Source organism: Nakamurella endophytica (assembly GCF_014646215.1).
GTDB lineage: Bacteria > Actinomycetota > Actinomycetes > Mycobacteriales > Nakamurellaceae > Nakamurella > Nakamurella endophytica.
In genome coordinates this window covers 592,672-650,342 of the sequence record NZ_BMNA01000002.1, presented here as the reverse complement: position 1 = coordinate 650,342, position 57,671 = coordinate 592,672, and the positions used below count along the sequence as shown (strand labels likewise).

General features: G+C 72.6%; 52 protein-coding genes and 1 pseudogene (1 of these 53 running past the window's edge). 33 read left to right on the top strand and 20 right to left on the bottom strand.

The genetic code is table 11. The features are described 5' to 3' along the window. The first annotated feature begins 108 nt into the window (after positions 1-108). The 14 genes and pseudogenes from IEY37_RS06485 to IEY37_RS06420 all read left to right on the top strand — a co-directional run bounded on the left by IEY37_RS06485 (position 109) and on the right by IEY37_RS06420 (position 14,571). Positions 109-1,281, top strand: a complete 1,173-nt coding sequence (locus IEY37_RS06485) for a thiolase family protein (RefSeq protein WP_188940664.1) — start codon at positions 109-111, stop codon at positions 1,279-1,281. A 13-nt stretch (positions 1,282-1,294) separates the two neighbouring features. Beyond that, entirely contained in the window at positions 1,295-1,708 is a 414-nt protein-coding gene (locus IEY37_RS06480) for a Zn-ribbon domain-containing OB-fold protein (protein WP_188940663.1), read from the top strand. Positions 1,709-1,758: 50 nt separating this feature from the next. Then, on the top strand, positions 1,759-3,318 hold the full coding sequence (locus tag IEY37_RS06475; RefSeq protein WP_188940662.1) for a class I adenylate-forming enzyme family protein: 1,560 nt from the start codon (positions 1,759-1,761) through the stop codon (positions 3,316-3,318). After that, positions 3,315-3,770: a hypothetical protein gene (locus IEY37_RS06470; RefSeq protein WP_188940661.1), complete on the top strand. Its 456-nt coding sequence runs from the start codon at positions 3,315-3,317 to the stop codon at positions 3,768-3,770. The genes IEY37_RS06475 and IEY37_RS06470 overlap by 4 nt, the downstream gene beginning before the upstream one ends. Beyond that, positions 3,763-4,158 carry a MaoC family dehydratase gene (locus IEY37_RS06465; RefSeq protein WP_188940660.1) on the top strand — a complete coding sequence of 132 codons (396 nt, stop codon included), beginning with the start codon at positions 3,763-3,765 and terminating at the stop codon, positions 4,156-4,158. Before IEY37_RS06470 ends, IEY37_RS06465 begins: the two co-directional genes overlap by 8 nt. Before the next feature lie 90 nt (positions 4,159-4,248). Then, positions 4,249-5,214 carry a 3-hydroxyacyl-CoA dehydrogenase family protein gene (locus IEY37_RS06460; protein WP_229674001.1) on the top strand — a complete coding sequence of 322 codons (966 nt, stop codon included), beginning with the start codon at positions 4,249-4,251 and terminating at the stop codon, positions 5,212-5,214. Beyond that, entirely contained in the window at positions 5,211-6,638 is a 1,428-nt protein-coding gene (locus IEY37_RS06455) for a four-carbon acid sugar kinase family protein (RefSeq protein WP_188940659.1), read from the top strand. Before IEY37_RS06460 ends, IEY37_RS06455 begins: the two co-directional genes overlap by 4 nt. Next, positions 6,590-7,534, top strand: a pseudogene (locus IEY37_RS06450) (NAD(P)-dependent oxidoreductase); the annotation flags it as partial. The gene IEY37_RS06455 and the pseudogene IEY37_RS06450, both read left to right, overlap by 49 nt. Positions 7,535-7,601: 67 nt before the next feature. Further along, positions 7,602-8,573: a D-erythronate dehydrogenase gene (gene denD / locus IEY37_RS06445; RefSeq protein WP_188940658.1), complete on the top strand. Its 972-nt coding sequence runs from the start codon at positions 7,602-7,604 to the stop codon at positions 8,571-8,573. 45 nt (positions 8,574-8,618) lie between these two features. Beyond that, positions 8,619-9,899 (top strand): 3-oxo-tetronate kinase, encoded by a 1,281-nt coding sequence (gene otnK, locus IEY37_RS06440; RefSeq protein WP_188940657.1) that lies wholly within the window; start codon positions 8,619-8,621, stop codon positions 9,897-9,899. Beyond that, the gene (locus tag IEY37_RS06435; protein ID WP_188940656.1) at positions 9,896-10,546 is read left to right on the top strand and encodes a class II aldolase/adducin family protein; all 651 of its coding nucleotides are present in this window, start codon (positions 9,896-9,898) and stop codon (positions 10,544-10,546) included. Before otnK ends, IEY37_RS06435 begins: the two co-directional genes overlap by 4 nt. A 37-nt stretch (positions 10,547-10,583) precedes the next feature. Further along, a complete protein-coding gene (locus IEY37_RS06430) occupies positions 10,584-11,156 on the top strand; it encodes a hypothetical protein (protein WP_188940655.1) in 573 nt (190 codons plus the stop codon). A 138-nt stretch (positions 11,157-11,294) separates the two neighbouring features. Beyond that, complete coding sequence (locus IEY37_RS06425) at positions 11,295-12,173, top strand: hypothetical protein (RefSeq protein WP_188940654.1); 879 nt, start codon at positions 11,295-11,297, stop codon at positions 12,171-12,173. 211 nt (positions 12,174-12,384) lie between these two features. Next, positions 12,385-14,571 carry a Kelch repeat-containing protein gene (locus IEY37_RS06420; protein WP_229673997.1) on the top strand — a complete coding sequence of 729 codons (2,187 nt, stop codon included), beginning with the start codon at positions 12,385-12,387 and terminating at the stop codon, positions 14,569-14,571. A gap of 625 nt (positions 14,572-15,196) precedes the next feature. On the opposite strand, the gene IEY37_RS06415 is transcribed toward IEY37_RS06420, so the two are convergent. The 6 genes from IEY37_RS06415 to IEY37_RS06390 all read right to left on the bottom strand — a co-directional run bounded on the left by IEY37_RS06415 (position 15,197) and on the right by IEY37_RS06390 (position 18,358). Next, positions 15,197-15,376 (bottom strand): hypothetical protein, encoded by a 180-nt coding sequence (locus tag IEY37_RS06415; RefSeq protein ID WP_188940652.1) that lies wholly within the window; start codon positions 15,374-15,376, stop codon positions 15,197-15,199. A 139-nt stretch (positions 15,377-15,515) separates the two neighbouring features. Beyond that, entirely contained in the window at positions 15,516-15,785 is a 270-nt protein-coding gene (locus IEY37_RS06410; RefSeq protein ID WP_188940651.1) for a hypothetical protein, read from the bottom strand. 138 nt (positions 15,786-15,923) lie between these two features. After that, positions 15,924-16,340: a hypothetical protein gene (locus tag IEY37_RS06405; protein ID WP_188940650.1), complete on the bottom strand. Its 417-nt coding sequence runs from the start codon at positions 16,338-16,340 to the stop codon at positions 15,924-15,926. A 388-nt stretch (positions 16,341-16,728) separates the two neighbouring features. Then, positions 16,729-17,013, bottom strand: a complete 285-nt coding sequence (locus tag IEY37_RS06400) for a hypothetical protein (protein ID WP_188940649.1) — start codon at positions 17,011-17,013, stop codon at positions 16,729-16,731. Positions 17,014-17,382: 369 nt separating this feature from the next. Next, positions 17,383-17,658, bottom strand: a complete 276-nt coding sequence (locus tag IEY37_RS06395; protein WP_188940648.1) for a hypothetical protein — start codon at positions 17,656-17,658, stop codon at positions 17,383-17,385. Between the two features lie 259 nt (positions 17,659-17,917). Continuing rightward, positions 17,918-18,358 carry a hypothetical protein gene (locus tag IEY37_RS06390; RefSeq protein ID WP_188940647.1) on the bottom strand — a complete coding sequence of 147 codons (441 nt, stop codon included), beginning with the start codon at positions 18,356-18,358 and terminating at the stop codon, positions 17,918-17,920. 575 nt (positions 18,359-18,933) lie between these two features. Here IEY37_RS06390 and IEY37_RS06385 point away from each other — a divergent pair. From IEY37_RS06385 to IEY37_RS06375, 3 genes are all read left to right on the top strand, one after another. Further along, positions 18,934-19,599, top strand: coding sequence for an ASCH domain-containing protein (locus tag IEY37_RS06385; RefSeq protein WP_188940646.1), 666 nt, complete (start codon positions 18,934-18,936; stop codon positions 19,597-19,599). A gap of 1,187 nt (positions 19,600-20,786) precedes the next feature. Beyond that, a complete protein-coding gene (locus IEY37_RS06380) occupies positions 20,787-21,140 on the top strand; it encodes a hypothetical protein (RefSeq protein WP_188940645.1) in 354 nt (117 codons plus the stop codon). Between the two features lie 379 nt (positions 21,141-21,519). After that, complete coding sequence (locus IEY37_RS06375; protein ID WP_188940644.1) at positions 21,520-23,010, top strand: ArnT family glycosyltransferase; 1,491 nt, start codon at positions 21,520-21,522, stop codon at positions 23,008-23,010. Between the two features lie 345 nt (positions 23,011-23,355). On the opposite strand, the gene IEY37_RS06370 is transcribed toward IEY37_RS06375, so the two are convergent. Both IEY37_RS06370 and IEY37_RS06365 read right to left on the bottom strand, forming a co-directional pair. After that, complete coding sequence (locus IEY37_RS06370) at positions 23,356-24,150, bottom strand: maleylpyruvate isomerase family mycothiol-dependent enzyme (protein ID WP_188940643.1); 795 nt, start codon at positions 24,148-24,150, stop codon at positions 23,356-23,358. 138 nt (positions 24,151-24,288) lie between these two features. Continuing rightward, the gene (locus tag IEY37_RS06365; RefSeq protein ID WP_188940642.1) at positions 24,289-25,350 is read right to left on the bottom strand and encodes a LacI family DNA-binding transcriptional regulator; all 1,062 of its coding nucleotides are present in this window, start codon (positions 25,348-25,350) and stop codon (positions 24,289-24,291) included. 659 nt (positions 25,351-26,009) lie between these two features. On the opposite strand from IEY37_RS06365, the gene IEY37_RS06360 reads away from it, so the two are divergent. The 8 genes from IEY37_RS06360 to IEY37_RS06325 all read left to right on the top strand — a co-directional run bounded on the left by IEY37_RS06360 (position 26,010) and on the right by IEY37_RS06325 (position 36,000). After that, positions 26,010-27,704: an ABC transporter substrate-binding protein gene (locus tag IEY37_RS06360; protein WP_188940641.1), complete on the top strand. Its 1,695-nt coding sequence runs from the start codon at positions 26,010-26,012 to the stop codon at positions 27,702-27,704. A gap of 112 nt (positions 27,705-27,816) precedes the next feature. Beyond that, positions 27,817-28,824 carry an ABC transporter ATP-binding protein gene (locus tag IEY37_RS06355; RefSeq protein ID WP_229673995.1) on the top strand — a complete coding sequence of 336 codons (1,008 nt, stop codon included), beginning with the start codon at positions 27,817-27,819 and terminating at the stop codon, positions 28,822-28,824. Between the two features lie 73 nt (positions 28,825-28,897). Beyond that, positions 28,898-29,884: an ABC transporter permease gene (locus tag IEY37_RS06350; RefSeq protein WP_188940639.1), complete on the top strand. Its 987-nt coding sequence runs from the start codon at positions 28,898-28,900 to the stop codon at positions 29,882-29,884. Between the two features lies 1 nt (position 29,885). Further along, positions 29,886-30,935 (top strand): ABC transporter permease, encoded by a 1,050-nt coding sequence (locus IEY37_RS06345; protein WP_229673994.1) that lies wholly within the window; start codon positions 29,886-29,888, stop codon positions 30,933-30,935. Continuing rightward, the gene (locus tag IEY37_RS06340; protein WP_188940638.1) at positions 30,932-32,089 is read left to right on the top strand and encodes an ABC transporter ATP-binding protein; all 1,158 of its coding nucleotides are present in this window, start codon (positions 30,932-30,934) and stop codon (positions 32,087-32,089) included. The genes IEY37_RS06345 and IEY37_RS06340 overlap by 4 nt, the downstream gene beginning before the upstream one ends. Then, positions 32,086-33,648 (top strand): GMC oxidoreductase, encoded by a 1,563-nt coding sequence (locus tag IEY37_RS06335; protein ID WP_188940637.1) that lies wholly within the window; start codon positions 32,086-32,088, stop codon positions 33,646-33,648. The genes IEY37_RS06340 and IEY37_RS06335 overlap by 4 nt, the downstream gene beginning before the upstream one ends. Positions 33,649-33,708: 60 nt before the next feature. Beyond that, the gene (locus IEY37_RS06330) at positions 33,709-34,650 is read left to right on the top strand and encodes a sugar phosphate isomerase/epimerase family protein (RefSeq protein ID WP_188940636.1); all 942 of its coding nucleotides are present in this window, start codon (positions 33,709-33,711) and stop codon (positions 34,648-34,650) included. 462 nt (positions 34,651-35,112) lie between these two features. Then, positions 35,113-36,000: a hypothetical protein gene (locus IEY37_RS06325; RefSeq protein WP_188940635.1), complete on the top strand. Its 888-nt coding sequence runs from the start codon at positions 35,113-35,115 to the stop codon at positions 35,998-36,000. 139 nt (positions 36,001-36,139) lie between these two features. Here IEY37_RS06325 and IEY37_RS06320 read toward each other — a convergent pair whose 3' ends face one another. After that, complete coding sequence (locus IEY37_RS06320) at positions 36,140-36,391, bottom strand: hypothetical protein (protein ID WP_188940634.1); 252 nt, start codon at positions 36,389-36,391, stop codon at positions 36,140-36,142. On the opposite strand from IEY37_RS06320, the gene IEY37_RS06315 reads away from it, so the two are divergent. Beyond that, entirely contained in the window at positions 36,390-36,539 is a 150-nt protein-coding gene (locus tag IEY37_RS06315) for a hypothetical protein (protein WP_188940633.1), read from the top strand. The genes IEY37_RS06320 and IEY37_RS06315 overlap by 2 nt on opposite strands. Next, positions 36,536-37,702, top strand: a complete 1,167-nt coding sequence (locus IEY37_RS06310; RefSeq protein ID WP_188940632.1) for a hypothetical protein — start codon at positions 36,536-36,538, stop codon at positions 37,700-37,702. The genes IEY37_RS06315 and IEY37_RS06310 overlap by 4 nt, the downstream gene beginning before the upstream one ends. A gap of 120 nt (positions 37,703-37,822) precedes the next feature. Here the strand turns inward: IEY37_RS06310 and IEY37_RS06305 are convergent, their stop codons facing one another. Next, positions 37,823-38,515 (bottom strand): GAF and ANTAR domain-containing protein, encoded by a 693-nt coding sequence (locus IEY37_RS06305; RefSeq protein ID WP_188940631.1) that lies wholly within the window; start codon positions 38,513-38,515, stop codon positions 37,823-37,825. A gap of 138 nt (positions 38,516-38,653) precedes the next feature. Further along, positions 38,654-39,547: a GGDEF domain-containing protein gene (locus IEY37_RS06300; protein ID WP_188940630.1), complete on the bottom strand. Its 894-nt coding sequence runs from the start codon at positions 39,545-39,547 to the stop codon at positions 38,654-38,656. Positions 39,548-40,054: 507 nt separating this feature from the next. Here IEY37_RS06300 and IEY37_RS06295 point away from each other — a divergent pair. Beyond that, positions 40,055-40,531, top strand: coding sequence for a hypothetical protein (locus tag IEY37_RS06295; RefSeq protein WP_188940629.1), 477 nt, complete (start codon positions 40,055-40,057; stop codon positions 40,529-40,531). A gap of 10 nt (positions 40,532-40,541) precedes the next feature. On the opposite strand, the gene IEY37_RS06290 is transcribed toward IEY37_RS06295, so the two are convergent. From IEY37_RS06290 to IEY37_RS06280, 3 genes are all read right to left on the bottom strand, one after another. Beyond that, positions 40,542-41,546, bottom strand: a complete 1,005-nt coding sequence (locus tag IEY37_RS06290) for a dioxygenase family protein (RefSeq protein WP_188940628.1) — start codon at positions 41,544-41,546, stop codon at positions 40,542-40,544. Between the two features lie 346 nt (positions 41,547-41,892). Further along, complete coding sequence (locus IEY37_RS06285; RefSeq protein WP_188940866.1) at positions 41,893-42,366, bottom strand: RidA family protein; 474 nt, start codon at positions 42,364-42,366, stop codon at positions 41,893-41,895. Between the two features lie 936 nt (positions 42,367-43,302). Further along, positions 43,303-44,253, bottom strand: a complete 951-nt coding sequence (locus IEY37_RS06280) for a hypothetical protein (RefSeq protein ID WP_188940627.1) — start codon at positions 44,251-44,253, stop codon at positions 43,303-43,305. Between the two features lie 318 nt (positions 44,254-44,571). Between IEY37_RS06280 and IEY37_RS06275 the strand changes: the two genes are divergently transcribed. Beyond that, positions 44,572-45,402 (top strand): hypothetical protein, encoded by an 831-nt coding sequence (locus IEY37_RS06275; RefSeq protein WP_188940626.1) that lies wholly within the window; start codon positions 44,572-44,574, stop codon positions 45,400-45,402. A gap of 108 nt (positions 45,403-45,510) precedes the next feature. On the opposite strand, the gene IEY37_RS06270 is transcribed toward IEY37_RS06275, so the two are convergent. The 3 genes from IEY37_RS06270 to IEY37_RS06260 all read right to left on the bottom strand — a co-directional run bounded on the left by IEY37_RS06270 (position 45,511) and on the right by IEY37_RS06260 (position 51,560). Then, the gene (locus tag IEY37_RS06270) at positions 45,511-46,569 is read right to left on the bottom strand and encodes a YncE family protein (protein WP_188940625.1); all 1,059 of its coding nucleotides are present in this window, start codon (positions 46,567-46,569) and stop codon (positions 45,511-45,513) included. A gap of 83 nt (positions 46,570-46,652) precedes the next feature. Continuing rightward, positions 46,653-50,639, bottom strand: a complete 3,987-nt coding sequence (locus tag IEY37_RS21930) for an Ig-like domain-containing protein (RefSeq protein WP_229674092.1) — start codon at positions 50,637-50,639, stop codon at positions 46,653-46,655. A gap of 195 nt (positions 50,640-50,834) precedes the next feature. Next, complete coding sequence (locus IEY37_RS06260; protein ID WP_188940624.1) at positions 50,835-51,560, bottom strand: hypothetical protein; 726 nt, start codon at positions 51,558-51,560, stop codon at positions 50,835-50,837. A 127-nt stretch (positions 51,561-51,687) separates the two neighbouring features. On the opposite strand from IEY37_RS06260, the gene IEY37_RS06255 reads away from it, so the two are divergent. Continuing rightward, positions 51,688-52,353, top strand: a complete 666-nt coding sequence (locus tag IEY37_RS06255; protein ID WP_229673990.1) for a response regulator transcription factor — start codon at positions 51,688-51,690, stop codon at positions 52,351-52,353. Continuing rightward, positions 52,350-53,840, top strand: coding sequence for a sensor histidine kinase (locus IEY37_RS06250; protein WP_188940622.1), 1,491 nt, complete (start codon positions 52,350-52,352; stop codon positions 53,838-53,840). The genes IEY37_RS06255 and IEY37_RS06250 overlap by 4 nt, the downstream gene beginning before the upstream one ends. Positions 53,841-53,901: 61 nt before the next feature. Here IEY37_RS06250 and IEY37_RS06245 read toward each other — a convergent pair whose 3' ends face one another. Next, on the bottom strand, positions 53,902-54,345 hold the full coding sequence (locus IEY37_RS06245) for a MarR family winged helix-turn-helix transcriptional regulator (RefSeq protein WP_188940621.1): 444 nt from the start codon (positions 54,343-54,345) through the stop codon (positions 53,902-53,904). 76 nt (positions 54,346-54,421) lie between these two features. On the opposite strand from IEY37_RS06245, the gene IEY37_RS06240 reads away from it, so the two are divergent. Then, positions 54,422-54,793: a cupin domain-containing protein gene (locus IEY37_RS06240; protein ID WP_188940620.1), complete on the top strand. Its 372-nt coding sequence runs from the start codon at positions 54,422-54,424 to the stop codon at positions 54,791-54,793. Between the two features lie 179 nt (positions 54,794-54,972). On the opposite strand, the gene IEY37_RS06235 is transcribed toward IEY37_RS06240, so the two are convergent. After that, positions 54,973-56,121, bottom strand: coding sequence for a YeiH family protein (locus IEY37_RS06235; protein ID WP_229673989.1), 1,149 nt, complete (start codon positions 56,119-56,121; stop codon positions 54,973-54,975). 93 nt (positions 56,122-56,214) lie between these two features. Between IEY37_RS06235 and IEY37_RS06230 the strand changes: the two genes are divergently transcribed. Next, positions 56,215-57,219 (top strand): LysR family transcriptional regulator, encoded by a 1,005-nt coding sequence (locus IEY37_RS06230; RefSeq protein WP_188940619.1) that lies wholly within the window; start codon positions 56,215-56,217, stop codon positions 57,217-57,219. 34 nt (positions 57,220-57,253) lie between these two features. Here IEY37_RS06230 and IEY37_RS06225 read toward each other — a convergent pair whose 3' ends face one another. Then, positions 57,254-57,671: the 3' end of a glycerophosphodiester phosphodiesterase gene (locus IEY37_RS06225; protein ID WP_188940618.1), read on the bottom strand. 1,100 nt of this gene lie beyond the right edge of the window; 418 of the gene's 1,518 nt are visible here — the last part of the coding sequence; its start codon lies beyond the right edge, outside the window — the gene reads right to left on this strand; it ends in the stop codon at positions 57,254-57,256.

The window sequence follows — 57,671 nt, the reverse complement described above, 5'->3', positions numbered from 1 at the left end:
CACCACTGCGCCCCGCGAGCGTCCGCGGGTCCCTGTCCGCACCCTGGCGTCCCGACCCGCGGCCGCCCGTGTTCCTGTGCCCGTCCGTCCCCGGAAAGAGGTAGCCCCTTGTCCACCACCGCAGTGATCGCAGGCATCGGCGAGTCGAAGCTGGGCAAGGTGCCCGAGATGTCGGCACTCGGCATCACCGTCGACGCCGCGCTGAAGGCGATCGACGACGCCGGCCTCCAGGTCCAGGACATCGACGGGTTGCTGCTGCACCCCGCCTTCCACGTCTCGCCCCGGTACCACATCATCGTCGCCGAGACCCTGGGGCTGTACGTCAAGACCATGGCCGACACGACGATGATGGGTGGCGCGTCCTACGGTGCGGCCCTCGAGCGCGCGAAGTTCGCGGTGGAGAGCGGGTTGTGCCGCAACGTGCTGATCGTGGGCGGCGAGAAGCTGGCCACCGGCCACGTCAGCGGCTCCGCCATGATGGCGTCCGTCGGCGCCCACAATCTCGACTACGAGTACCCGTTCGCCGCCACCATCCCGGCGTACTACGGCCTCCTGGCGCAGCGCTACCTGCACGACTACGGGGCCACCGACGCGGATCTGGCAGCGGTGGCGGTCGCGACCCGCAAGCACGCCGCCCTCAACCCCGGCGCGACCATGCGCATGCCGATCACGGTCGACGACGTGCTGGCCTCGCCGGTGATCTCGAGCCCGCTCCACCGGCTCGACTGCTCCCTGGTGTCCGACGGGGCTGCCGCCTACGTCGTGTCCGCTCAGGGCACCAGCAAGGATCCCCGCCGTGAGATCTCGATGCTGGGCATCGGGCAGGCGCAGTCGTACTACCACATGGGGCAGCTCGCCGAGGGCAAGGGCGACCACGATCTGGTGCGGACCGTCGTGGACGTCGCGGGCAAGCGGGCCTACGAGCAGGCCGGTCTCGGGCCGGGTGACATGGACCTGGCCAACATCTACGACAGCTTCACCATCACCGTGGTGGTCCAGCTCGAGGACCTCGGCTTCTGCGGCCGCGGTGAGGCCGGCGCGTTCGTGACGGACGGCAACATCGACCCGGGTGGGAAGCTGCCGGTCAACACCCACGGCGGGCTGCTCAGCAACGCGCACCCCGGAGCCTGCGGCGGCATGCTCGGCTTCACCGAGGCCGTCCGCCAGCTCCGCGGCGAGGCCGAGGGCCGGCAGGTCGCCGACGCCCGTGCCGCCATGGTGACCTCGGCCAGCGCGGTGGCCTCCAACTTCTCCGTCAGCATCCTCGGTGCCTCGGCCTAGGAAAGGGATCTCCATGGCGCACATCACCCGACCGCTGCCCACGATCACGCAGGACTCCCAGGAGTTCTGGGCCTCCACGCACGACCACGCGATGAAGCTGCAGCGCTGTGACCGCTGCGGTCGGTTCTGGTACTACCCAGGACCGGTGTGCCACTACTGCGGCTCCACGGCGTTCACCTGGACCCCGGTCAGCGGCAAGGGCACGATCTACAGCTACAGCCTGCTCGAGCGCGCGCGTGGCAACCCCTTCGAGGGCGACGTGCCGATCGCGATCATCCTGGTCCGGCTCGAGGAGGGGCCGGTCATGATGTCGAACCTCGTCGACTACGGGGACGGCGACCTGGCCGTCGACGCCGCCGTGGAGGTGACCTACGAGGACGTCACCGACGAGGTGACCCTCCCGGTGTTCCGGCCCGCCGCCAGGTGAGCGTCCACGTCGCCTCCCTAGCGGCGATCCGCACCGGCACGGACAGCCGCGTGCCACGCGGCGAGTCGGTCGGGGCGCTGCTGCGGCGGGTGACGGCGGAGACCCCCGACCGCACCGCGCTCGTCGACGGTGCACCCGGCGCACGCCGGCGCTGGACCTACGCCGAGCTGCTCGACGGCGCCCAGGGTGTGGCCAGGGCCCTGCTGCGGTGCTGCCGGCCCGGTGACCGGGTCGCCGTGTGGGCCCCGACCATTCCGGAGTTCGTGGTCGCCGAGTACGGCATCGCCCTTGCCGGCATGATCATGGTGACGATCAACCCGGCGTTCCGCGCGCCCGAGGCCCGGTTCGTGCTGGAGGACGCCGGTGTGGCCGCCTGCCTGACGGTGCAGGACTTCCGCGGCCACCGGCTGCTGGAGATGGCGACCGCGCTGGAAAGTGAGCTCGAGGAGCTCCGCACGGTGGTCGATCTCGAGCACGCCGAGCTCTTCCTGGCCGCTGCCGATCCCGCCGCGGTGCTGCCCGAGGTCGACCCGGGCTCACCCGCGATGATCCTCTACACGTCCGGGACCACCGGCGTGCCGAAGGGCGCGCTGCTGGCGCACGCCTGCGTCACCGACAACGTCACCGACGGGGCGGCGAACATCGCCGGTCGCTCGGCGGACCGCACGGTGTGGTTGGCGCTGCTGCCGATGTTCCACCTCGCCGGGTGCGTGGTGGCCGCGCTCGGCACGGCGACGCTGCACGGCACCCTGGTGACCGTGCCGCGGTTCGACGCCCGCGCCGTCCTGGATCTGGTCGAGCAGGAGCGGGTGTCGACCATGAACATCGTGCCCACGTTGATGTGGGCCCTGCTGCGGCATCCCGACCTGCCGGACGTCGACATCTCGGCGATCCACTCCGTCATGCTCGGCGGCGCGACGATCCCACCGGAACTGGCGCGTCGGGTCCGCGACCGCGGCATCGTGCCGATCGTCGGCTACGGGCTGACGGAGGCGCCGATGGTGTCGGCCACCAGCGACGGTGACAGTGACCGCGACCTGGTGGAGACCATCGGCCGGGCGCTGCCGCACGTGGCGGTGCGGATCGCCGACCCCGAGAACGACGCACCGCGCGGGATCGGTGAGATCGGTGAGATCCAGACGCGCGGACGGCACACGTTCCTGGGGTACTGGAGACGTCCCACCGCGACGGACGCCGCGTACGCCGCCGATGGCTGGTTCAAGACCGGTGATCTCGGTGTGATGGACGACCGCGGGGTGCTGTCGATGGCCGGACGGGCCAAGGACATGATCATCCGTGGCGGGGAGAACGTCTATCCCCGGGAGATCGAGGACCATCTCGTCCAGCTGCCCGATGTCCTGGAGGCGGCGGTCGTCGGCCTGCCCGACGAGTACTACGGCGAGGTGGTCGCCGCCTTCGTCCGTCCGGCGCCGGGCATCCGCCCCGTCCGCGAACTCGCCGAGGTGCTCTCCCGCGACCTGACCGGCTACAAGGTGCCGTCCCGCTGGTTCCTGGTCGACCGGTTCCCGACCACCGAGTCCGGCAAGGTCCAGAAGTTCGCCCTGGTCGAGGCATGGCGCTCCGGCCGGTACGCCGAGGAGGCGGTGTGACTCTCCCGGACATCGACGAGTTGCGGGAGCGGCTGGTCGGACACCCGTTCCCCGGCGGCAGCTTCCGGGTCGCCGAGTACGAACGCTGGCTCTCCCACGATGCCATGCGGTCGCCGGCGCTCGCCGCGCCGCTGCTGCACCCCGTCTGGATCCTGCTCGGCGCACTGCGCGGCATGGGCATCTCGATCGACGAGCTGACCGGACTGGCCGGTGCCGGAGCGCACGATGGAACCGTGTTCGGCGAGACCGAGATGGAGCAGCGCCGCCCGCTGCGCGCGGACGTGGAGTACACGGTGCGCGGTGGCGTGGCGGACCTGGTGCGTCGCGTCGGGCGGCGCGCCGGAACCATGGACCTGTTGACCTTCCGGCTGGAGATCGTCGAACCGACGGGTGAGGTGGCCGCCGTGTCCTCGCAGACGTTCGTCTTCCCGAGGCGGGACGCCGATGCGTGACCTCTACGTCGGCGAGCGGCTGCCCGAACTCCGGCTGACCGTCGAGCTCGGTGCCATGAAGGTGTTCTCGGTGCTCATGGCGGACCCGAACCCGATCCACTTCGACCCGGCGCACACCGCGGCGCTGGGTCTCGGGGACCGGCCGGTGAACCAGGGGACCCTCACGCTCTCGTACCCGGTCGACGCCCTGCTGGCCGTCCTCGACGACCCGGCGCGGATCCGCCGGGTTCGTTGTCGGTTCGCCGGCAGCGTGGTCGCGGACGACGTCGTGACGGCCGGCGGCGAGGTGACGGCGCGTCACCCGACGGGCGCGACGGTGTCGATCTGGCTCGATGTCGAGGGTCGTGGCCGGGTGCTGACCGGGGAAGTCGATGTCGACCTCTCCTGACCCGCGACCCCGCCCGGATGCCCGGTCCGGCGGACCCGCTGCGGCAAGGCCGCCACGCCCGGGATCCGCGACGCAGGACGGAGGACGCAGGTGACCGACGCGGTGCGGCGGGTCGCGGTGGTCGGCTCCGGGTACATGGGCGGCGGCATCGCGCAGGTCCTCGCCGGCGTCGGTCTCGACGTGGTGCTCGGAGACGTCGACGTCCGGACGGCCAGCGCGGCGCGGCAGCGATTGGTCGACCAGGCGGGGGCCTTCGAGCGGGACGGCCTATTCCCGCCCGGCGCGGCCGAGCGCATCGGTGCGCGGCTGTCCGCGGCGGACTCCATCGAGTCCGCCGTCGCGGACGCGGACTACGTGACCGAGGCGGTGCCGGAGGATCGCGACGTCAAGACGGCTGCGTTGCAGGCGATCTCGGCCGCCGCACGCCCGGACGCGGTGATCGGCAGCAACACCTCCGCCATCCCGATCGGCGAGCTGGCGCGCTCGGTGCGGTACCCGGAGCGGTTCCTCGGCGTGCACTGGATGAATCCGGCACCGTTCGTCCCGGGGGTCGAGCTCATCCCCACCCCGGCCACCCGGCCCGAGGCGCTGGACCGGGCCGAGGCGCTGGTCCGGGCGGCCGGCAAGGTGCCGGCCAGGATCGCCGACTCGCCGGGGTTCGTCGCGAACCGGCTGCAGTTCGCCCTCTTCCGCGAGGCCGCGCGGATGGTGGAGGAAGGACTCGTCGAAGCGCACCAGGTGGACGTCGTGGTGGCCAACGCCTTCGGGTTCCGGCTGCCGTTCTTCGGCCCTTTCGCGATCGCCGACATGGCGGGTCTGGACGTGTACGCGGCGTCCTACGAATCGCTGCAGAAGGCCTACGGCGAGCGGCTCGGCGCACCGGAGTCGCTGCGCCGGCTGGTCGACGACGGACATCTGGGACTCAAGTCCGGTGGCGGCTTCCTGGACATCGACCCGGAGCAGGCGGCGGCGCTGACCGCCTACCGGGACCGCGCCTACGCCGCCCTGAGCCGGCTCCGCGCCGAACTCGGCCCGCCACCGGGCCTGCCGCGATGACCGGCGTGCAACCGCGTCCCGCCGACTGGGAGCGATCGTTGCCCGCCGCCCGCCCGGTGCCCGCGGACCGGGTGCAGCGGGCACTGGGCGCCGCGCGCCGGCTGGTGGTGCTGGACGACGACCCGACCGGCACCCAGACGGTCCGCGACCTGCCCGTGCTGACCCGCTGGGGCACGGACGACATCCGCTGGGCGCTGCGGCAGCAGACCGCGGGCTTCTTCGTCCTGACCAACACGCGCAGCCTGTCGGCCCAGGCCGCGGCGGACCGGAACCGCGAGGTGGCGACCGCCTGCCTCACCGCCGCCACCGCGGAAGGGGTGTCGGTGGCCTTCGCCAGCCGCGGCGACTCCACGCTCCGCGGCCACTTCCCGCTGGAGACCGACGTCCTCGCCGAGGTGATGGCCCGGTACGACGGGCCGGTGGACGCCGTCCTGCTGGCGCCCGCCTATGTCGACGCCGGACGCGTGACGGTCGACGGGATCCACTGGCTGCGTTCCGCGGCGGGGTTGACGCCGGTGGCGGACGGGGAGTTCGCACGGGACGCGACCTTCGGATACCGGTCGTCGCGGCTGGCGGAGTGGGTCGAGGAGAAGTCGGGCGGCCGGGTGGCGGCGTCGGACGTCGCCGGCATCCCGGTGACTACCCTGCGGGCCGCGGCCCCGGCGGAGGTGGCGTCCCGGCTCGGATCCGCCCGCGGAGGTCGGGTCGTCGTGCTGGACGCCGTGGTGGACGACGACCTGCGCGCCGCGGTCCTCGGCGTTCTCGAGGCGGAAACGGCAGGCGCCCGCTTCCTGTACCGGGTCGGACCGTCCTTCGTGCGGGCCAGGGCGGGACAGGACGCCCACCCGCCGCTGTCCGGCTCGGAGCTCGCCGAGCTGGTCCTGCGGGATCGGCACGGGCTCGTCGTGGTCGGCTCGCACGTCGGGTTGACCAGCCGGCAGCTGGCCCGGCTGCGGGAGCGCAGGCCCGTCGTGCACGTCGAGATGGACGTGGCCACGACCGTCGACCCGGCGTCCGCGGACGGTCACCTGGCCGCCGTCGTGGACCGTGCCGTCTCGGCCCTGGCCACGCACACGGTCGTGGTGGCGACCAGCCGCACCCTGGTCACCGGCGCCGGCCCTGCCGAGAGCCTGTCGCTCGCCGGGCGGGTCAGCGCCGCACTCACCCTGGCCACCGCCCGGATCGTCGCAGCCGCACGCCCGGCCTACGTCGTCGCCAAGGGCGGGATCACCTCGTCCGACATCGCCACCGGTGCGCTGGGGATCCACCGGGCGTGGGTGCGCGGAACCCTGCTGCCGGGCATCGTGTCGCTGTGGCAGGCCGTGGACGGTCCGGCCTCCGGACTGGCGTACGTGGTGTTCGCTGGCAACGTCGGGGACGACGAGTCCCTGGCCACCGTCGTGCAACGACTGGAGGGCTCATGACACGTGTGGGCGTCATCGGTCTCGGGGCGATGGGGCTGCCGATGGCCCGGCGATTGAGCGACACCGGCTTCCAGGTCGTCGGTTTCGACCCGTCCGGGGACCGGCGGGCGCTCGCCGGATCGGGCGGTGTCCCGGCGGTGGCGACCGCTGCCGCGGCCGGGGACGCGGACGTCCTGCTGCTCGCCGTCCGCGACGGGGCCCAGGCAGAGCAGGCGCTGTTCGGACCGGACGGCGCAGCGCAGGCCCTGCCGGCGCGGGCCACCGTCGTGCTCACCAGCACGATCGGCAGCACGTCGACCGGAGCCCTGGCGGAACGGATCGCCACGTCCGGGCGGCGGTTCGTCGACGCGCCGGTCAGCGGGGGACCGACCCGGGCCGGGTCCGGCGACCTCCTCGTCCTGGTCGGCGGCGCTCCGGACGACGTCCGGGCAGCGGAGCCGGTGCTGCAGGCGCTCGCCTCGACGCTGACCGTGGTGGGGTCGCGTCCCGGTGACGGGCAGCTGGTCAAGGTCATCAACCAGCTGCTGGCTGGCGTCCACATCGCGGCCGCCGCGGAGGCCGTCGCGCTGGCCCGTGGCGCCGGCCTGGATCCGGCGGTGGTGGTGGACGTGCTGTCGGCCGGTGCCGCGGGTTCCTTCATGCTGCGCGACCGCGGACCGCGGATGCTCGAGCAGTACGGGGGATCAGCGGCGCCGGAGGTCCGGTCGCGCGTCGACATCTTCGTCAAGGACATGGCCCTGGTGGCCGAGTTGGCCCGGGACCGGCACGTTCCCGTGCCGCTGGCGGCGGCGGCGCAACAGCTGTACCTGCTCGCGGAGGCGGCCGGGCTGGGCGCCGAGGACGACTCCAGCGTGGTCACCGTGCTGTCGCCGGCAGATCGGTCGGCGCCCTCGTGAGCGTCGCCGTCCCGCCAGACCGATCGCATCACCGCCCGGTACCACCCACGTCCTGCAGGAGCCAGGTGTGAAGATCGTGATCACCGGCGGCGCCGGCTTCCTGGGTGGCGCGCTGGCCCGGCGGCTGCTGGACGCCGGCACCTGCGCGGTCGGCGGCGTCGACGCCGAGGTCACCGAGCTGGTGCTCGCGGACGTCCACCCGCCGGCCTCGGACCTGGGGGAGGACCCGCGGGTCACGGTGTCGACGGGACCGCTCGGTGACGACACCGGCCTGCTCGCCGGCGCAGGTCTGGTGTTCCACCTCGCCGGTGTGGTCAGCTCGGCCGCCGAGGCCGACTTCGACCTGGGTATGCGCACCAACGTCGACGGCCTGCGCTGGGTCCTGGAGCGGTGCCGCGCGGAACCGGCGCCACCGGTGCTGGTGTTCACCAGCTCGCTCGCGGTCTACGGGAGCGATCCGGCGATGGCACCGGTCACCGCGGTCGACGACGACACGCTGCCGCGGCCGCAGAGCAGCTACGGGGTCCAGAAGTTCATCGGCGAACAGCTGGTTGCGGACTACACGCGCAAGGGCTTCGTGCGCGGTCGGTCGGTGCGGTTGATGACCGTGGTGGTCCGTCCCGGCCGCCCCAACGCCGCAGCGTCCAGCTTCCTGTCCGGCATCGTGCGCGAGCCGCTCGCCGGTGAACGGGCGACGTGCCCGGTGCCGCCGGACACACCGGTGGCGCTCTCCTCGCCGGCGCGCACCCTGGACGGGATCCTGCGGGCGGCCGCAGTCGACGACAGCTCGTGGGGCAGCACGACCGCGATGAACCTGCCGGCCCTGACCACGACGCCCCGGGAGATGGTCGAGGCGCTCGACCGGGTCGCCGACGGCCGTCCCAGCGAGCTGGTGGACTGGCGGGACGACCCGGCCGTCGGTGCCATCGTCCGCGCCTGGCCGGCACGCTTCGAGACCGCCCGCGCCCGGGCGCTGGGCCTGCAACCGGAGCAGCGTTTCGAGGACATCGTCCGGGCCTATCTGGACGAGGTCCGGTGACCGCGCGCGCCGATGCCGGGGCCGCCGGCGGGACGGCAGGTTGAGGTGCTGGATCTGGGGTGCATCGCCGACGACGTCACCGGTGCCACGGATGTGGCGACAGCGCTGGTCGGCGCCGGCTTCCGCACGGAGGTCCGGTTCGGGGTGCCCGCCGGTGGCGCCGACGTGCCCGGCGACGTCGACGCGACGGTGGTGGCGCTCAAGTCGCGCACCGCGCCCGTCGACGACGCGGTGCGGCAGAGCCGGGCGGCGCTCGCCTGGCTGCGTGCGGCGGGGGCCGGCCGCTTCTACGTCAAGTACTGCTCGACGTTCGACTCGACGCCGCGGGGCAACATCGGGCCTGTCGTCGACGCCCTGCTGGCCGACCTCGATGCACCGGTCACGGTCGTCGTCCCGGCATTCCCGGCGGGCGGCCGCACGGTCTACCGCGGACACCTGTTCGTGTTCGACCAGCTGCTCGCCGACAGCTCGATGCGACATCACCCGCTGACGCCCATGACGGAGTCGAGCGTCGTCCGGCTGCTCGCACCGCAGACCCGCCACCGGGTGGGCCTGGTGCCCCTGACCACGGTGCACCGTGGTGCAGCCGCGGTACGAGACCTTCTGCAGGGCGCCGCGGCTCGCACCCTGTTCGTCGTGGATGTCGTGGAGGACGGCGATCTCGCGACGATCGCCGCCGCGATCGACGACCTGCCGCTGGTCACCGGAGGGTCCGGGCTGGCCGCGGCGTTGCGGCCTCGCACGCCGCGGTCCTCCGATGGTATCCGTTGCCTGGACGTCGTTCCCGGCCGGCGTGCGGTGCTCGTCGGCAGCCTGTCGGACACGACGGGACGACAGCTGCGGCACGCCCGTGAGCGACTGCCCGTCGTGGACCTCGAGCCGTCGGCCGTGACGGGTGACGTTCGCGGTTGGGCCTTCGCTGCCGCGGAGCGAGCTGCGGCCTGGTGGCGCGAGAGCCCGGACCGTCCCGTGCTGTTCTCGTCGGTGGATGTCGGTGACCTGTCGGCGGATGTCGTCGAGGCGGCGTTCGGCCAGCTGGCGGTCGCGCTGCGGGCGCGAGGTGCCCGCCAGTTCGTGCTGGCCGGTGGGGAGACCTCCGGCGCCGTCGTGGCCGCGCTCGGGGTGTCGCGGCTGTCCATCGGTCCGGAGCTGGCGCCCGGCGTGGCCTGGGGTACGGCCGACTCCGTCGCGGGGCCTCTCGACCTGGTGCTGAAGTCGGGCAATTTCGGCGGTGACGACCTGTTCACCGCCGCGTGGCACATGCTCGACCGGTCGTCCGGCGAGCAGTGCCTCGGGACAACGGATGTCGTGAGGGGGCGGGCATGACCGGTGGCGAGGCGCTCGTGGCGGTGGCGCGGGAGCTGGCCGCGTGGGGACTGAGCCCGGGCACCAGCGGCAATGTCAGCGTCCGTGCCGGCGACACGATGCTGATGACTCCCACCGGTGCGTCGCTGGCGTCGGCGCGGGCCGACGGCCTGGTCACCGTCCGCCTGGACGACGGCTCGGCCACGGGTGGAACGCCCTCGAAGGAGGTCCCGTTGCACCGCGGCTTCTACTCGCGGGACCCGTCCTTCGGTGCGGTGGTGCACCTGCACTCGCCCTACGCCATGGCCGCGTCGTGCCTGGCACCGTGGTCGGAGCACAGTGCTGTGCCACCGATCTCACCGTACTTCCTGATGCGCGTGGGCCAGACACCGCTGCTGCCGTACTTCCGACCCGGGGACCCGGCCCTGGGCAGTGCGTTGGCGGCGGTGCCGTTCGACTGCCGTGCCGCGCTGCTCCAGAACCACGGACAGATCGTCGCCGCGCCCACGGTCGAGGAGGCGCGGGACATGGCCGTCGAACTGGAAGAGGCGTGCCGGCTGGTGGTCCTGGTCGGTGACCGGAATCCGGCGTTGGTGGAGCCGGACGAGGCACTGGAGCTGGCCGGGCGTTTCGGAGTGCCCTGGAGCGACGCGCGGCTACGGAAATAGGGATGCCGTCGCGGCGGCCGTGACGGATGCTGTCGGGATGTCCCCGATCCGCCGGCGGTTGCTGCGCGCCCGGGCGGCGACGGAACTCGTGCGGCTGGAACGCCCGTTGGCCGGCGATGCTCCGCACCACGAGGGTTACGTCGTGGACGTCGGGGCACGGTGGGTGCTGCTGTCGGTGACGAACGAGGCCATCGCGCCGGGAGGCTTCCGGGCGCTGCGGGTCCGCGACGTCCACCGCGTGTCCCGTTCCAAGATCAACGACCGCTTCGTCCGGGCGTCCCTGGAGGCGCACGACGCGTGGCCGCCGCCGCGGCCGTCCACGGCGATCGATCTGGACACCACCGGCGGTCTGCTGGACGACCTGGCAGCCGGATGGGACCTGCTGACCGTCTACGTCGACGGTGAGGCCGAAGCCTGTTCCATCGGCCAGCTCCGCCGGCACCGGGGCCGGCGGTTCACGCTGGCCGAGGTGAACACGCAGGGGGAGTGGGACGGCGTCCTGCGCAGGACCCACGCCGCCGTCGATCGTCTCGACGTCGGAGGCGCCTACGAGGCGGCCCTGTTCCGGGTGGCAGGTCCCCGACCCGGCACGGAGAAACCGTCCCGCTGATCGGGCCCGGGCGGTGTCGCGTAGCGCAATCGTGACGGTCAGCAGGTCGGAAGCGCTGCCATGCTGCTCGTCGGTCGGCGTCCGTCTCGACGTCCGCAGCGTGCGGTGTGCGGCCGACGGCGAGCGGGAGGCGACCTCGTGGGGAGAACCCGGTGGGCGGCGATGTGCGCCGCTGCGCTCGCGGTGGCGGGGTGCGCAACACTGGGGAGCCCGGGACAGTCCGAGGGCCCGTCGCCGGACGCCGTGGTGGCGGCGTGGGAAGGCACCCTGCAGCACGTCCCGCTGCCCGCGTTGATCGTGACGTCGTCGATGCCGGCGCAGATCGGCACCTGGAGCGTCGCCGAGGGCGGCCACAACAAGTTGTCGCTGCTGTCCGGACGAGTGGTGAGCGGGCCGGACGTGGCGCGCACCCCACCGCCGGCAGCCATGACGGTGACCCTGCCGCGGACCGGTGGTCGCCGGGTCGGGGTGATCACTGCCGAGCAGGCGGTTGCGGCGATCGCCGCATCGGGCAGCCCCGACAGCTCGTGCGACGGTGACTGCACGCCGGTGACCCTGGAGTCGCCGCGGCTGGTCCTGGCCCCTATGAAGACGACGGCGGGCCCGGTCCGCCTGCCGGCCTGGACTTTCCAGGTGCGCGGCAGCAAGGTCCGGATCAGCCAGGTGGCGCTGGCGCCGGCGGCCACAGTGATCCCACCGGAGCTGGCGGGCGGTCGGCCGGCCGTTGCCGGCTCGGACTGGTCGGCACGGCTGATCGGGCGGACCGCCGTCGCGGTCACGTTCGTGGGTGGGCCCGAGGGCGACGGGCCGTGCGGCCACCGGTACACCGCGACCGTGACGGAGTCCGACCGGGTCGTGGCCGTCTCCGTCGACGAGGCGGACCACGCGGAAGGTTCCGGCGTCGCGTGCAGCGCGATCGGAGCCCGCAGGACCGTCACCGCCGAACTCGCCGGGCCTCTCGGGCGCCGGCTGCTCGTCGACGGCCGGACGGGCCAGGTGGTGACCGTGACCAACTGACCCGGGGAATTCTCGCTGACGCGGGGTGGTCCGAGTCGCTCGCGGCCGGGTAGCTCGTCGTGCCCGGCCCCGGTGACGGGGTCGTATCGACGCCGCTGGTCGATTTCGGCTGACTTCGCGCACTGGAAGCGTGCCAGCCTCACTCTCGAGAGGTCCGGCAACTCCTGCTCCCAGGCGCGTGACCGGACATGACCGACGGGTGCGCGTCGGGGTGTCCGTCGACCGACTTCGCATCCTCGTCCTGTCGAGCAACCAGGACGCGGGTCCGCTGCGTCTGGGGCCTGTGAAGCTTCGGGCGTGGGCGGCCGCCGGTCTGGTGGTGCTCGCTGCCTGCTCGGGACCAGCCGGCGCAGCACCCGTGGATGCGCGCGCTCCGGCGTCGGGCGTGACCTCGGTGCCACGTCCGTTGCCGGCCGTGTCGGGCGACGCGCGTCCGTCGGTCCCACCTGCACCGACGCCGTCGACAACGGCTCCGACATCGGGACGCGTGACGACGCTTCCCACCTCGGAGTGGGACCCGCAGGTCACCGGCATGTCGTCGATGGGTGCTGTTCTCGTCGGTCGCCTGACGTTGGACGAGCGTGGCTGCTTCCACATCAGCGCTGACGAACGAGCAGGGATCCTGTGGCCGCGCGGCTACACCGTGCGGCAACCGCTCACCGGGCCGGCCGAGATCGTCGACCCCACCGGCAGGACCGCCGCCCGAGTGGGTGACCTCATCTCCACCAGCGGCGGGTACGCCTCGGCCGCGCCGCAGCCACCGTGTACCGACGGCCAGCCGTGGCAGGTCAACTCCGCGATCACCGTCCAGGCCAGGAAGTACATCGCCACGGGAACCGCACTGAGCGCTGCCGTCAGCAACGCCCCGGGGTCGACGGGTGCGGCCGGCACGGTTCCGGCCGGCACGACCGATGGACCGACGATCCCGGCGACGACCGCTGTGTCGCCCGCCATCGCGACTGCGTCCGCCGGAGCGACAGCGTCCGCGACGACAGGTGGCGCACCGGTCGCCGCGGCCGCTCTGGCCCACGGCGCGTGGTCGACGGTGCGGGCAGCGCCGATCAGAGGTCGGTCCAGGGCGGTCAGCGCGTGGACCGGGTCGCAGATGCTGGTCTGGGGTGGCTGGGATCCGATGGTGCTGGGCATGTCGGCGATGGCGGACGGCGCCTCGTACGAGCCGGCCACCGGCCAGTGGGAGGTGCTGCCGGTGTCCCCGCTGTCGGCAAGGGCTGCGGCCCTGTCGGTGTGGACCGGACGGCAGCTGCTCATCTGGGGCGGGCAGGGTGAGCTCGGCGATGCACTCCACGACGGCGCCGCCTACACGCCCGCCACTGGCAGCTGGTCCCGGCTCCCGACCGTGTCGGACGGGACCGGCCGGGTCGGCTCCAGGGCGCTGGTGTGGACCGGCAGCGCCGCCGTCCTCCTCACCGGCGACTCCGCTCTGTCTGCAGCCACCACCGTGAACGCTCGCCTGCTGCACCCCGGCGACACGGCATGGACCAGCTTGCCGCCATTGCACCTGGCTGAAGACCACCCCATGGAACGTCTCAGCGCTGTGGCCGCCGGCAACCAGGTGTGGGCGTGGGCGAAGTGGTCGCGGACCACCGTCACGGCCCGCAACAGCGCCGGCGAGGCCACCAGCTTCGACAGCCTCTTCGGCATCGACGTCTATCGGTTCGACCTGCACACACAGCGATGGACAGCGGTCGACCAGACTCTGGCGGCGGGTCAGGGTATGTCGCAGCCATGGTGGACCGGCACCCACCTCCTGATCCCGGCCGGACCGCCGTGGTGGGGTCCCACCGGGCGGGGTCCCGTGGTGAGAGATCTGCACGGCGTCCTGGTGGACGCCGTCACCGGGCGCACCGTCCCCCTTCCGCACGGTCCGGTGGACGACCTGCAAGCGCACTACCTGTGGGCCGGGACGATGCTGATCGGTGTCGACAGTGCCGCCGCCGCTTGGGATTCGACCAGCGGCGAGTGGACGACTTTGCCAGCACCACCGGATCTCACCGAAGCCGATCCCGTCATGGTCTGGACCGGACACCAACTCATCATCTGGGCCAACTGCGATCCACTGTGGCGACGGCATCACCCACACCTGCTGTCGCCGGTGGCATGGTCCTCACTCCAGGGTCGTCTTAACCGCACATCGAGAAGTGGCATGTGCGCGCATCTCTCAGCGTGCCGGAAGTCACGCGGCGGCAGGAGGATCAGCGCCGGGACCGGGGGGACGCGAGCGTCACCCCGCCGTCCTCTCCTGGACCATCCGGTGCATCACACCGGCCCCGATCGCGGACCGACTGTTCCGATTCTGGACGTGGACAGCCTTGGACCCGTGCCGGGGACGGCGTTCCGGCCGGCGTCAGCGAGCCGAGTCGTCCGTCGTCCGTGCTGAGCCGTGCGGGGAGGGCGCCGCTGTCGAGATCGACCCTGATCGGACAGTCAGCACGGCTCCGCACAGGTCCCTCCTGCATCACGAGTGCTCGCGCGTCCTGATCAGCACGCGGTGCTTCTACCGGACCGTCCGCAGGGTGTCCAAGCAGGCAGGGCGTGACCGCAGCGGGCGGGGAGGCGGTGGCTCGGCTGTCGCCGCGGGACAACGGAACCGGGGTTCGCGACGTCCACTCCTCAGGAAGCTGCACCAGGGCTGATCGCCGAAACGGTGCTGGCCGCCGCCCGCAAGCCGATACCGACCGGCGCCGGGGCAACCACACCTGGACACTCGGCGAGACATCGGGCTGGTGGCCGCCGCCGGTGCGTTGCGCTTCCTGCCGACCTACGGCACGGTTCGAGCCGCAATCTCCGCCGCCGTCGGGTCGACGCGGCACTAGCGCCGACATGCGACGGACGACGCCTCCGCCGGGCTGCGAAAAGCACGCGAGCGGCCGCTGTACCGAGACCGGTGCGCCCTGTGCAGGGCGGGTTCGGTACGTGCGGTGGGCGGGCGGCGGCTGCGCTGGCGGCCAGATGCGCAGGACGGCCCCGATGTGGTCGAGGAGGTCCATGGTGTGAGCGATGGATCATCTGTCATCGGGCCGCCTTGCCGGGTCCCCACGATCGCCGGACGATCTGCCGCCGACACCTCTGACTCGGAAAAGGATCATCAACCCGATGACGACGAGGAAGATCAGAAACCCGACCAGCCATGCCGAACCTCGTAGCGGTATGTCGGCAGCCACGACGATGTCGTCCAGGCCCATGATGCTCAGGCTCCCTCAAGCAGACGGCGCCGAAGCCGACAAGCCCGCAGCGAGAGACCCCGCGGCGGTCTGACAGGCGGGTTCGCAAGAGTCGCGTGAGCGCTGCACCTTCCGCCCCTATCGGACGTCACCGGTCGGGTCACAGGCGGTCCTCGGGGTGCCGTTGCAGCCGGATCGCCGTCGGGATCCACAGCGTGACGTTGGCCAAGGCGCAGATTGCCCCGAGCAGGGGCCACAAGCGGTGGGGGTGATCGGAGAGCCACCCGATCACCGCGGCGAATGCCACGTCCGCCCACACGGCGATGACGGTCCAGGCAATACGGCGTCGCCGGGATCCGAGGTAACGCGGTGTGCGCGACAGTTCAGCGCCGCCTGGAGGCGGCCCGGTCAACTGCGGTTCATGGCCCACGGCGCAATCGAATCACGCAGCTCCAGGTCGAGGCGGGAATCGATGAGCCGTCGGAGCGCGCCGTTGATTTCAGGACCGCTCCGGGTCCGCGGTTGCACAGCGCGAAGATGCGGCTTCTCACGGCCGCATGCGCCGACGTCAGCTGGTTTGTGCGAACCATCCGGTCGTCGGTGGCGGGGGTGACGGTCGCTGCACTCGCTGCTCGATCGGCGCCTGCGGCCACAGCACGGTCGCCGACGAGCCAGCAGCGGAGAGTGCCGCGGCGTCGAGTTCGTTGAGTGTTTCCTGGATACCGAGGGCCGACCACCGGACGACGACCAGCATCCGGCCCGCCGGAGGCAGCGGTCGGAGCCAGTACCGGAAGTCCTGGCTCAGGTCGCCGACGAGGCCACCCACCATGGAGGTCAGTGCCGGGGCTGCTGGGTTTGCGAAGGGGTCCACGCCTGCCGGCGGTACGGACCCGGGCTGCATGACCAGGCGTCGGCCGTCGGGGAGCTGCACGCCCAGCATCAGCCGGTCGTCGGGATCCGCGCCGCCGCGCGGTGAACCGCCCATGAGTTGGGTGGTTACGGTGGCCCGAGAATCGTCGGACCGTCGCCGCAGTCGAAGGCCTACGCACAGAACCACGCCGGTCGTGTAGGCCTCTGCCGTCGCCAGGAACATGACGGCATCCGGCCCGCGACCGAGCACGACGTTCATCGGCACGCTCTGCGGCACCTCGTTGTCGTGAGGCCCAGGAGGTCGCCACGGGCGCGGGCCAGCAAGTCGACCGGACTGCGAGTCGGACACCGCGTCAGCATGACACCGCACGAGCGACTCGGCCTCCGGGCCATCGTCCTCGGAAGTCAGGAGTATCGGCGCACACCGCCGACGACCGGGTCTTCCCCTTGACGACGCGGGCCCGTTCGCGTGTGGGCGATGTCTGTCGCGACGGGCAGCACGATCACGGTCCTTGGCCGTCGTTGGGAAGGTCGACCTGGAACGCCGGCTGGCGCAGGCACTCCTGGGGGCTCCACTTGTCGGCGGCGATGTAGCCGCCCGTGCCGATGAACGACCGGCCGACGGTTGCCACCGCCGAGCCGCGCTCGTCGTTGACGAACGTCCCGGACGGGCCGGACGTCGCGGCGTAGCCAGCCGGCCACACCAGCGAGAGTTGCTGTCCGTCGTACTGGGTCAGCACGATGCAACGGCCGGCTGCCTCCAGGCGGCCGCTGGCCGGTGCCAACATGATGCTGCGCAGCGGCGCATCCGGGCGGATCGTGGTCGTCGGTAAGGCGATCCCCGCAGCGGGAGACGGTGACGGTCGGGTCGTGGTGGAGATGGCCGGCACGGACGACCGGATCGTTGGGCTGGGTCCGGACGCGTCCGGTGGTCTCGCGGTGTTCGAACAGCTCGCCAAGAGCGCAACGCCCAGTGCCCACCACGCCCGCCCATGTCCCATGCCCACCAGACGTCCGACGGGTCGGCCACCGTTGCATCGGAACCGGGCGCTGCGTCGCGCCTTGAAAGCGCACGCGAGGGACAGCAGCGGCTCGACACGCAGGGCTGCCCATCGGAGCCGGTCGGTCGGATGGCGAGCCCGCCCCGGTGCGGGAGGTCAGCAGGAGGGATAGGAGGGGGCCGTCACCGGTGCGTCGGTGGGCATGATGGCCCCGCTGGGCACCTCCGTCGCCGTCCCGCCCGGAGATCGGGTGGTCCCCAGTTGCGGCACCCATCCCACGTCGTCGACATATGCGAAACCCAGCCGGAACCGGGCCTCGCGGCCGCTGGAATCGCAGCGCACCGCGAACTGCCACAACGCCTCACCGGCGTGGTCCCAGTCCAGCGATTCGACGAGCACCTGCCGGCCCCCGTACCGGTCGACCAGCACCACGACGTCACTGTCGTCGCTGCGACCCTGATCCAGCGCTGCAGCCCCGCCGCGTCACCGTCGCCGATGAGATCGGCCACCCGCCGCGCCTGCGCAGCGAGCGCCGGCGAGACCTGCCCTTCCGCCACAGGCACAGCCGCCCCGTCGCGGTCCGAGCAACCAGCGCTCGCCAGGACCGCCCCGATGACCGCGGCACACGCCCACATCGGCAACGTCGAGCCTCCCTTCCGGCTCGCACGGCGTCGGGGTCGGAGCTCGCGCGTCACGGGTCGGCGCTGCCGCGGCGACGGTCGCGCGCGACGACGCGGTCCCACCACAACGCGAGGAACATGCACGGATAGCCGCCCAGCCATGCCATACCCGGCGTGGGCAAGACGGTGAGCCACAGGAGCAGCGTCGTGGCGCCGAGGATCACCCCGCCGGCCGTTGCCGTCCGCAGCCCCGTCGGCAGCGTGCCCACGACCCGGTGCCGCCACCGCGGCGCCGCCACCAACGCCACAGAGGTGACGACCGCCCCGCAGGCGAACGCGGTCACCACCCACGCGCCCACGTGACTGGCCACCCGCAGCGCTCCCGGTCGCGGCGCGTTCGTCGACCACATGCCCGCTCCCAGCCCGCCGAAGCCGAGCGCGTACAGCACGGACGTCGACGGCGTTCGACCGATCGACCACCACGGGTACGAGCGACCTAGCCCCGGGCTCACGGCTGCACCGTATGACGGGCCGCACCGTCTGCAGCGGGATCGACCGCTCGACCACACGATCGGGCGGCCGGCTTAGGGGAAGACGCAGCGCTCCCCACCGTCCCGGCCGCGCCGATGCGCCGGCCGGACTGGGAGCGGTCGCCGTCGGACCCCTGGTGCGGGCCGTGCGGAAGCCCGCCAGGGCGGCCGGTCGTCGACCTCCACAGACGCAGCGACGTCGCCCGACCGGGTCGACCGACGCCGGATGCGGCGTCGATGACGCTGCCGTCCTGGGAGCCGGCCCCGACGGCTCCGACGAACGCCGGGGGACCGACGGCGCCGACCGTGGCGCGACATTGGCGGCCGGGCGCCGCACCGCGGTCGCCCCTCGACCATCCACGATCCGTCGAGTCTGGAGGCGCAGCGTGCAGCGTCCACGGTGCAGACGGAACCGATCGAAACGCAGTCGCCCACCGTTCGACGGTGCCCCAACGAGCGGGGAGCGTCCTGGGGCCGCCCTCGGGCCGAGCAAGGGTCGACCCGTCCGGCGCGCCCGGTCGGACGCCCGACCGGGCCGGACGGTGCGACGATGACTCGTGCTCTCGGCCATCGAACGGCGCGTACTCGAGACCGCCGTCGCCCTTGCCGAGGCACTCGATCCGGCAGCAGCGCAGCAGGTGGCCTGCGCGGTGATCGACGTCCACGGTCGCCTCCACACCGGCGTGGGCGTCGACCACTGCAGTGACGCGGCGTGCGCGGAGCTCGCGGCCGTGGCTGCCGCTGCGGCCGCCGGCGCCGGACCGTTGACGACGGTGGTCGCCGTCGGCGGACAGGGCGCAGTGCGGCGTCCGTGCCGCCGGGCCCTCGACCTGATACTGGATCGGCATCCCGACTGTCTCGTCGTCGTGCCGACGGCGGACGGCCCGGCGCCCCGGCACGTCCAGCTGCTGCTGCCGAACGGCGCCCGGCACGCACACCTGACGGGAGTCCGCCTGCTGCGGTTCAACTCCCGCTACCACGACGACATCGTCCGCGGCCGCAAGACCAGCTCGGTGCGGTACCAGGACCCGGTGTCGGCCGGTCCGGTCCTCGTGCTGTTCGAGGACGAGGACGGGTATCGCCGGCTCGACGGAGTCGTGGACCGCGTCGAGGAACACCGCCTCACATCCGGCGACCACGAGCTGGTCGCCGCGTTGAGGCAGCACTATCCGACGATGCCCGACGACGCCGAGGTGACGACGGTGCACTTCCACCTGCAGTAGCCAACTCTCGGCCGGTCGGGACGGACCGGCATCCGTGGGCAGGAGTCTCGCTCGGCGACGCTCGGTCCGCTGCGCCGTCCGCGTGGCCGCGCTGCTCCGTACGGCTCGAGCGCTTCGGTGAACTGCGCCAGCCAGGTCCGGCAGGCGGCGCTCGACGGATCGTCCGAGGCTGCCGACCCTCCTCGGACGCCGCACCCGACAACGGGTTGCGTAGTACAGCGCGGTGCGGTGAGCGAAAGCCGAGCCACCGGAGGGTTCGCTGGTCGTCACGGCGCCGCCGAACGCAGCGGTGAAGTAGTTGCACTCCGGGGTGGGCGCGCGCGAGAGGAAGGACTGCACGATCCGGATGGCGTCGGCCGGGAACGGGCGGTGGACGAACTGCGAGGTGAACGTCCAGTACGCCGGTTCCTGCTCGATCGGGATCTGCAGGCCGGCATAGACGTCCGGCCAGCTGGACCTCGTGGTGGAGACCTCCGGTCGACCGATCGCGAGCACCAGGCCAGGAGTCGCTCGGCCTCGTCCGTCCACCCGCGGCGAGCACGGCGATCAGCAGGATCTCCTCCCGGTGGATCTCCAGTTGGCTGGTGAGGCGATCGTCGGCGTGGGGCGGTCCGTTGCCAGTGTCGAAGACAGCCTCCAGCTGCTCCAGGCCGCTCCACGTCGCCCGCACCGCGACGGCGCGTGGGTGCGTCAGCCGGGCCCGCTGTGGTCCCGGGGGGACGAGACCGACGGCAGCGGCGCAGCAGTGGTGGCCAGTGCGTGCAGCCGCAGCGGTGACGCACGACGTCGATGGCCGGACCGCGGCGGACGTCAGCGGCGGTGCTGCCCGGACATCGGCTGCGGTGCAACGTTCGCCGGCCGGGCGCCGTCTGCACCGCCGTGAGGATCCGTGCGTGGTGTGTCGCCGCACTGCTGCTGTCCGGGTGCAGCGGCGCGGTCACCGATGCGGACCGGACCGGAAGCGAACCGTCGGCGGGGACAGCATCTCCCCGAGCCGTGAGCACACCCGAGCCGACCGCCGCCGTTCCGGCGACGCCGGCGACGACCCGCCCGTCGGGTGACGCTCGAGCGTCGTCGGGGATGGGGACGACCGCCGGGACGGCCGGCACGGTGACCACGCCGGCCTGGGTGACGACCTGGTCGAGCACCTGCGGGGGACGGGAGCAGGCCTACACCAGCGCGGGGCAGTGGCCGGCACTGACGACTGCCGCGGCCTGCTCCGGCCGACCGGCGAGCCGGCACTGGCCATGAGCGTGGGTCAGACGCTCACCGTGGTCGTCGTCGGTCAACCCGGGATCCACCTGTCCGTGACGCCGGCCGCCCTGGTGCGGCTGCGCGGTCGGGTCGTCACCGCCGTGGCCGCCGGCGACATCCTCGTCGCCGTCCACGGCACCCGCGGCGTGTGCCCACCTCGTCCACCGACGGCGCCGGCCGACGCCTGCCCGGCCGTCAGGGTCACCATCGTCGGTCGACCTCGTCCGGATCTCGGCGCGGCACCGTCCCGACCGTTGCCCGCGGCGTCCGCAGGACCGAGCCGGTAGCACGGCCGTAGGACGATTCGCGCCCTCCGCCCACGGCGACCCGCGGTACCTCCGTCCGCCCGGTCCGGCCGGGGACGGACGTGGTCGCCGTCGACGGGCGGCGGGCGTCCCGGAGCGGGGTGCCCGTCGGTGTCGTGTCCGCGGTGGGCGACCCGTGCGGTCTACGGTCGGCCGGACGGTGCAACCAGTCCTGGGGGACTGGCCGTCCAGGGCGGGGCAGGCATGGATCGTCGGCGGGGCCATCGATGGGGGACGGGTGGGGGGCACGGCTGTGCAGGGGGCGGCTGCAGCAGACGACGCAGTCGGTATGGCAGGCGGCCCGCGGCAGGTGGTGTCGACGGTCCCCACGGGGCGACCTGGCGACACCGGCGGCTCGCGCGTGTCGGCGGATCCGGGGTTCGTGCGGTGGCTGCGGGACGTGCGCCCCGGGGGTGGCGCCGAGTACCTGGTCGGTGCGGCGGTTCTGGTGTGGGGCCTGTTGCTGGCCCTGTCCAATCTGCCGGTCGCGGGGATCACGCCGGACGAGCGGGCCTACCTGGACAACGGCTGGGCGTATGTGCACGGCGATTTCAGCGGCAACGGTGAGCACCCCTACACCGCGAAGGTGTTGATGGGGTTGGGACAGTTGATCGGCGGCCACAACGTCGTGGCGGACCGGACCGCCGCCGGTTTGGCGTCGGTGGCCACCGGGGTGGTGATCTGGTGGTGGCTGCGCCGGGATGCCGGCCGGGCCACCGGTCTGATCGGTGGGGCGTTGTGGCTGCTGCTGCCCCGGCCGATCGGCGTGGTCGGTCTGCGGATCGACCGGTTCGGTCTGCTCGAGCCGTTCATGATGCTGTTCGCCGTCATCGCGATGGCGGCGACCAGGTGGTGGATCCGCACCGGCCGCCGGCGTGCCGCGGTGTGGGCCGGGGTGGCGATCGGGTTGTCGGTCACCTCCAAGGTCACCACCGTGGTCCTCGTCCCGGTGCTCCTGATCGCCGCGCTGGCCGCCCGGCCGTCCCGCCGCACCGCCGGCCAAGCCGGACTGTTCGCTGCGGCAGCCGCCGCCGTCGTGGTGGTCACCTACCTGCCGGCGCCCGGGTTCCTCGGGCAGGCGGTGGCGATGCTGCGCTACCAGAGCGCCCACTCCAGCCGCGGACACATGGTGGTGGTGGCCGGCACCGTCACCCCACGACCGCCGTGGTGGGCGAACCTGTACTGGATGTGGGAAGGCCTCGGTGTTGCCGCCACCATCGCCCTGGCCATCGGGCTGGTGCTGCTGGCCGTGCAACGCGGACGGCCGACGGCCGTCACCGCCCTGGTCGCCGCGAACCTGGCCGCGCTGGCCGTGTTCCTGCTCGCCGTCAGCTCCGTGGCCCTGCAGCACTACTACTACGCGCTCGTCCCCGAGATCACCGTGCTGGCCGCACTGGGCATCGGCCGCCCCCTGGACATCTGGCTCACCCGCCGGACCCGTCCGCGCCCAGCCGACAGCCCGCAGGCCGGGGCGGTGCTGCGGTGCGCGGCGCTGGCCGCCGTCCTGGCCACCGGCGTGGCCGCCGTCGGCCTGTCCGTGCAGACCGCGACGCAGCACCCCGGGGGCGTCAAGCTCGCCGCCGAGATCCTGGCCGTCGAACACGTGCCGCCCGGCCCGATCGTCGTCGCCGGCTTCCGGCCGCTGGAATATCAGCCCTACCTGCCCACCGCCGCCGGCACGTTCCCCACCGACCGCGACACACCCGCCGTCGCCGTCATCGTCCAACGCGGCGACCCCAGCACCCCACCCAGCGCCGCCGTCCTCAGACGACTCCGCCGCACCGCGCCCTACTACCGCAAACTCACCGCCGACCACACCATCGACATCTACCTACCCACCGCGACGCCGTGAACCACGCCGGCCCGCCGCGTCCGTGGAACGGCTGGAGGAGGCCCGGCCGAGTGCTCCGGGACGGCTCGATGCACGTCCCGTTCGGTCGAGCGGGTCGGCTCGTCAATGCGGTCATCCTGTGCAGGAACTTCGGTGAAATACCGCTCGAGGTACGCGATGTCGATGCTGCTCGCCCCTCTCGGCCGGCGGGTAAGCGGACCGGCGGATCGCTCGGGACCCAGGACTTCGTCCGGTCCGGCATGTCGTTCGACGTCTCCTCCGGGGCCCTCTGCCGCCCGCGGCTCGTCGTCGGAGGTCACCCACCGTCGCGACGGTCCCGGTGCCGCGACGACCGTCGTGCCGGTGTCACTGGGAGCTGTCGGCGATCACGGCTCGCAGCCGTGCCACGGCGGACGCGTCGCCGGTGACGTCCAGCACCTCCGCGTCGGCGCGGCCCCACAGCCACAGATCCAGGTTCCACGACGACGCGCTCACGGTGGCAGTGGCCGGCTCCGGGTCGTCCGTGACGGCCTCCACGCACTCCTCGTCGTAGCGGGTGCCGGAGGTCGGCGACGTGCCGACGAACCGGCCGAACGCCAGCAGCCACGACCGTCCGCTGTCGGGGCAGGTCAGGCGGATGCGGGTGCCGTCGGCGGAGAACCGGGCCCAGTCCGGTAGGCCGCTGAGCATCACCGTCACCATCTCGTCCACGCCGTCGGCCGCGAGCGCCGGGTCGGGCTGGGTGACCGGAAGTCCGGCGACCTGCTCGGCGTCGACCCGGTGGATCAGCGCCTCGTGGGCCTGCCGGCGTCGCACCCAGCTGACCGTGCCGCCCGACGGGGACCAGGACCAGCAGGGTGACGTCGGGTCGGCGGCGCGCAGCGCACCGACCAGCGCCGCGCTGCGGTCGCGCAGCAGGGCGACCAGTTCACCGTCGGGCGGCCGCTCCGTCTCCGGGACGGTGTCGGCGGAGACGTCCGCCTGCCGGACGTGGTGCAGCCAGGAGTCCTGCACCTCCGCGAGGTGGAAGGCCAGATCGGCGGCCGTCCAGTCGGGACACGCCGGCACCCGGGCGGTCGCCGGTGCCAACTCGAGAGCTGCGGCCGCCCGTTCGGATTCCGCTGCGAGCACATCGATGAACGACACGTCGGATTCAGGCATGCGGCAGCATACGGCGCGCCCGCCCGGATCGCCGGTGTCGACGAGCACGAGCGGCAATGCCGCTCGCGCCTCGGGCCGCAGCGGCACGGCAATTGCGTCACGTCGAGCACGGCCGACCCCGGTGTCCCGTGCGCTGGGCTACCTGCCGGGCGGGGGAGGGCCGGTGCTGCCGCGGACGAGCAGATCGACCGGCGGGCCCGGGACCTGCCGCGGCGGTGCGTCGTCCAGGACGTCCAGCAGGAGCGCGGCCGCCCGCCGGCCCACCTGGTGCACGTCGCGGCTCATTGCGGACAACGTCGGTCGCGTGATCAAGCACAGCTGCGAGTCGTCCCACGCCAGCAACGACACGTCCTGAGGTACCCGGAGTCCGAGTTCCTCCGTGACCATCAAGCCGGCCACGGCGCACAGGTCGTTGTCGTACACGATGGCCGTCGGGGGCGGGTCGAGGGTCAACAGACGCCGGGTCGCCGCCGCGCCGCGCTCACCCGTCAGGTCCGTGTCGACGGTCTGTGCCTGTTCCATGGCGGTGCCGGACGTGCGCAGCTGCACCAGCGTCTCCGCGAACGTGATGCCCCGGGCGGTGATGTGGGCCAGCTCCGGCGGACCGGCCACCCGGGCGATGCGGCGATGCCCGAGCCGGGCCAGGTACCGCACCGCCTGGCGCATGGCGGCCCGGTCGTCCGTCCACACGCAGGGCAGCGCACCGGCCACCTCCGGCGCTCCGACGGCCACGGCCGGCAGCGACAGCTGGGTGAGCAGCGCGACCCGCGGGTCGGCCTCGCGCAGGTCGATCAGCACGACACCGTCCACCTGCCCCGACGCGGACCACGCCTTCAGGATCGCGAGCTCGTGATCCGCCGACGGTGCGACCTGGAGCAGCAGGGCCACCGACCGCACCGACAGCACGCTCTCCAGCCCGGCCAGGAGCTCCATGAAGAACGGCTCCGACCCGAGCAACTCGGGAGGGCGGGTCACCACCAGTCCGACGGCGCCAGCCCGCCGCCCGGACAGCACCCGAGCCGCCGGGTTGGGGATCCACTCGAGCTGCCGGGCGACGGCGAGCACCCGTTCCCTCGTCGCGGCAGAGACTCCCGGCCGCCCGTTGAGGGCGTAGGACGCCGCTCCTTTCGACACTCCGGCTGCCGAGGCGATGTCCGTGATCGTGACCCGCTTGCGACGGGAGGGGGCCGTGTCCGTCACGCCGCACCGTCGTGCCGGACGCGCGGGCGGGGCGCGTCGCCGTTCGCCGAGCGCCGCCGCCGTCCTGCCGACCGCTCGCGGTCCGGCCGTCGCCGGCTGCCACCGTCGGGCCGGGTCGGCGCCGTCACCATCGGTGGATCGTAGCCGGGCCCCGGGGGGATCGGCATGGTACAGAACCGGTTCAGTCGGCCGCCGTCGGCCCGGACCACCTGTATCGGAACGGGTCTGGTCGGCGCTCCACCCGGCGCCCACGACACGCGATGAACGAACACTTGCCAAATGTGGCGTGCCGTATACAGTTGGCGTCGGCCCGGGGAGCGCGCCCTCGGCCCGAGCGGACGGCGAACCTGCCGACCGGAACGATCACTGGTCGACACGCTTGCCGGAGCCCCAGCCCCGACGGGTCCAGGTCGACGGCCGGACGGCCGCGTGCAGCCGTCCGGAGCCACGACGGGGTGGCGGCCATGTCGGCGCTCGGGCTCGCCAGTCCCGCGCCGAGCACGGGCATCGCCCCACGGAAGCGTCGTCGCCGCACCAGGCGGAGTCGACGGACGGGCGACCCGCGACCATCGCGCCGTCGACTCGCATCACTGCCGGTATCGGACCTTTACAACGGAGTAAGACAGTCGATGAAAGCTTCGCGCAGCAAACTTTCCCAGGTGGTCGCGGTCGTCGGCATCGCCGGCGTGCTGCTGTCCGGTTGCTCGTCGAGCAGCAAGGGCGAGAACACCACGGCCACCGGTGGCAACGGGAGCGCGGCCACCAGCGGCAGCAGCGGGGGTGGCTCCTCGACCCTCACCATGGTGGTCCAGCCCAGCGGCCCGCTGACCCGGAACTTCAACCCGTTCAACCCCAACAACGCCGGCATGATCCAGGGCACGCAGGCCTTCGTCTACGAGCCGCTGGTGCAGTTCAACCTGGCCAAGACCGGTCAGGAGTACCCCTGGCTGGCCAAGTCCTACGACTGGTCCAGCGACGGCAAGACCCTCACCCTCCACCTGCAGTCGGGTGTGACCTGGAGCGACGGGAAACCTTTCTCGGCCTCGGATGTGGCCTTCACGTTCAACCTGCTCCGGAAGTTCCCGGCACTGAACACGAGCGGCATCAAGGCGGTGTCGGCGACCGCGAAGGACCCGACCACCGCCGTCCTGACCTTCGACCACGCGTCCTTCGTGGACTTCTACTACATCGCGAGCGTCGGGATCGTGCCCGAGCACATCTGGTCCGGCATCGCTGATCCGTCCACGTTCGCGGATCCCAACCCCGTGGGCACCGGGCCCTACCTGTTGACCTCGTTCAACCAGCAGGGCTGGGAGATGACGAAGAACCCGCACTATTGGCAGGCCGGGAAGCCGACGATCTCCAACATCCGCGTGCCGATCTTCAACTCGGCGCCCAGCGCCACTCTCGCCCTCGGGCAGGGAACCGTCGACTGGGCCGGGTTGTTCGTCAACAACATCGACACCGTCTTCGCGGCCAAGGACAAGCAGCACAACACGTACTGGCAGCCCGGCTACTCGACGGTGACCATCATCCCGAACCTCGAGCAGGGCAAGCCGCTGGCCGACGTCGCCGTCCGGCAGGCGGTCAGCGCCGCGCTGGACCGCACTCAGATCTCCAAGGCCGCCACCCAGGGACAGGCCCCGCCCGCGGCGAGCGCGACCGGGCTGGTGCTACCGGCGCAGGAGACCTACCTGACGGACGCGACCAAGCAGTACGCCCTGACGCCCGACGTCGCCAAGGCCAAGTCGATCCTCGACGGCGCGGGCTACAAGATGGGCGGTGACGGGTACTACCAGACCCCCGCCGGAGGAGACCTGGCGTTCTCGCTCGAGCAGCCCTCCAACTACGCCGACTTCATGACCGACGCCCAGGTGGCCTCCCAGCAGCTCAAGGCCGCCGGGATCAAGGTGACGGTGAGCGGCGTGTCCGTGCAGAAGTACACGTCGGACATCACCAACGGCACCTTCGACGCGGCAATCCACGTCGGCGTCAGCGGGACCAGCCCGTACTACCAGTACAACTACTGGCTCAACAGCGCCTTCAGCGCTCCGGCGGGAAAGCCTGCCATCAGCAACTTCTCACGCTGGGAGGACCCGGCGACCGACAAGCTGCTGACGCAGTACGCGTCCACCAACGACCCCAAGGTGCAGGCGACCGCGATCGACGGCATCGCCCAGGTGATGGCGACGAAGCTGCCGGTCATCCCGCTGCTGTACGGCGCGGCGTGGGCGCAGATGAACACGAAGAAGTTCACCGGCTACCCGACGGCAGACAACCCCTACATGTTGGGCTGGCCGGTGTCTCCGTCTTCTGAGTACACCGTGCTGCAGCTCAAGCCGGCCGCCGGCTGACCCGACGCTGATCGGGCCTGGATCCGGCCGTGCCCGGGGCACCCGCGCCCCGGGCACGGCCGGGCCGCAGCGTGCCGGCAGGGCATGCACGGCTCGGGATATGGGGAGAGACATGACATCCACGACGAGCGGGCCGGGCGCCGAGCCCGTCCTGCGCACCACCTCGTTGGCCAAGCACTACACGCTCCGTGGACGGGGTCGCCGCCGCACCGTGCGTGCCGTCGACGATCTCGACCTTGCGCTGGTCCCCGGAACGGTGACCGCGGTGGTCGGGGAGAGCGGTTCGGGCAAGTCGACCGTCGCCAAGATGCTGGTCCGGCTGGTGCGGCCCAGCTCGGGACGGATCACCCTGGACGGGCGGGACGCCGGTCGGATGAACCTGCGGGCGTACCGCAAGGACGTCCAGATGGTGTTCCAGGATCCGTTCGCATCGCTGAACTCGGTGCACACCATCGGCTACCACCTGGCCCGACCGCTGCTGAACTTCGGTCGTGCGCGTCGCGGTGCGGACGTGGCCGGCAAGGTGCGAGACCTGTTGCAGCGTGTCAAGCTGGACCCGCAGTTCGCGGACAAGCTGCCGCACGAGCTGTCCGGCGGTCAGCGCCAGCGCGCGGCCATCGCCCGGGCGCTCGCGTCGGAGCCCAGGGTGCTGCTGGCCGACGAACCGATCTCCATGCTCGACGTCTCGATCCGGCTCGGCATCCTGAACCTGCTGGGCGAGCTGCGGGACACCGACGGCCTGGCCATCCTCTACGTGACGCACGACATCGCCTCGGCCCGCTACTTCGCCGACCGGACCGTGGTCATGTACGCCGGCAAGGTGGTGGAGAGCGGCACGGCGTTGGAGGTCACCGACCAGCCGGCGCACCCGTACACGCAACTGCTGATCTCGGCCGCGCCCGACCCGCAACGCATCGAGATCGTCGACGTGTCGCGGGCCTCGAGCGGTGCCGCGTCGGCGCCCACCGACGGCTGCCGCTTCCGGGACCGGTGCCCGTTCGCCATGGACGTCTGCCGGCAGCAGCCCCCGGACGTCGCGGTGACGCCGTCGCACACCGCAGCCTGCTGGCTGCGGGTGGACGAGTCGCAGCGGCCCGCATCCGGCCGGGAGGCAGCGTGACCGCGATGGGGAGAGCGACGATGCGCGAGGGAGCGCCCATGGACGTCCATCCGGCGGCGGGACGGACGGAGCGGTGAAGTTCCTGCTGCGCCGGCTCGGCTTCACCCTGATCACCGCCTGGGCCGCGATCTCGATCAACTTCTTCCTGCCCCGGCTGATGCCGGGAGATCCGGTCCAGCTCATGGTCGCCCGCCTGCAGCAGCAAGGTGCGGTGTCGCCCAACGCGATGCAGGCCATGCAGGTCGCCTTCGGGCTGGACGACCACACGTCGCTGATCGTGCAGTACTTCCAGTACTGGGGGCAGCTGTTCCGCGGCGACCTCGGCCGGTCGATCACCTTCTACCCGAGCTCGGTGAGCGAGGTGATCGGTCAGGCACTGCCGTGGACGCTGGTCCTGGTCGGGGTGTCCACCGTCATCAGCTTCCTGCTAGGGACGGTGCTCGGGGCCTTCATCGGCTGGCGCCGCGGCTCCTGGGCGGAGACCATCCTGCCGCTGTCGACGTTCCTCTCGTCGGTGCCCTACTTCTGGATGGGCCTGATCGTCATCTCGCTGTTCGGGGCCAAGCTCGGCTGGTTCCCGCTGTCCGGAGGCTTCGACCAGGGCATCGACCCGTCGTGGTCCTCGGATTTCGTGTCGAACGCGCTGTACCACGCGGTGCTGCCGGCCATCACCATCGTGCTCAGCTCGGTCGCCAGCTGGATCCTGGGCATGCGCAACATGATGGTGACGGTGATGGACGAGGACTACGTGCTGGTGGCGCAGGCCAAGGGTCTGTCCCGCCTGCGGGTGCTCTCGGCGTACGCCGCACGGAACGCGGTGCTGCCCAGCATCGCCGGGTTCGCGTTGTCGATCAGCTTCGTGGTCTCCGGCTCGCTGCTGGTGGAGATCGTCTTCTCGTACCCCGGTATCGGGTACTCGCTCTACCAGGCGGTCAACAACGAGGACTTCCCCTTGATGCAGGGCATCTTCCTCATCATCACCTTCGCCGTCCTGCTGGCCAACCTGGTCGCCGACGTCGCGTACGTCCTGCTGGACCCCCGCACCCGACAGGACGCCTGAGATGGCCGAGACCAGCGACCGACCCGCCACGGACGCCGTCGACGACGTGCTGGCCGGCGACCGCGTCGGCGGTCCGGTGCCGGGAGCCGCGGCCGACCCACTGGTGTCCGAGCCGGCAGACCCGGGCCGCCCGCGTCGGCGGCGGCGGACCATGTCCGGCAAGTTCGTCGCCGGCCTGGTCATCCTCGGCCTGTTCGTGCTCATGGCGGCGATCGGGCCGCTCGTCGCGCCGTACGACCCGTCGAACCTGGGTCCCGACGTGCTGGCTCCGCCGAGCTGGCAGCACTGGTTGGGGACCACCGGGACGGGCCAGGACGTGCTGTCCCAGCTGCTCGTGGGCGCCCGGCAGACCCTGATCATCGGGGTCCTCGCCGGCTTGATCGCCACGGCGATCTCGACGATCATCGGCGTCACCGGGGGGTTCGTCGGCGGCATCGCCGACGACCTGCTGTCCCTGCTGTCCAACGTGTTCCTGGTGGTCCCCGCGCTGCCGCTGCTCATCGTGCTGACCGGCTACCTGCCCAACGGCGGTCCCGTCGCCGTCGCCGCGGTGATCAGCCTCACCGGGTGGGCATGGGGCTCACGGGTGCTCCGCGCGCAGACCCTGTCGATCCGGCGCCGGGACTACATCGAAGCCGCGCGCGTGGCGGGCGAGCCGGGTTGGCGCATCATCGTCTTCGAGATCCTGCCGCACGTCAGGGCGATCCTGGCCTCGAGCTTCCTGTTCACCGTCCTGTTCGCCATCCTCACCCAGGTGGGCCTGGCGTTCCTGGGACTGGTGGACGTCTCGCAGTGGAGCTGGGGCGTGATGCTCTACTGGGCGCAGTCGGCCGATGCCCTCAACGCCGGCGCGTGGTGGTGGTTCGTCCCCCCGGGACTGGCCGTCGCACTCATCGGCACCGGTCTGGCCCTGCTCAACTTCGGGGTGGACGAGTTCATCAATCCCCGACTGCGGTCCAACTCGTTGCGGGGGCGCGCCGCCCGGGACTCCGCGGGCGGGTTCACACCCGTGGTCCGTACCGACCCGCAGCCCAGTGAGGTGCAGCGATGACGATCTCGGCCGGCAGCATCCCGGTGACCACCCGACCTCGCGCCGGTGACCCGGTCCTGGAGGTCCGTGGATTGTCCGCGTCGTACGGGCTCGGGCCGGACGCGGTGCGTGCGGTCGTCGACGTCGACCTGACCCTGCGGCGCGGCGAGATCCTGGGCATCGCCGGCGAGAGCGGCAGCGGCAAGTCGACCCTGGCCTACGCGATCACCCGGCTGCTGCGCCCGCCGGGGGTGATCACCGCGGGCGAGGTGGTGTTCCGGCCCGCGGACCGCCCCGGTGGGGGCATGGACCTGCTGTCGGCAGGACCGGCGGAGCTTCGGGCCATCCGCTGGTCCGAGATCGCCGTCGTGTTCCAGTCCGCCATGCACGCCCTCAACCCGGTCCTGACGGTGGAGCGCCAGCTGCTCGACGTCCTGGCCGCGCACCGCAGGTCGATGAGCCGGCAGGCGCGGCAGGCGCGGGTGCGCGAGATGGTCGAGATGGTGGGCATCAGCCCCAGCCGGCTCAAGAGCTACCCCCACGAGCTGTCGGGCGGGATGCGGCAGCGCGTGATGATCGCCATGGGGCTGATCCTCGAGCCGCAGATCGTGCTGATGGACGAGCCCACCACAGCGCTGGACGTGGTGACGCAACGCCAGATCCTGCAGCAGATCCTGGAACTGCGGGAGCGCCTGGGCTTCTCCGTCGTGTTCATCACGCACGACCTGTCGCTGCTCATCGAGATCGCCGACACCATCGCCATCATGTACGCCGGTCGGTTGGTGGAGCGGGCACCGTCGGCGTTCCTGTTCCACGCGCCCCGCCACCCGTACACCCGCGGGCTGCTCGCGTCGTTCCCGTCGCTGCACGGTGACCGCGAGAAGCTGGTCGGCATCCCCGGATCACCGGTGGACCTGCGGCACGTCCCGTCGGGCTGCGCGTTCCGGACCCGTTGCCCGCACGAGATGCCGCGGTGCGCCACCGATCGGCCACCGCTGGCCCTCCCGGTCGGCGATCCGCCGTCGGCGGACCGGGAGGTCGCCTGCTGGCTGCACGACGGGCGGCAGCCACCACCGCCCTCGCTGGCCCGTCCGGCTCCGGCGGCCCGGCCCGAGTACGCAACAGCCGGTACGTCCACGATCCGCGACACCCGCGCAGAGCAGGAGCGTTCATGAACCCCGAGTGGTCCGAACACGTCGACGTCCTCGTCGTCGGCAGCGGACCGGCCGGTGCTGCGTACGCCCGGACGATCCGCAACGGTGCACCGACGGCCGTCATCCTGATGGTCGAGGCGGGCCCGGTGATCGCCGAACCGCCGGGCCTGCACGTCGCCAACATCCTCGATCCCCAGGAGCGTGCCCGCGCGCAGGTGGCATCCCAGGGACCGGACACCTATCCGTACCCGCTGACCTGGGAGACGGCGTCCGAGCAGGACCGGGAGCAGGCGCTGCTGCAGCGGCCCGGACTGTTCCGGGTCGGGTCGGGGCCATTGAGCGGCAACGGTTTTCCCGCGGCCCAGGCGGCGAGCAACGTGGGTGGCATGGGATCGCACTGGTTCGGCTGCTGCCCGCGGCCGAGCGACACCGAGCGCATCCCGTTCCTCGACGCGGGCGAGCTCGACGCGGCGTTCGAGGTGGCCGAGCGGTACCTGCAGGTGTCGGCCACCCAGTTCGCCGACTCGGCGTTCGCCGCGCACGTCCGAGAGCGCGTGGGAGGCGTGGTCGACGAGGGTCGGCCCGCGCACCGGCGGGTGCAGGCCATGCCGATGGCCGTCCGGCTGACCGACCACGGCGTGGAGCGGTCCGGACCGAACGTCATCCTGGGCGACCTGCTGTCGGGTGCGGACCCGAGTTTCGAGCTGCGGGCGCGGACGCTCTGCCGCCGGGTGATCCTGGACGGGGAGCGCGCGTGCGGTGTGGAGCTGGAGGACCTGGAGACCGGCGCCGTCCGTCGGGTGTCCGCGGACGTGGTGGTGGTCGCCGGCGACTCGCTGCGCACGCCGCAACTGCTCTTCGCCTCGGGCGTCCGCCCCCCTGCGCTCGGCCGTCATCTCAACGAACACCCGCAGGTGTCCGTGATGGCGCGGGTGCACGGCGCGGGGGACACCGGCGGACGGTCGCGGGAGCAGGGCGAGACCGCGGTCATGGCCAACACCGCGGCCGTGTCCGTGGCGGCGAGCGGGGTGACCTGGATCCCCTACGACGCGAAGACCTTCCCCGCGCACGGCAATCTCGTCCAGGTCGATCCGGCGTCGCTGCCCGGACCGCAGGCCGACGACCCGACGCCGGTGCTGTCCGTGCACCTGTTCCTGCCCCAGGAGGTGCGGCCGGAGAACGCGGTCGAGTTCGACGACGAGCGCACGGACTGGCTCGGCATGCCGGCCATGCGGATGCACGTCGACTACTCGACGTACGACCTCGAGGTGATCGAGAACGCCAAGGCGGACGCACTGCGGATCGCCTGGGCGCTCGGCGCCCCCTTCGAGGGAGAGGACCCGTGGGTGCTCCCGGCGGGCAGTTCGCTGCACTACGAGGGGACGGTGCGGATGGGCCCGGTGGACGACGGCACCAGTGTGTGCGACAGCACCAGTCGGGTGTGGGGGACCGACAACCTGTATGTGGGCGGCAACGGCGTCATCCCGCTCACCACCGCCTGCAACCCGACCCTGACCACGGTGGCCCTGGCGGTGCTCGCCGGCCAGCACATCGCCGCGACGCTGGCCACGGCCGGCTGAGCGCGCCGCCCCCAGACCCGAAGACCGAGGGCACCACCGGGTGCCGGTAGAGGAGACACCATGAGGTTCGGCGCGTCCATCTGGCCGTGGAAGTGGGAGGCACCGTACGACCGGGCGATCCGGCGGATCGGGCAGGCGGGGTTCCGCGCCACCGAGTTGATCGCGTGGGACACCGACGCGTTGCAGTCGTACTACACGCCGGAGACCGTGGCCCTGCTGCGGTCGGTGCTGGACGACGAAGGCATGCGCCTGTCCCAGTTCGTCGTCAAGAACGAGGGTCTGGCCAGTTCCGACCCGCAGCGGCGGCGGCAGTCGGTCGACGAGTTCAAGCAGGGCGTGGACACCGCCGTGGCGCTCGGCGCGACCGTGGTGAACACGGTGACGCACTACCCGTTCAACATCGTCTACCCGTCGCTGATGGACCGGCCGCACGTGCAGATGTTCACCGTGGACATCGGTGCGGGCCTGGACTGGTCGGGGAACTGGTCGCAGTACGTGGACGCGTTGCGCGAGTGCGCGGACCACGCCCAGGCGGCCGGCGTCCGGTACAGCCTGGAGCCGCATCCCTTCCGGTACGGGTCGAACACCGAGGGCCTCATCCGGATCCTCGATGCGGTCGACTCCCCGGCACTGGGCATCAACTTCGACCCGAGCCACCTGTTCCCGGTCGGCGACGTCCCGCACGTCTCGGTGTACCGGCTCGGCGGTCGCGTGCTGCACTGCCACTTCTCGGACAACGACGGCGCCACCAACGTCCACTGGCGCCCGGGCAAGGGCAAGATCGACTGGGAGAGCCTGCTCAGGGCGTTGCACGACACCGGTTTCGACGGTGTCATCTCGCTGGAGTTCGAGGACATCCCCGGTGTCTCGCGGCCGGTGACCAGCATCCCGGGCGCCTACAAGCCCCACGAGAACGCGTCGGACGGCTTCGAGCAGGAGTACCGCATCGCGCTCGCCTACCTGACCGAGCTCGCCGAGCGCGTCGGGTTCACGGTCGAGTAGACCGGCCCGAATCGGTGGCGTCCGCCGGCGGCGGGCGCCACCGAGCCGACCCCGACGCGGCCGTCGCCGTGCCCCTGCGTGCACCGCGACCGGTCGGCCTGCTGGCGGGCGTCTCCGGCCGCTCGTGACGACCCCGCCGAGCAACCCAGCGGCTATCTCCATCCGTCCTGGCGGTGTCGACGGGAGGAGGCTGGAATGCCGTGGTCACGGATCGGCCGGAGTGGGGTGGGCCTCGCGATCGCCGGCGCCGTCCTCACCGCCGGGTGCAGCCCGTCGGCACCGGCGCAGGGTAGCCCTCCGACGACGGCGACGGCCTCCTCGTCCACCACGGGGGCGGCCCGGTCGCCGACCGGGGTTCGGACGGGTGCGGGGTCGACCACCGCCGACTCGTCGGGCAGCCCCGCACCCGACTCGGGGCGGGACCGGCCGGCGCGCACCGACGGGGCCGTCGACCAGCGACTGGTGGGGAAGCACTGGCGGCTGACGTCCCTGCACACTGCCGGGTACGAGACCGATGCGGCCCGGTTCCCCGACGCCGCGGTCGAATTCACCGCGACCTTCCTGGCCTACGACCTGTACTGCTCGGGAGCGTTGCACACCTATACGGCCGCGGGCGACCAGCTGACTCCGGGCCGCGCTGTCGACACCATGGCTCATGCCTGCGGTCCGACGGAGGTCGGTCCGGTACCGGACGCGATGACAGCGGTCTTCGAGTCCGCGACGCCGGTGCACTACGAGGTCACCGCACGCACACTGACGGTCCGGTCGCCGACCGTGACGTTGGTGTTCCGCAACGCCGGACGCGCCGGGTTCTACGGGTACTGGCCGCAGCTGTACCCGAACAGCGACCTGGCAGCGTGGGTGCACGAGCCCGCCACCGCACCCTTCCCGGCCAGCTTCCGACGGCCGCAGCAGTGGCAGCCCTACCCGTTCCGGCAGAGCTCCACCGACCGCGCCGTCGCCAGGTACCTCGGTACCGACCCGCCGCAGAACCCTTGTGGCGCGGCGCAACCGAACCGTCCCGCGGTGGCCTGCGGTCCGCCGATCCACCGCCTCAGCCTGGACGGTGTGCTGGTCACCCTCGGCGGTCCGGTCCACGACGACGACGGCGCGGCGGGTCCAGCGAACCTGCGCGTCGCCGGGCGGCCCGCCCACCTGACCGACCGCCGGGCCACCGGTGACTGCGCCGCCATCGGCGGCGATCGCGAGATCCTCGTCCGGACGGAGCCGGATGCCACCGGAGCCCATCCGGTGCTCCGGATCAGCGCGTGCCTCGAGGGGCCCGACACGGACCAACCGGACCACACGTTCCGGCAGCTGCTGCAGACCATCGCCGTTGCCGGCCGGTGAGCACGCCGCGCCCAACCGGCCGTTCGTGGCATCTCGTGTCCTGGCTCATCCAGCGCCGACCGCTCGAAGACAGCGCACCGTCGACGCGACGCTTCGCACGCGGACGCCGGATGGGACGGACCTCGCCCGGTTCCGCGTCCTACCGGTGCTCGGGGACCTCTCGGCCTCGCCGCCGTTGCACCGCCGCCGCGACCAGCGACAGCAGCATGATCACCGCACCGACCGCGGCGGCGAAGAGACTCAGCAGGAAGACAAGACCAGCGCTGATGTTGGTGCGCATGGTGCTCGGCCACAGCTCGCCGATCGACCACAGCGATCCGGCCACTGCCAGCCCGCCGATGGCCGTCCACATGCCGAGTCGCCGCAGGAACCGCAGCTCGGACAGGTCCATGGGGACCATTCTGATCGTCGGCCGGTCCTCCCGCGCCTGGACCGACGACTTCCTGGCCCGACCGTCGCGATGCTGGCGGCCCGCACGCCGGCGCGCCATGCTGCTGGCCTGGCAGCAGGGCGGCTGGCCACCGGGGGAGGGCGCATGAGTGCACACCCTGGCACGGCGTACCGCCGGTGGGCGGCGCTGTTCCTCGTCGTGCTCGCTGCCGCCGGGGGATGTCGGGACGGGCAGAAAGCAGCGCGGGCGGCGACCGCTCCGATCGTGGCGACGACGAGCGAACGGCAGGCGCCGCAGTCGCCGCCCCGTCCGACATGGGCGCCGTCCTCGCCCGAGCGGCCCGGGACAGCCCAGCCGACAGTGGCGACGTCGTCGGTGCGCCCCCTGCCGTCCCAGGATGCGTCCGGCGGTGTCGATCGCCGGCTCACCGGCGTCAGCTGGGCGCTCACCGCGATCTCGCTGTCGTCCGGCGAGGATGCCGCGACGCGCTACCCCGACGTGTCGGTCGAGTTCACGACGGCCTATCTCGCCATCGCCACCGGCTGCGGCGGCCGGCTCTACGGGTACCGGATCCGTTCGGCGACGACCGTCCGCCTGACCGCGTTCGTCGATTCGGTGGCCGAGGTATGCCCGCCTGTCCCGCGAGAGGAGCAGGGAGACGTCGTCGACAGCGCTTTCGACACCGGTGTGCTCCGCTACCACCTGTCCGGTCGGATCCTCACGCTCACCACAGCCCGGGCGGTCTGGTCGTTCCACTCGGCCGGACCGGCGCGGCTGGCCAGATACTGGCCGCAACTCCTCCCGGACCTCGACGCCTCGGCGGATCCTGCCCGGTGGCCGGCCGCCGTGGTGGGCGGCGTGCGGTTCCGACACCCGCCCGACTGGCGGCTGACCCCCTATGAGGAGTCCTTCTCCCGCTACACCGTCCTGGGATTCCTGAGCACCGACCCGCTGCACGACCCCTGCCGGATCATCACCTCCCGCAGCGCCATCGAGACGCTGTGCACCGAGCCGGTGGACCGGCTCTCGCCCGGCGGTGTGCTGGTGATCCTCGGCGGCGGTGATTCTCCGGGTCCGCAACGTCCGCGGATCCGCCTCACCGCCACCGTCGCCGGACGACCCGCATCCGTGACCGAGTCGCGTGCGCAGGACGAGTGCCTGACCGTCGGTGCCCAGCGGCAGATCCAGGTACTGGCACCGGGTGACAGCGTCCACGTCCGGATCCAGCTGACCGGTTGCTTCGCCGGGCCGGACCCGAGGGCCGCCGAGGCGGGATTCCGGCGACTCGTCGACAGCATCACGCTCCGCTGAATCCCACCGTCCGGCGGTCGCCGGTGGCCGACCCAGGCGGCGTGCCTGTGGTCCGCTGCGGAGCCGCGCGTCGACTCGGCAGAACGGGCCGTCCGATGCGGGCTGTCGTCGCGGCGTCCGTCACGACGGTGGCATCGCGCCCGTCTCGGCGAGGCGCTCGGCGACCTCCCGCAGCTGCACGTTGCTGTGCTGCGAAGCGTTGCGGAGCAGCTGGAAGGCCTCCTCGGCGGTGATCTTCAGGCGTTCCATGAGGATGCCCTCGGCCTGGCCGATGACCGTGCGGGTGTCGACCGCCGCCCGAAGGTTCTCCTGGGTCCGGGCCCGGTGCACCGCGATCGCGGCCTGGGCCGCGTAGAGCCGTCCTTCCGCCCGCAGCTGGTCGTCGAAGGTCTCCCGCCGGACCGAGTAGAGGTTGAGCGCGCCGAGCACGTGCTGGCCCGTCGACAAGCAGAAGGACAGGCTGCTGGCCACGCCGACCTCGTCAGCGGCCTGCCGGCACCACCGCGGGTAGCGCCGTTCGGTCTGGAGGTCCTGGATCTCGACCTGCTCGTCGTGACGGATGGCGTCCAGGCACGGCCCTTCGGCCAGGAGGTACTGCAGCCGGTCCGCCCGCACCGCCCGATCGTCGCTGGACCCCGCGGTCTGCACCTGCTGCCGGGCCCCCACCAGCGACACACTGACGCCGACGTCACTGCCCAGACGGTCGGCGGCGATGTCCACCACCCGTTGCACCGTGCGTCGGGTGTCCGGCTCCGCGGACAGCTGGAGGGCCACGGTCGCCACCAGCTGCTCGAAGGTGGGAACGTCTGTCACAACCACCTCGAGGCACAGGTCCTGCGACCCCACTGGTCGACGCGTTGAGCGGGATCGTACCGGCGCGGGCCGGCGCGGTCGGATCCTGCCGTCCGTGCGATTCCGGCGGCGCCGAGCGTGCGCGGGACCGCCGTGCGGTCAGCTGCGCAGGGCGACGGTGGCCGGCCGGGCGGCCTTGGTGGCGCGCAACGCGGTGTCGGCCCGATCGATCAACGACGATGCGGTGTCGCCGGCCGTGGCGATGGCCGCTCCCCACGTCACGGTGAGCGGGATGCCGTCGGGACCGTCCACGCGGCCGCGCCGCAGGCGCGCTGCGACGGCCGCCACACCGGTGGCGCTGGACGAGCTGACGACCACGGCGAACTCGTCGCCGCCCCACCGGGACACCAGGTCGTCGGTGCGGGTGTTCTCCCGCAACCACTGGGCGACCCGGACCAGGCAGGCGTCCCCGGTCAGGTGCCCGTGCCGGTCGTTGATCTGCTTGAAGTGGTCGAGGTCGCCGAGCAGCAGCAGGATCGGTCGCGCCCCGACGTCCCCGGCGAGCAGCGCAGCGATGCTCTGGTCGAAGGACCGGCGGTTGGCCAGGCCGGTCAACGGGTCGGTGCCGGCAGCGGTGCGCAGATCCTGGTGCGTGCGGACGAAGTCGGTGACGTCCAGGTGGCGGACCAGCAGGACCGGCTCGCCGCCGGCCGCGGCCGTCACGCCGCGGATGTCCAGGCGGTACCAGAACTCCTCGTCGGCGGTGGCGAACGGGTAGTGCAGGACGAAGTCCGTCGACGTGCCGGCCAGCACCCGCTCGAAACCGGCGAGGACCTCGGCGGCGACCGCGTCACCGCCGTCCGCGGACCGCCGGCACGTGGTCAGGTAGTTGCCGCCCACCCCGCAACTGGCGTCCGCTCCCATCTCCGCGCCGAACCTCGACCAGGCCTCGTTGACCGCGAGCAGCGTGCCGTCTACTGCCAGCACGGCCGAGATGTCCGGGGACCGCTCGAAGAGACCGAGCCAGGGGATCTGCCGCCGTTCCGCCACCACTCGCGCCTCCGTTCCTGGCGGGCCGACGCCGCCGGTCCTCGCGCACGCACCGTGACGAGGTCCGCGACGCCGTCCGCCGACGTCGGACGACGAGCGGCCGGGCACCGGGGCTGTCGCCACCGACGACGGCCTTCGACGGCCCGTCTGTCGGTTCCCCGGATCGCTCCAGTCTTACCCAGGATGTCGATCACCGCTCGGCGTCGGTCGGTCGCGACGTCCGTCGCGGACCGGACGGGGTGGCCGTGCGTGGCTCCTCGGCAGGTCTCCCGTCCGGTGGCCGGGCCCCGACGACGGGCCTGTGCCACGCCGAGACCCGTCGCCGTCCCGGGAGGGGAGTCGACGGGGTCGCCGAGGTGCCGACGGCGGTCCTGCACCCGGGACGTCCAGGCGCCGTCGGACCGCCTGACGGCCCGCTCGGACAGCGTTCCGGCCACCCCCGTGCCACGCTGGTCGGCGGCGGGACCAGCCGGACACGGCGAGCGAGGAGGCGCGGAGATGCTTCGGTCGGTGCGACAGCGTCCACGGCGCCTGGTCGCCGGCATCTGCGCACTCGTCCTGGTCCTGGTGGCAGTGACCGTCTGGGTGCTGCAGGCGCAGCGGCAGGCCTCGCACCAGGCCCGGGTGCAGCGGGACGTCGTCGGTCCGCTCTGGCTGCTCACCGAGGTGCGCGCGCCGCAGGGCCCCACCACGGTGCAGCGCGACGACTGGATCACCCTGCGCCTCGAGCCGAACGGGACCAGCCGGATCACCACCTGCAGCGGCGGCAACACCACCACGGCGCGGTGGCGCGCCACCAGCTCCGGTTTCGAGATGGCGGACCCGGTCAACGATGTACTCGCGTGCAATGCCGGACGGTCCCGGCCGAAGGTGGTCTCCGACGCCACGTCGGTACTGACGCGCGGCCCACTGGTCGCCGAGCGCTCCGGCGACGCGTTGGTGCTCCGCGCCGCGCCGTACGAACTGCGGTACCGGATCGAACGCTGACGGCTGCCGCTCACCCGGCCGGCGGTGCTCCGCCGGGCGCGCCGGAAGGAGTACCGCCGCCATGCAGCTGCCCGCCGGTCGGCGCGGTGGAGGTATCGATGCCGACCTGCAGAGCGACCGACAAACCGCTGCTCACGGTGCCGGTCACCGTCGCCAGTTGGCGGGCACCGCCGTCGTCGCCGAAGACGTTGTCCGTGGACAGGCTGACCCGCGCCAGGTTGCCGACGGACGCCTCGTATCCGGCCTGGCCGTACACCGTCTCGCAGACGTCCTGAGGAAGGGCGACCTGCGACGTGGCGATCGCGGTCGAGACGTCGGTGATGCTGTCCCGATCGGGGTAGACCTCGAAGTGGATGTGCGGCCACCGTCCGCTGTAGCAGGCGGGGAAGATGCTGCTGTACTCCACGACGCCGTCGGCATCGGCGATCTGCACGCCGCGCAGGTAGTTCTCGCTCGTGATGCCGTCGGAGTACAGCGAGTACCGACCCTCGCGGTCGCAGTGCCATACGTACACGGCCACCCCGGCGAACGGGGCTCCGGCCCTGGCCAGGTCTGTCACCGACAACCGCAGGGTGATCGGCACGCCGGCCGCGGTACGGCTGGCCTGACCGAAACTGGATCGGAGGTCGCTCCGGACGATGCCGCTCTGCTCCAACACGTCCGGACCGTTGGACCCGTCGCCGGGATATGGACCGGCTGTCTCGTCGGGGATCTCGCCGGTCGCCGTGCCGGTGTCCGACGTGGGCGTGGTGTCCGAGGTCTCCGCGGTGGACGCGACTGCCGGTTCGGCGGCTGCGGTGGCCGAACCGGCGGACGGTGAGGTGGCCGGGGACGTGGTGCCGGTGCCGCAGGCGGCAAGTCCTACGGCCACGGCGCCGAGGCCCACGACGCGGAGCAGCCGGCGGCGATCCAGCAGCGTTCCGACGTCGAAACCCAGGCCCTGGTCGACCACCTGCTCGTCGGGCCGGGGGAGCGGTCGGCACTCGTAGGAGAGGCGTCTCGCATCGTGGGTCATGGTGCGTCTCCTCGGTTCTGGTGGGGGAACCGCCTCAGCTTCTCGTCGTGGACTGGCCCCGGGATGTTGGTGCTCTGAGCGGTTGCTGTGCAGCCCTGGACGTGTCCGGGTGTGCTCGGACGTCGCCGCGATGCAGCAGCGACGGACGCCTCCGACCGTGTCCGGCTCGAACGGTCGGCGGACCTTCGTCAGCGCCATGACGGGGTGCGCGGGCCCGGCCGGCTCCACCTACCGCGACGGATCCACCGGACTCCTGTCCGGCACCATGACGGCCACGGCGGACCGATCGGCCACACGACCCGTCGACCCGCCATGATCGCCGGGCCGCCCACGCAGCCGGTGGCCCTCAGGACGTGTGCAGTTCGGCGGCGACCACGACGGGCAGGTCGAGCGGCAGCGCGGCCACCCCGATGGCGGTCCTGGCATGGTCGCCGACCTCCGGACCGAAGACCGCCAGCACGATCTCGGAGAAGCTGTTCAGGACGGCCGTCGTCCGCGCATAGCCGGGCTGCGCCTGCACGAAGCCGTTGACCGTCACCCAGGCGTCGATACGGTCCAGATCGCCGACAGCTCGCTCCACCGCGGCGATCACCGCCAGCGCCGCCGAGCGGGCCGACTGCTGCGCCTCCTCGAGGGACACCTGGTCCGGAACCCGGCCGTACGGCCCAGCGGGCGAGCCGTCCGGATTCTGCGGGCCGTGGCCGGACACGACGACTCGCGTCCCCAGGATCCGGACCCAGCTGAACGTCGTGGTCACCGGCATCGCCGCCGGTTGCGGCAACACGAGACCCAGCCGGTCGAGCCGCTCGCGCACGGTCATGAGGTCCATCGAACACCACCGCGGGCGGCCGTCGTCGAGCCGCGCAAGCCGGTGATCCGATGTGTGCTTCCGGCGAGGACAGCGGTGCAGGAGATGTCCCCGGACGGGACACCGGGCGGAGTCGCCGGTCCTGCGGAAGCGGACACCCCGTGCGCCGGGCCCTCGCGCTCACCGGCGGTCGCACCTGACCCGGGACGGCGGCCTCCGGTCACCGACCCGCCTCGTCGGGGCGGTCCTGGTGATCTCGTCCAGTCGGCTGCGGCGGATGGCGCGTCAGTCGGACACGGACGACGCGGCGTCCTCCTCCGGAGGTGGCCGCCGTCGACGAGGTCGAGGGGTGCACCGTGGACATCCGGAAGGTCTGCAACCGAGCCCTGCGCCGTGGATCAAGTTCTCGGCCCATATGCACCGCCGGCACGGACCGTGCCGTTCACCGAGCGATCCGCGCGGGCGTCCGTTCCTCGGGAGTACTTGCGATCGCCGGGTGCTCCGGGCCTCCGACCGTGCGATCGATGCGCTGCGGGCCCCACGCTGCTGGCGACTCCGGGCGGGTATCTGCTGACCGGTGTGGTCGACCCCGCCCGGGATGCCGGAGACCGACGAACGTGTGCGCCGGGGGGCGACGAGCCTGCTGCTCCATTCGGGACTGCCCGTGGCTGGCGGGCTGGCTCACCGGGGCGCCTGACTCCATGACGCCACAGGCGCCGCACGTGTCGAGTGATCGAGCCATGGGGACCGACTCCCGCGGTCGCGTCGGGCGTCCAGCGGACGTGGGGCAGGACGCCGACGAGGTTCCGTCGTGCCGTGGACCGGCCCGGGGGGTGTCCGTCGGACGGACACGTCATCCACCTCGCGGACACGTGCGCCGGGACAGGCCGCGCACACCGAAGTGCCGGTTCGACCGGAGTCGACCCGACACCAGCGGCGGAGCAGCGATCAGTTGGCCGTGATGGGGGTGGGGGCGGAGGCGGTGTAGTCGGAGGCGGTCGTGCTGTCGGGGCTGATGAAGGTGGCGTCCATGACGTGCCAGGTGATGTTGTTCAACGTCATCGTGAGGTCGCCGGTGTCCTTGACCATCGCGTCAGCGGCGAGGATCTCGCGGTGCATGCCCGGGGGGATCGGCACGGCGAAGGAACTTTGGAACGTGTGTGACTGACCCCAGGTGTGCGCGAAGGAGCCCTTGATGCCGACGTCGATGATGCCGGCGATGGAACCGCCGGCGTTCACCTCTACTCCGATGGTGTCCGAGGAGTCGGCGGTGTCGTTCGTTCCCACGGTCAGGAGCGGATACGGCTTGTCGCCCTTGTTGGTGTCCTGGTTGTTGCCCGAGGCGATGACGCGACCGGGTGCGTAGAAGCGGGCGGTGACGTCGTGGTCGAAGGTGCACGTGGCGACGCCGTCGCTGCAGAGGTGCTGGACCAGCGGTCCGACACTGTTGTCGGTGCCGTCGAGGTCGAGCGTGCCGCCGCCGTCGTCGAAGAACAGACCTTCGTTGTCGCTGGTCCAGTCCCGGGACGCGGTGTAGCCCTGCGGCACCGAGTCGTTGATGGTGTCGTCGTAGGCGAACTCGGTACCGAACCGGGCCTCGAAGGTCTGGCCGTCCTCGTTGGTGTAGTCGGCGGTACCGAGCTGCTGATCGCCGACTCGCACCGCGACCTCGAGGTCCTCGCTCTCACCGGGCCAGAGCACCGTACCGATGGTCGGCCCGGCGCCGTCGAAACCCGTCGCCGAGCTCAACGTCAGCTTCTCGTGTGTGTAGTTGTAGACATGGAAACCGTGGGTGGTGTTCAACGCCTGACCGGGGGCGGGCGTGGCGGCGTCGGCGGTGCCGCACAGGGCGAGCGCACCCGCTGCGATCGCTCCGACGGCGGCGATCCTGGCGGTCATCCGGCCGATTGTCCCGATCTTGGTGTCCATGTCTGCTCCCCGGCTTGGTGATCGCGGCTCGCGATCGGATGGCGCAACTCTCCGGCCGGGCGGCACTCGTCGGGGTCGGCTCATCGGCCCTCATCGGGTCTTCTCGCGGCTCCACCGATCGGCGGACTTGTTCCTGGGCCTACCGGCTGCGGGCGATTCCCACGGTTGGGGGCTACGTCCGGTTCGACCGCCGTGAGAGTGTGCTCCGGTCGGCCCGGCAACGCCGCAGGAGCAGTCGCGCCGCCCCGGCATCGTCGACGGTTTCACCGAACCTGCCAGGGAGTCACCGTGCCTGAACAACCCGATGCTGCGGCGGGCGCCCGGACCGCGTCCGCGACGTTCGCGACCAGGATCCTGGACAACCCGTTCGTCGGCTTTCTTCCGTGGATCGTACTGGCTGTCCTGGAAGGACCGGGCCGCCTGCCCTGGGCGGCGGGAGCGGCTCTCGCGCTGTCGGTGGTGTTCCTCGTCCTGGACGTGGTCCGGGGCAGGACCGTGAAGATCCTCGCGGTCGTCGACGTCGTGGCCTTCACCGCGTTCCTCGTCCTGGTGCTGGCGGCGCCACCCGCCACGCAACGGTGGCTGGAAACCTGGTTCGGCGAGATCTCCAACCTCATCCTCGTCGTCGTCGTGGTCGCCTCGATGATCGCCAGGGTGCCGTTCACCATCCAGTACGCGCGTGAGCAGACGGATCCCAGCGCTTGGCGGACACCGCTGTTCCTGCGGATCAACTACGTGATCACCGGTGCGTGGGCACTGGCTTTCGCCGTGTCCTCGGCTGCGGGCTTCTACGGTGACGCCGTGCTGCACGACAACAGCAACATCTGGACCGGTTGGATCATCCAGATCGGTGCCTCACTGGTCGCCGTCCAGTTCACCCAGTGGTATCCGGACTACGCCACGGCCAACGCGCTACGCGCGGCCGGCGAACCGACCGAGCCGGCGCCACCGGTCACGGATCTGCTGGTGCCGTTGCTCGGGTACCTGGTTCCGGTCGGCATCATCGTGCTGGTCTTCGGCGGCGCGCCGACCTGGTTGGGTATCGCCCTCATCGTCGTCGGCTCCGCGTTGAGCGTGCAGTTGAGGCGTGTGGACACCCGGAGCGCGACCGGCGGCTGAGGACAGCGCCGCCCCGGCGCCGCCGGCCGGGTGCACCACGAGGGGGGCGACGCCGCTCGTGCCGCACGCAGACCGGGCGGAGCACCGGGAGCGTGGCGGGTCCCGGCACTACCGCTGACAGCCGCGCGGTAGCACCGTATCCGAACGCAGGGCCAGCAAGCTGAAACCGCCGTTGCCCGCCGGGCCCTCGGCGACCAGAACCTGGCCCGGTGCGGTGGCGACCGCGTCGGCGCCCACTCCGACCGTGCGGACGCTGACCGTGCGGTGGTCGCGGTTCCGGATGACGGACAGCTTGCCGGCGGTCCGCGGGTCGGAGTCCGGGAAGTCGCGGGTGGTCAGCAGGGTGTACCGGCCGTCGGCGGTGACGGCGGCACTGCTGGTGACACCGGGAGCAATCGTCGCCACGTGTCCGGTGAGGGTCATGGTGCGGGTGTCCAGCCACGTCGTGCCGGTGTCCCCGGGCAGTGGGACGACGGTTCCGGCAGCGGTGATGGCGCCGGGGTTGGTGGCGGAGCCGTCGGGCCGGTGCAGGGTTCTGGTGGTGCCCTTCCGGGCGTCGACGACGAGCACGGTGCCGTCGGCGCCGCTCGGCGCGACGACGAACCCGTTGGCGGTCGAGACGACCGCGGCCGGCTCGGGAACCGCCCACCGGTGGCGGACGCTGCCGGTTCGGCTGTCCACCTGCAGCACGGCGTCGTCGGGCAGATCCGCGACGAAGAGCTGGTCGCCGGTGGCCGTGGATCGGACCGTGACGGCGGTGGGCGACCCGGCAGCCAGGGTCCGGGTCACCCGGCGGGTGCGGGTGTCGACGACGGCGATGGTGCCGGCCGTCCAGCTGGTGACGTAGGCGGTCCGGCCGCTCCGGTCGAAGGCGACGTCGGTCGGGCCGGCGCCGACCGGGATGTTCGCCACGACCCGGTGGGTGCGCAGGTCGACGACCGAGACGACGCCGTCCAGGACGGTCGGCAGCCAGGCCTCGCGGTGGTCCGGTGTCACCCGGACCGCGCGGGGACCGTCCGCGACCGGCACGGTCACGGTGGCGTGCCCGGCATGTCGGGCAGGGGCCGCGGCGACGGCCGGGGCGGCCGTGCCGACCCCGAGCAGTGCGACGACGGCCACGGTGCCCATCGTGGCCAGCAGGGTGCGTCGAGGGACGATGGCGTGCACGAGAAGGACTCCTGACGGTGGGGAGGGACTGGGCTCGGACGACCCGGCGCGGTGCAGCGGTCACGGGCCGACTGCGGTGGGAGTCATCGCACCTGGCGGTGGCGCCGGCGCAGCGCCAGGACCAGACCCACGCCGACGAGCAGGGCGCCGGCGAGGACCAGCCCGGTCACGTCGAGCCCGGTGGCGGCCAGCTCGGGGCCGGCAGCGCTTCCGGAGTCGCCGCCGCCGAGGTCGTCCCCGGCGTCACCGGCGCCCTGGGTCGGGACGGACACCGTGACGGTCTGCGTCGACGAGGAAGGGACAGGCGTGGACGGCGGTGTCGCCGCAGCACTGGTGCGAGGCGACTGCAGGCTGAACACGGTCTGGGCGTTGTCCGCGGTGTACAGGGCGTCGCCGCTGTACTCGGCGGTCAACGTGTAGACGCCGGTGGCGGTCAGAGTCGCCGGGGTCGAGAGGTGAGCGGTGCCACCGACGACGGTGACCGTTCCGAGGTCGGTGCTGGTGGTGTTCGTCGTCCCGGGTCCGGTGGCGGTGAACCGCACCGTGCCGGTGGCGTCCGCGGGCAACTTCGCGGTAGGCGTCACCTTGGCCGGGCTGGCGACGAGGATCGGGATGGACACCGTGAGGTTCGGGTCGAGCCGGCCGACGGTGACGGTCACGGTGTTGCTGTCGTTGGGGTTGTAGTGGGCGTCGCCGCCGGACGAGGCCTGCAGGGTGTGCTGGCCGTCGGACAAGGTACGGGTCAGCGACGTCAAGGTGGCGACCCCGTTGATCAGCGGCGCCGTGCCCAGACCCACGGCGGTGCCGCCGGTCACGTCGTAGAAGCCGATGTCTCCCGTCGCGTCGGACGGCATGGTGGCCACCAGCGGAGCGACCCCGGCGCTGGTCGCGGCGCGGGTGTGCGCGGCGGCCAGCGTCAACGACGGCACCGGTCTCGGTGCGGCGACGGGCAGGATCGACCACTCCTGCGCGGCGGCACCGGCGGTCGCCGGCGCCAGCGTGACCGGGGTGGCGTCGCCGGACACGGCCCCGGAAGCGACCAGGGCAGTCGTGCCCGCGCTCCATTCGGTCTGCAGCGCGTAGCTGCCGTCGGTCTGCCAGCCCAGCTTCCACGCCTGTTGCGGGTCGTCGACGTTGCACGCGGCGAGCGCGACGGCCGAGCCCGAGGTCCTGCCGTTGGTCAGGCAGCTGCCGGCCCCCAGGTTGTGCAGCAGGTAGTAGGCGTTGACGCTGTCGCTGCCGACCTTCTCCAGACCCCAGGTCTGCCAGGCGATGTCCCAGGTTCGCTCCGGCGACCGGACGGCGGCGGTGCCACCGCGGTCCACCCGCAGCACGGTCGTCGGGACGGACCCGTTGGCATGCGTGCCGATCTCACCGTTCGCGACGAGGACCGGCGTGATGACGACCTGGGCCGGTCCGCCGGCGGTGTTCACGGTGATCGACGGCGACGCGGCCCCGCCGGCGACGTAGCTGCTGCCTCCGCCGCCGCCGGCCCCGCCGTAGGCGGCGCTGGACGCCCCGCCGCCGCCCCCGCCGGCACGACCGGCGCCGCCGCCTCCGCCACCGCCGCCGTAGTACTCGTGCAGTGGGTCGGTGGGGTCGATGGCCAGGCCACCGGCGCCGCCCCGTCCTGGCGTGCCGTTCTGCCCGTTGCCCGCGTTCTTGCCGGCGTGCGCGCCACCGGCGCCGCCGGTGACGAGGTCCCCGCCACGTCCGGCGCCCTGTGCGGTGGCCGGCTGGCCCTTGAGGGTGGGCGTCTGGCCTGCGCATCCCGTGCTCTGGCAGGCGTTCCCGCCGCCGAGGCCGTCGTTGTGGGGGGTGGTGCCGTCCTCGTCGATGCCGCCGCCGCCACCGCCGCCCCCGGCGATCGCGAGCCACTGCGAGCAGTCCGTGTCGGCGCTGACACCGGAGAGGCCGCCGCCCCCGCCGCCGGCCCACTCGCGGGGGCTGCCGCCACCCGCACCGCCACCGCCGGTCCCGCCGGTGCCCGGCACCGCCTCGTTCTTGCCGGTGCTGGGATCAAAGCCGTCCGAGGAGTTTCCGCCGGCACCGCCGACACGGGGGTACAGCACGCCTCCGGGCTGGAGGGGAAGGACCGCGGTGACCGTGGACCCGTGGCCGCCGGCACTGCCCCGGCCGCCGCTGCCGCCGGCAGCGCCCGTCACCGTCACGGAGATGGCGTTCGCGCCGAACGGCTGCTGGTAGGCGGTGGTGCAGGTCGATCCGGGAGCCGTGAAAGTGCTGGGCTGACCGACGGTTCCCACCACCGCCGCCGTGGTCCTGGCCCGTGGTGCGGCTCCTCGCTGCGTCCGTGCGGTGCGTGCCCCGGTGACCGGTGCAGGGGCCGCGGCGGCCGGCGGTCGGACCCGGCTTCGCGTCCCGGCAAGCACGGGCAGGTCGGGCGGGACCGTGGTCACCGCGCGGACCAGTGCCAGCCGGCCGGCCAGCCCGGTGGTGGACGGGGTTGAGGGCGCGGTCGGCGCCGCGGACTTCGGGTCGTTGAAGGTCAGCACCTGCGCGGTCGCGTCCTTGACCACGACGGGCGGGATCGTCGTGACCTGGCCCGTGGGACCGGCCACCGTCTGCGCCTGCAGGATCGGCAGGTCCTCGCCCTTGGCCCAGGTGGCGACGCCGGCGGCTGGATCGACACCGGACAGGGTCCGTGAGGCCCCGCTGCCGGTGTAGCTCGCCCGCACCAGCCCCGTCCAGTCCGCCTCGGTGGGCAGGCGCCAATCCGCGTAACCCAGCGGCCGGCTGAGCAGCGCCAGCTCCACCGGTGTCCATGCCTGAGCGACGACTGCGCTGCTGGCGACGGCGTTGTCGGCGGCTGCCGGCATCCATACGTGGTAGACGCACAGCGACCGTGGGTCGACGCAGTAGGCGTGCGTCGGGGTGGTCGGGTCGTCGCCCAGACCCGGGTCGTTCGGTAGGGCGACCGGGCTGCTGGCCCACATCGTGTAGGTCGTCGTACCTCCCGACGTGGCACCTGTGCGCCAGTCCACGAGGGTGCCCTTCGGCAGGTGGGGGAGGTTCGCGGTGGCGGCCTCGGTCCACGCCAGGATGTCGACCCGCAGCTGCGCGTACAGGTCGGTGATGTCCTGCGGGTTGCCGGGGGTCAGTGCTTCGGCGCTGTGGCTCGGCACCGCGGGGCTGTTCCAGTGCGTGGCCTCGGCGTACGCGTTGTACAGCTGGGCGGCCAGTCCGGCGTAGTAGTCGACGAGATCGTGCATGGCGTCGACGTACTCGGCGGTCCACAGCGCCCTGGACGGGACCACGCCGGTCCTGGCCTGCTGGTTCGCCCACCACGCGGCGCGGTACGAGGCGATGATGCCACCGTCGCCCAGCAGGGAGTTCGACATGTTCTGCAGCCGGGTCGCGGCGTTCGCCCGGATGTCCCGGATGTGGGTGATGTCGGTGTCGTACGGCAGGTAGGGCGCCGCGTTGCTGTCGGTCGCCGAATTGCGGGCGAGGGTGCAGACGTTCTGCACCATGCCCTGGATCGCGGCGATGTTGCCGGCCGACCCCGACACCTCCAGGTCGTACTGGGTGTTCGCGAGCTGCGCCTTCAGGGCGTACTCGGCATTGGTGAGCTGGTTGGCGAGTGCGTTGACCGACGTCTGGATCGAGTTCAGCTGGTTGCGTTGGTCGGTCAGTTCCTGTTCGATCTGCTTCTGCGTCGCCTCGGTCTGGTTGCCGTTGTTGCCCAGCACCAGGTTGAGCACCCAGCCCGCGCCCGCGCTGGCCTTGTCCTGGGCAGCGCTCTTGGCCGCGTCGGTGATGAACGACCAGATCGACTTCTCCTCGTCGTCGCCGTCCGGCTCACCGGGCAGGGCCGTGGTGATGGGTTGGGCGTCCGCGGCCTTGCTCGGGACGATGGTGCAGCTCGGCGCCGGGTCAGCCGGTGCGGCGGACAGGAGCGCGATCGGGTCGACCGCCCGGGGCTGCGTCACGACCGGTCCGGGCGGCGCTGCCGCGGTGACCTCTGCTGCACCGCCGAGCGCCACGACCACCGACAGCGCGATGACCGCGGTCGCGTTTCGCCATCGACGCACGGTCGTCCTGCTCGCCATCTGGGTCTCCTCGCACGATGGTCCGGGTGGGCCGGCCGGCCCCTGTCGGCTGATCATCGGGCCGCGAGCCGTGGGGAGGACTGGTCGAAATGCACAGGTATGGACGGACCGTCCGGCGACTCGAACTCGACCCGACAGCGCCGGACAGCGCCGTACCGCCGGGATGCCGTCCCGGCGGCACGGCGACGCGCCGGATCAGGACGTCGGTGCCACGGTCCCCGAGGTCGTCGGGTCCTCCGTGAACGGGTCCTTCTCCGTCGAGAGCCCGCTCGTGGCCGAGGGTGCCGGCGTCCCGGACGGCTCGGCCGACGGCGTCACCGACGGCTCGACCGACGAACCGGTCGGCGGCGCGGGCGGTGACGCGGGGGCCGTCCCTGCCGGCGGCGCCGGTGCCGGCGGGCGGGGACCGCCCGGCCCGTGCGCGGGTGGCCCCGCCGGCGGGGCCGGCGGCACCTCGATGCGGGTGGCGTCCAGCGACGTCCCGTCCGTGTCGACCGTGCCGGTGTCGTGGACCGCCGTGCCGACCGGCACCGGCGCGCTCAGGCCGCTGCCGTAGGTGGTGCCGGAGTCGGTCCGGATGGTCCGGCGGAACCCGTCGTGGTCGGTGATGGTGACGGTGCCGTCCGAGACGGCGGTGACGGTGCCGTCCAGGTGCGGGACGTGTGGCGGTGGCGTGGTCGGCGACCCCGGTGCCGGAGCGCCCGCTCCTGCGGCTGTCGGGGACGGCTGCGCGGACGTGCCGCTGCCACCGCCGGTGTCGGCCGCGACGGCGACACCGGCGCCGGTGAGGGCCAGGCCGCCGGCGACGGCGAGACCGACGACCACCCGGCGGACGGCGGCGGGTCGCGGTGGACGGCGACGTGCCGGGAGGGCGGTCCCGTCGTCCGGCGTCGCCGGTATCGGAGAGGGATGCGTGGTCATGGAGTGCTCCTTCGGTGTGGGAGGGACACCGCCCACCGTCCGCACCGATCCTGAAGGGCGGCTGAATCGCCCGGCATCCGCCGGCGACCTTCAGCGGATCCTCAGCCGAGCGGGGCAGACTCGGCCCGTGACCGGCGCCCGCGTACTCCTCGTCGAGGACGACGACACCATCCGCGACGCGGTCGCCCGCGCGCTGGCCGGCGAGGGGTTCGCCGTCCGTGCCCTGCCCGACGGCCGGCGCTTCGAGCAGGAGGTGGCGGCGTTCCGTCCCGACGCAGCGGTGCTGGACATCGCGCTGCCGGGTCCGGACGGATTCCGCCTCGCCCGGCTGCTGCGCCAGGCGGGCGACGTGCCCGTGGTGTTCCTGACCGCGCGGGATGCCGTCCCGGACCGGCTGGCCGGGTTCGCCGCCGGCGCCGACGACTACGTCGTCAAGCCCTTCGCCCTCGCCGAACTGGTGGCCAGGGTGACGGTCGTGCTGCGGCGCAGCGGCCGGCTCGCCGCGTCGGCGGTGCAGGTGGGCGACCTGGTCGTCGACGAGCAGAGCGCCACCGTCGTCGGGGAGGCGACGGAGCTGCCGCTGACGGCGACGGAGCTGCGGGTGCTGTGCTTCCTCGTCCGCCACCGGGGGCGCACGGTGTCCAAGACACAGATCCTGACACAGGTGTGGGGCTACGCCGACTACGACCCGAACCTGGTCGAGGCGTACGTTTCGGCGCTGCGTCGAAAGCTCGGGCTGCGGGCCGGTCTCATCTCGACCGTGCGGGGTCTCGGCTACCGCTTGAGCGCGTGAGCCTCCGTACCTCCGGTGCCTCAGGCCGGACGGCCGGCACGCCGCAGGCGCGGCCCCTGCGGACGGGCTCGTTGCGCGCCCGGACCATCGCCGCCGTGCTGGCCGCCGTCGCGATCACCCTGCTCGCGGTCGGCGTCTTCCTGGACGTGCTGTTGCGCGCGCGGCTGGTCCAGGACCTGCGGGAGCGGCTTCTGGACCGGGCCTCGTACGCGCAGTTGCTCGCCACGCAGGGCCTGTCACCGCAGACGCTGGCCGACCGGCTCGCCGACGACGACACGACGGTGACCTTCGCGGTCGACGGTTCCACCGTGTACGGCCGGCCCGCACCAGCGCCGCCGCCACGACCTCCTGGCCCGGCCCGGCCGGCGCCGCCCCCGCCCGCGGGTGCCGTGCTGAGCGACTCCGGCGACCGGCTGACCGTGACGGCGCCGCTCACGGGCGGCACGCTCACCCTGACCGCCAGCCGGCTGTCGATCGACCACACGCTGACGCGGCTGCGGGGACTCGAGACCGCCGCCGCGCTGGCGAGTCTCGCGGTGCTGGCGCTCGTGCTGACCGGCATCGTCACCAGGGTGCTGCGTCCGTTGCGGCGGATGACCACCCTGGCCACCGATATCGCGCGGGGTGGTCGCGGGGGCCGGTTGCGGCCGACCCGGCCGGGCACCGAGCTGGGGCGCACCGCAGCCGCTTTCGACGACATGCTGGCCGCTCTGGAGACCGCCGAGACCACCGCGCGCCGCGCCGCCGCCGACGCGGCCGCCGCGGAGGAGCGGATGCAGCGGCTGCTCAGCGACGTCGCGCACGAGCTCCGCACTCCCATCGCCGGGCTGCAGGCGACGGCCGAGACCCTGCTGCGGGACAATCCGACGCGGCAGGACCGGGAACGGTTGACGCTGGGAATGATCCGGACCACCGGGCGGGCCGGTCGGCTGGTCGACGACCTCCTGCTGATGACCCGGCTGGATGCCGGCGCGGACCTGGGTCCGGTGTCCGCGGTCGACCTGGCCGAGCTCGCCGGGTCGGTGGTGCAGGAGCAGCACCGGCTGGCCGGCGGCTCCCGCGTCCGCCTCCGCCCGTCCCCGGACGCCTGGGTGCGCGGCGACCTGCAGCGACTCGCCCAGGTGCTGACCAACCTGGTCGACAACGCGCGCCACGCGACCGCCGACGGGGACTCGATCGACGTCGCGGTGCGCCGGGACGGCGACACCGTCGTCGTCGAGGTCCAGGACACCGGGCCCGGCGTCGCCGCCGATGACCGGGCCCGGATCTTCGAACGTTTCGTCCGGCTCGGCGTGCCTTCTCCCGCGGACGGCGGTGGATCCGGGCTGGGGCTGCCGATCGCCAGGGCGATCGCTCAGGCGCACGGCGGAACCCTCACCCACGTCGGCGGTCCGGCGGCGCGTGGGAGCACGTTCGTCCTCCGCCTGCCGGCCCTGTCACCCGCCGCCCGCGCCGTGCCGGCGGTCACCGCGGACGGGATGGGATGACGGCCGGCCGGCCGGCTGGTCGCTGGTGCAGGTCGCGGCGCGCGCGCGTCGTGACCGGCCATCACCAGGCCGGGCGCAGCCGACCCGGGACGGCGAGTGCGTGCACCGCTGCTGCGAGCCGGTCCACCTCGCCGGCGCCGAGCCGGCCGCCCCAACCGCGGACGACGTCGTCCGCGGCGGCGTCGGCGGCGGCCGTGCAGGCCCGGCCGCGCTCGGTCAGGACCAGCAACCGGGCCCGGCGGTCCGTCGGGTCCGGCTCGCGGCGCAGGTAGCCGCGGGTGACCAGGTGGTCGGCGAGCTGCGCCGCGGCCTGCTTGGTCACGCCCAGGTGTGCGGCCAGGTCGGACGCGGTCGCCGGGGCGCCGCTCAGTCGCGCGAAGGCGTAGCCGTGCACCGGGCGGACGTCGTGGAAGCCGCGGTCACGGAGCCCCTGCTGGATCCCGTCGACCAGTTGCGCGGACAGCTGCAGGATCCCGGCGGCGAGGGCCGGACCGTTCGTCGGCATGGTGAAATCTTGACACGGCGGACAAGGAGCTTGACCATATGGTCAAGGTACTTGTCCACCTAGGGAGGTCGACCCCATGCCCGTGTTCCACCAGAGCGACGCCGTCGTGTACGAGACGCACGGCAGCCTGTTCCGCTCGTTCGTCACGCCGTCGCGGGGAAGCCGGGAGCTGTGCGCCTGGCAGCTGACCGTCCCCGCAGGTCTGATAGGCGTCGAGCACCGTCCGGATCGCGAGGAGGTGCTCCTGGTGGTGGCGGGGGACCTGGTGGTGACGGTGGACGGGACGACCGCCACCGCACATGCCGGCAGTGTCGTCCTGGTGCCGGCCGGCAGCGAGTTCCGCGTCGACGGAGGACCGTCGGGCGCGACGGCCTGGGTCACCACCACGCCGGGCCTGGAGGCCGTCACCGCCGACGGCACCCGCATCCGTCCGCCCTGGGCGCGGTGAGCTCGGGCCTGACGGCACACGCATCTCGAGGACCGACGATCCGACGGCCGCGGTCGGCATCGGGGGACGGTGGGACCCGTCGGTCGGCAGGTGAGGTGTCCTGGCGCCGACGCCGTCCGCACCGGCAGCCGGCTCCGACCGGAGAGGCGAGCCTGGCCACCGCGGACGTCGTCGGACGGTCAGCCGCCGACCAGCCGGACACCCGCGTAGGACACGCCGGCCACCAGCACCCAGGAGATCAACGCCAGGACCAGCGATCTCGTGCCCGTGCGGGCGAGTGTCCGGAACTGGATGCCGGTACCCAGCCCGAAGAGCGCCGCGGTGAGCAGCACGGTCTGGGCGACGGACGCGGCGTGGACCGCCGACGCCGGGAGCAGCCCGGTGCTGGTCAGCACGATCGCGGCGAGAAAGCCCACGACGAACAGCGGCACCAGCGGTGGCCGGCGCGCGGTGGTCGTCCCGGCAGCCGTGCCCGGTCGACGCCGCCGGGCTGCGAGAGCGGCTCCGGTCACCAGGGGGGCGAGCAGCACTACCCTGGTCAGCTTGACCACCACGGCACTGGTCAGCGCGCCGGGAACCCGGTGGGCGGTGGCCACGGTCTGCCCGACGTCGTGCACGCTGGCGCCGACCCAGCTCCCGAAGGCGGCCGGGTCGAGGCCGAGCGGCGTCCGCAGCGCCGGCAGCAGGAAGATTGCGATGCTGCCGCACACGGTGACGAGGGCGACGGCGACGGCGGTGTCCTCGTCGTCGCCGTCGGCGACCTCGCGCATGGCGGCGATAGCCGAGGCACCGCAGATCGAGAAGCCGGTGGCCAGCAGCAGCGACCTGGCCCGGGGGAGCCCGAGCATGCGGCCGATCCACCGGGTTCCGGCGAACGTCACTGCGACCGTGACCACCACCACGACCAGACCGCCGAGACCGATGTCGACCAGCTGCGGCAACCCGAGCTGCAGTCCGAGCAGGACGACGGCGATGCGCAGCAGCCGGTGACCGGCGTAGTGCGTGCCGGCCTGTAGCACCGGACGGTGCAGCCCGGTGTTGACCAGCACCGCTCCGAGCACCACCGCCACGGTGGACGCGTTGAGGAACGGGACGAGGTGGGCGATCCCGGCCGCCGCCGCGGTGCCGACCGCCACCACCAGCAGTCCGGGCACCGCGGCCCTGCCGGGCAACGGGTTCAGGACCGACAACCACCGCGGCGCAGGACGGGCCGCGCCGGCGGGCGAGGGCGGTGCGCAGTCCGGGCGGCAGCGGTGGGCGGTGCGCGGGATGCGCTCCCGGCGGACGGGCCGCGGGCGTGGGTCGGCGGGATCGGTGCGGGCTGCCACCCGCCGATGGTCGGTCGGGCCGCCCCACGGCGGTAGCGGTCCCGACCCGATGGGCTCATCAGGACTGCTGATGACCGGTCATAGGCTCGGCCGATGACCACCGATCCGGCCGCCACCGTCGGTCTGTCGCACGTCCCGGACCTCGACTCCCTGGAACTGCTGTTGCAGGTCGCCGGGACGGGCAGTTTCGGCCGTGCCGCCGCGGCCCACGGGGTGAGCCAACCCGCGGTCAGCGCCCGGGTGGCAGCCATGGAGGGCCTGGTCGGCTTTCCGCTCGTGGAACGTTCGGCCCGCGGTTCCAGCCTCACCGCGCAGGGCGCACTCGTGGCGGACTGGGCGCGGGACGTGCTGCAGGCGGCGTCCGCGCTGGCCACCGGGATCGCGTCGCTGCGTGCCGACCGCGACGCCCGGCTGCGGGTGGCCGCGAGCCTTACCGTCGCCGAGTACCTGGTCCCGCGCTGGCTCGTCCGCTTCGCTGCCGACCACCCGGACACGGCGGTCAGCCTGGCCGCCGTGAACTCGTCCGCCGTCGAGGAGTCGGTGCTGGCCGGCGATGCGGACCTGGGGTTCGTCGAGGGGCCCCGGGTGGCCGCCGCGCTGGGCAGCGCGGTGGTGGCCGTCGACCGGCTCGTCGTCGTCGTGCCGCCCGGCCACCCGTGGGCGCGCCGCCGCCGCCCGCTGACCGGGCAGGAACTGGTGGCGACCCGGATGGTGCACCGGGAGCCGGCGTCCGGGACCCGGACGGCGTTCGTCGCCGCCGTCGCGCGGTTCGGCGCACCGGCCGTCCCGGTGATGGAGCTCTCGACGACGAGCGCCGTGCGGTCGGCCGTGCTGGCGGGCGCCGGCCCGGCCGTGCTGAGCACGATGGCCGTCGAGAACGACGTGGCGGCAAACCGCCTCGTCGTCGTGCCGGTGGCGGACGTTGACCTCAGCCGGCAACTGCGGGCCGTCTGGCCGCGCGGTCGGCGGCCCGCCGGACCGGCCGGGGATCTGCTCCGGATCGCCGGGCGGTCGGAACGGTCGGCGGGACGCCCGGCGGACCGCGTCGCCGCTCGGCCCGAGCGGGGGCCGAGAACGCCTGCAGCGTCGGCAACATGACGAGACCGGTGGCTTGGTCGACGGGGTGGCCGGGTCAGCGGATCCGCAGGTTCCGGAACGCGGCGACACCGTCGGTCGAGCTGCGGCCCACGTGCAGGTATCCGCCGCGGACCGAGGTGTCCGGTGCCGACACCGAGGCGTCCGCATCGGTCCTGGACACCCGGACGCCGTCCGCGGTGACCTCGATGCGCAGCTGCACCCAGCCGCCGGGGACCAGCGGCGGGGTGGCGACAGCGGGGGCCAGCGGCCGTCCGGCCGCCTGACCGTCGACGTGCCGGTAGAGACCGAGCTCGCCGTCGGCGCGCAGGATGGCGTGGTAGCCGTCGCCCACCCCCTGCCGGTGCTCGTAGTAGGAGTCGTCGACGCAGCCGAAGGCGACCGTCAGGTTGTCCGCGCCGGAGTGGGGGAGGACCCGCCAGGATGCGTCGACCTCGACCGTGCAGGACGGGCCC

What these genes read in the sequence shown, in the direction of transcription:
- IEY37_RS06480 (WP_188940663.1), top strand. Translation starts at nt 1,295, where the DNA reads ATGGCGCACATCACCCGACCGCTGCCCACGATCACGCAGGACTCCCAG.
- IEY37_RS06465 (WP_188940660.1), top strand. Translation starts at nt 3,763, where the DNA reads ATGCGTGACCTCTACGTCGGCGAGCGGCTGCCCGAACTCCGGCTGACC.
- IEY37_RS06455 (WP_188940659.1), top strand. Translation starts at nt 5,211, where the DNA reads ATGACCGGCGTGCAACCGCGTCCCGCCGACTGGGAGCGATCGTTGCCC.
- IEY37_RS06435 (WP_188940656.1), top strand. Translation starts at nt 9,896, where the DNA reads ATGACCGGTGGCGAGGCGCTCGTGGCGGTGGCGCGGGAGCTGGCCGCG.
- IEY37_RS06430 (WP_188940655.1), top strand. Translation starts at nt 10,584, where the DNA reads ATGTCCCCGATCCGCCGGCGGTTGCTGCGCGCCCGGGCGGCGACGGAA.
- IEY37_RS06415 (WP_188940652.1), bottom strand. Translation starts at nt 15,376, where the DNA reads ATGGGCCTGGACGACATCGTCGTGGCTGCCGACATACCGCTACGAGGT.
- IEY37_RS06405 (WP_188940650.1), bottom strand. Translation starts at nt 16,340, where the DNA reads ATGGGCGGTTCACCGCGCGGCGGCGCGGATCCCGACGACCGGCTGATG.
- IEY37_RS06400 (WP_188940649.1), bottom strand. Translation starts at nt 17,013, where the DNA reads ATGTTGGCACCGGCCAGCGGCCGCCTGGAGGCAGCCGGCCGTTGCATC.
- IEY37_RS06370 (WP_188940643.1), bottom strand. Translation starts at nt 24,150, where the DNA reads ATGCCTGAATCCGACGTGTCGTTCATCGATGTGCTCGCAGCGGAATCC.
- IEY37_RS06355 (WP_229673995.1), top strand. Translation starts at nt 27,817, where the DNA reads ATGACATCCACGACGAGCGGGCCGGGCGCCGAGCCCGTCCTGCGCACC.
- IEY37_RS06345 (WP_229673994.1), top strand. Translation starts at nt 29,886, where the DNA reads ATGGCCGAGACCAGCGACCGACCCGCCACGGACGCCGTCGACGACGTG.
- IEY37_RS06340 (WP_188940638.1), top strand. Translation starts at nt 30,932, where the DNA reads ATGACGATCTCGGCCGGCAGCATCCCGGTGACCACCCGACCTCGCGCC.
- IEY37_RS06335 (WP_188940637.1), top strand. Translation starts at nt 32,086, where the DNA reads ATGAACCCCGAGTGGTCCGAACACGTCGACGTCCTCGTCGTCGGCAGC.
- IEY37_RS06330 (WP_188940636.1), top strand. Translation starts at nt 33,709, where the DNA reads ATGAGGTTCGGCGCGTCCATCTGGCCGTGGAAGTGGGAGGCACCGTAC.
- IEY37_RS06315 (WP_188940633.1), top strand. Translation starts at nt 36,390, where the DNA reads ATGGGGACCATTCTGATCGTCGGCCGGTCCTCCCGCGCCTGGACCGAC.
- IEY37_RS06320 (WP_188940634.1), bottom strand. Translation starts at nt 36,391, where the DNA reads ATGGACCTGTCCGAGCTGCGGTTCCTGCGGCGACTCGGCATGTGGACG.
- IEY37_RS06310 (WP_188940632.1), top strand. Translation starts at nt 36,536, where the DNA reads ATGAGTGCACACCCTGGCACGGCGTACCGCCGGTGGGCGGCGCTGTTC.
- IEY37_RS06290 (WP_188940628.1), bottom strand. Translation starts at nt 41,546, where the DNA reads ATGACCCACGATGCGAGACGCCTCTCCTACGAGTGCCGACCGCTCCCC.
- IEY37_RS06285 (WP_188940866.1), bottom strand. Translation starts at nt 42,366, where the DNA reads ATGACCGTGCGCGAGCGGCTCGACCGGCTGGGTCTCGTGTTGCCGCAA.
- IEY37_RS06280 (WP_188940627.1), bottom strand. Translation starts at nt 44,253, where the DNA reads ATGACCGCCAGGATCGCCGCCGTCGGAGCGATCGCAGCGGGTGCGCTC.
- IEY37_RS21930 (WP_229674092.1), bottom strand. Translation starts at nt 50,639, where the DNA reads ATGGCGAGCAGGACGACCGTGCGTCGATGGCGAAACGCGACCGCGGTC.
- IEY37_RS06260 (WP_188940624.1), bottom strand. Translation starts at nt 51,560, where the DNA reads ATGACCACGCATCCCTCTCCGATACCGGCGACGCCGGACGACGGGACC.
- IEY37_RS06245 (WP_188940621.1), bottom strand. Translation starts at nt 54,345, where the DNA reads ATGCCGACGAACGGTCCGGCCCTCGCCGCCGGGATCCTGCAGCTGTCC.
- IEY37_RS06240 (WP_188940620.1), top strand. Translation starts at nt 54,422, where the DNA reads ATGCCCGTGTTCCACCAGAGCGACGCCGTCGTGTACGAGACGCACGGC.
- IEY37_RS06230 (WP_188940619.1), top strand. Translation starts at nt 56,215, where the DNA reads ATGACCACCGATCCGGCCGCCACCGTCGGTCTGTCGCACGTCCCGGAC.